The organism is Candidatus Omnitrophota bacterium, assembly GCA_028715415.1.
In the GTDB taxonomy this organism is placed as follows: Bacteria; Omnitrophota; Gorgyraeia; order Gygaellales; family Profunditerraquicolaceae; genus JAQURX01.
The window spans coordinates 1-48,083 of the sequence record JAQURX010000014.1; the positions used below are offsets into that span (position 1 = coordinate 1).

Consider the following 48,083-nt stretch of genomic DNA (forward strand, 5'->3'; position numbering starts at 1 on the left):
CTACGGTAAACGGGGCGATTCTTTTCCATGAGCGATTCGTGGGGAATCCTTTGGTATATTGCGGCACAGTTGGGATTATGCCTGAGGATAAATCTTTTAAAGAGACGAAAGAAGGCGATTTGATTGTTGTTGTAGGCGGCAGGACAGGCAGGGACGGAATACACGGCGCAACATTTTCTTCCGGTGAGCTTACCCATGAATCAGAGACGGTTTCAAGTGGGGCAGTGCAGATTGGAAACCCCATTCAGGAAAAAAAGATGGCTGATACCATTTTGCAGGCGCGCGATAAGAATTTATATAATGCAATCACAGATTGCGGGGCAGGAGGATTATCAAGCGCGGTTGGAGAGATGGGCGCTGAATTAGGAGCAAGGGTTGACTTGGAAAAAATCCCGAAAAAATATTCCGGCCTCTCTTATATGGAAATCTGGATCTCCGAATCCCAAGAGAGGATGGTTTTAGCAGCGCCGAAAGATAAAATTAATGAGTTAATTGAACTTTTTGATAAAGAGAATGTGGAAGCAACCGTAATCGGAGAGTTTGTAAAAACCGGAAAGCTTGAACTTTATTATGAAGGAAACCTTGTATGCAATCTGCATATGGATTTCCTGCATGAGGGCATCCCTAAAACAGAGAAGAAAGCAGTTTATATCCCCCAAAAACACAAAGAACCGAAAAATTCCTGCAAGAAAGATTTAACTGAATATCTTTTTAAATTACTTTCTCATTATGATACTTGTTCTAAAGAATGGGTTATAAGGCAGTATGATCATGAGGTGCAGGGTGGGTCTATTTTAAAACCACTTAGCGGCATTGCAAATGACGGCCCGTCTGATGCAGCGGTGGTAAAGCCGCTTTTGGACAGCCCAAAGGGCCTCATTATATCAAACGGAATTAATTTTCGTTTTGGGTTGATTGACCCTTATTGGATGGCAGCTTCTTGTATTGATGAGGCTTTGCGCCAGATAATTGCAAGCGGTGGCTCATTGGAGAAGATAGCGATTTTAGATAATTTCTGTTGGGGAAATCCTGATAAGCCGGATAGGCTGGGTAGTTTAGTAAGAGCAGCATATGGCTGTTATGATATGTCAAAAGGCTTTGGAGTTCCTTTTATTTCCGGAAAGGACAGCCTTTATAATGAATACACAGTAAATAAAAAGTCTCTTTCCATCCCCGGGACTCTTTTAATCTCTGCAATCGGAGTTATGGATGATGTAGGGAAAACCGTTTCAATGTATGCAAAAGAAGAGGAAGATTTATTATATATTGTTGGAGAGACCTTTGATGAACTCGGAGGCTCTCATTATTATGATATTTTAGGCGCAATTGGCAATAATGTTCCGAAAGTTAATTTGAAAAAAGCAAAAGCAATTTTTGATAGCCTTAGCAAAGCTTCTTCTTTAGGGTTTATCCGTGCTATGCATGATTGTTCTGACGGTGGGCTTGCGGTAGCTTGTGCAGAAATGGCTTTTTCCGGCGCCTTGGGGATGGATGTATTTTTGAAGGAAGTTCCGTTTCAGAAGTCACAAGGTCACAAGGTCACAAGGTCACAAGTTAATCGCAATGATACGGTATTGTTCTCAGAATCTAATTCAAGGTTTATTGTTGAGGTGAGTAAAGAGAAACAAAAAGAATTTGAACAAACCTTGAAAGGAATTCCTTTCGGATTAATCGGCTGCGTTAATAAAAATAATAATTTTAATGTTTATGGCATAGATGGCGAGATTTGTATAAAATCCGATATTAAGAAATTAAAAGAAGCGTGGCAGAAGCCGTTACGTTGGTAATAAAAGAGAAAAAACAGGAGAGAGGATGAGTAAAGCCAAAAAGATTAATCAGGTTGAGGATAATTTTACTAAAGATGATACTTGGAGAGTGTTTAAGATTATGTCGGAATTTGTCGAGGGTTTTGAGGTTCTTTCTTCTGTGGGCAAGGCTGTTTCAATCTTCGGCGGCAGCAGAATTAAGCACCACGATAAATATTACAAGTTAGCTCAGGATACAGCTTATCTTTTGGCTAAAGAAGGCTATGCGATTATTACAGGAAGCGGCCCAGGGATTATGGAGGCAGGTAACAAAGGAGCAAAGCTTGCCAAGGGTAAGTCTATCGGATTAAATATCCAGATACCTACCGAGCAAAAGCCAAACAAATACGTAGATACATTATTAGATTATCATTATTTCTTTGTGCGCAAGGTTATGTTTGTAAAATATGCCAAGGCGTTTGTGATTATGCCCGGAGGATATGGGACATTGGATGAATTATTTGAGTCGTTAAATTTAATCCAGACCGGCCGCATTGGGAAATTTCCGGTTATCCTGATGGGTAAGGAATATTGGAAAGGAATGCTTGAGTGGATGCATGGCACTCTTTTAAAGCACGGCGCAATAATAAAAGAAGATTTGGGGATTTTTAAAGTAACGGATAATCCGAAGGAAGTTGTGCAGATAATTAAAAAGTTCTATTCATAAAAATTATGTCAACACCAAAAGTTTGCGTATTAAGGACTGCAGGGACAAATTGCGATAAGGAAACTGCTTTTGCTTTTCAAAAGGCAGGAGCGGAAACGGAATTGGTGCATGTAAATTATCTTATATCAAAAGAAAAAAATCTTTCGGATTACCAGATTCTGGCTTTGCCCGGAGGGTTTAGTTATGGCGATGACATTGCTTCGGGAAAAGTCTTGGCAAATGAACTAAGGACAAAATTATCGGAACCTTTAAAGAAATTTATCCAAGACGGAAAACTGATTATTGGAATTTGTAATGGTTTTCAGGTTTTGGTTAAAAGCGGGTTTTTGCCCGGGAATGATGAATTAAAACAAGATACAAGTTTAATCATTAATGATTCGGGTAAATTTGAAGACCGTTGGGTATATTTAAGGGCACAAGACACAAGGCACAAGTGTGTATGGGCAAAAAATATACCGGAGGTAATTTATCTTCCGGTTGCTCATGGAGAAGGAAAGTTTGTTACAAAAGATAAGGCGGTTTTAGAAAAATTAAAGAATAACGGGCAGGTGGTTTTCCAATATTGTAATGAAAAAGGAAATTTTTCAGGATATCCTGAAAACCCCAATGGTTCGGTAGATAATATCTCCGGAATTTGTGATGAAACAGGAAGAATCTTAGGGCTTATGCCGCATCCAGAAAGGCACATTGATTCTAAACAGCATCCGAGATGGACGGCAGTAAAAGCGAATAAAGAGGCAGATGGGTTACAGATTTTTAGAAATGGTGTTGAATATTTTAAAACTTAAGGAGCCAAAATGAGCGGCATCTTTGGAGTTGTTTCTAAGGGAAATTGTATGGAAGATTTGTTTTACGGGACTGATTACCACTCGCATTTAGGTTCCCAATTCGCAGGGCTTGCTGTAATGGGAGATGAATTAGTGCGTAAGATTCATGATATAAGAGGGAGCCAGTTTAAGGCAAAGTTTTTTGAAGATTATCTAAAAATGTCTGGCAATAAAGGGATAGGCGTAATAAGCGCGAAAGATGAACAGCCGATTGTAATAAATTCTAAATTCGGCCCTTTCGCGATTATTACAAATGGATATATTGATAACGCGCGTGAGTTGACAGATGAGTTATTTAAGCAAGGTAAATCTTTTAGTGAGGTTACCGACGGCGGAGTAAATCAGACAGAATTAGTTGCTAAGCTTATTATCTGTGGAAAAGATATTGTTGGCGGCATAGAACTTATGTTTTCAAAAATTAAAGGAGCCTGTTCTTTGCTTTTGTTGAACAAAGACGGAATTTATATCGCCCGTGACAAGTGCGGGAATACTCCTTTGGTAATCGGCCAGTATAAAGATGCCTGGGCAGTTACTTCCGAGACATCGGCTTTTAGTAATTTAGGTTTTGAGATAAAAAAATACGTCGGCCCGGGTGAAATAATTTTTCTGGATGAGTCTGGGATGAAGACTGAGAAGAAAAGCAATAAGTGTAGTCAAATTTGTTCATTCTTGTGGATTTATACCGGATTTCCCGCTTCTTCTTATGAGGGGATAAATGTAGAAGTGGTTAGGGAAAGATGCGGAAAGTGCCTGGCAAAAGGGGATAATGTAAAAGTTGATATTGTCGCCGGCATTCCGGATTCAGGAACAACTCATGCGATTGGTTATTCTATGGAATCAAGAGTTCCTTATAGAAGGCCGTTAGTTAAATATACTCCGGGTTTTGACCGCAGCTATATCCCTGCGTCTCAAGAAAGGCGCGATTTGGTTGCCAGGATGAAATTGTTGCCGGTTGCTGATATTATTAAAGATAAGAAAATTGTTTTTTGTGATGATTCAATAGTAAGAGGGACGCAGCTAAAGAATTACACAATTCAAAAGCTAAAAGAATGCGGGATAAAAGAAATACATTTCAGGATTGCCTGCCCTCCTTTAATGTTCCCCTGCAAGTTTAATTTTTCAACCCGTACTTTAAATGAATTGGCAGCCCGTCGGGCGATAAAGGCAATTGAAGGGAAGGAATTAAATGATCCTAGCCCGTATTTAGATGAGAAATCAGCAAAACACAAGAAGATGGTGGATTGGATTGCCAATGATATGGGAGTTACCACTTTAAAATACCAGAAATTGGATGATATGGTTAATGCAATTGGCCTGCCTAAGAAAGATTTGTGCCTATATTGCTGGACCGGCAAAGAGCCAAGCGAAAGAGAGTAGGTTATGAAGAATAAAAAATATGTGAGGCAGGATTTAGATAATTCACCGCATGAGTATTGTGGTTTATTCGGAATTTATAATCATAAACAGGCAAGCTGGCTTACCTATCTTGGTTTGTATGCTCAGCAGCATAGAGGCCAGGAAGCATGCGGGATTGTCTCAAATAATAAGGGAGTTTTGTCAATCCATAAGAATATGGGTTTAGTCAGCGACGTATTTAATGAAGAAGTTTTGAATAGATTAAAAGGGGACATGGCTGTTGGGCATGTTCGGTATTCTACGACCGGCTCAAGTGTTTTAAAGAATGCCCAGCCTTTATTAATTGATTACGCAAAAGGCTCAATTTGTATTGCGCATAACGGGAATTTGATTAACTCGCTTTCTTTGCGCCAATATCTGGAAAAACACGGTTCAATCTTCCAGACAACTACAGATTCTGAATTGATTATCCATCTAATGGCAAAGGCGCGTTCGCGCGATTTAGAGGAAAGTTTAATCTATGCTTTAAGAAGGATAAGGGGCGCATATTCTTTGGTGATGATGAATAATGATAATTTAATCGGCGTGCGCGATCCTCTGGGTTTTCGTCCGTTGGTTTTAGGTAAGCTGGGTAATTCTCTTTGTCTTGCTTCAGAAACAAGCGCGCTTGATTTAATTGGTGCAAATTTAGTGCGCGAGATTGAGCCTGGAGAAATCGTCTTTATAAATAAGAAGGGTTTAAAATCAGTTAAGCCGAAAGAGTTCCACCGGGAAGGAAAACACGCATTTTGTTCATTTGAGCATATTTATTTTTCCCGTCCGGATTCAATTGTGTTTGGCGAGACAGTGCATACTGTAAGAAGAAAGCTGGGTGCACAGCTTGCTAAAGAATATCCAATAGAGGCTGATTTTGTTGTTCCAGTGCCAGATTCCGGATTTTCCGCTGCAATGGGATATTCGCAGGAGTCCGGCATTCCTTTGGAAATGGGGATTATCAGGAATCATTATGTGGGCAGGACATTTATCCAACCAGCGCAGGACACAAGAGACTTGGGTGTAAAGGTAAAATTTAATATTTTAAAGGATGTCTTAAAAGGCAAAAGAATAATTGTTGTTGATGATTCAATTGTAAGGGGGACAACTTCAAAGATCCGTGTGCGCAATTTACGTAAAGCTGGAGTTAAAGAAGTGCATCTTATGATTTCCTGCCCTGCGCATAAATTCCCATGTTTTTACGGGATTGACTTTCATCGCTCAAATGAATTAATCGCAAATAGGTATGAGTCAATTGAAAAAATCCGCCAGTATTTAGAGGTTGATACTTTGGGATATTTAAGCCTTGAGGGTATGCTTAGTTGTTTTAAATGCCCGAAAAATAGCTATTGCACTGCTTGCTGGACGGGAAAATATCCGTTAATTGCTGAAAAGAAGCATAGTAAATTTTCGCTTGAGCTGCGTTGCTGCGGGCAAGGCGAATTAAATGTATAAAAATATATGAGGATGAGCAATGAAAAAATTAACTTATAAAGATTCCGGGGTTGATATTAAGAAGGCAAGCGAGTTTAAAAAAAATATTAAGGCTTTAGTGCGGTCTTCTTTTAATAGCGGGGTTTTAAAAGATATCGGTGGGTTTGGAAGCTTCTTTGCGCTGGACTCAAAGAAATATAAAGAGCCGGTATTGGTTTCCTCAACCGACGGGGTGGGGACAAAACTTAAAATAGCTTTACTTGCCAATAAGCATGATTCTGTCGGGATTGATTTGGTGGGGATGAATGTAAATGATATTTTATGCACGGGTGCCGAACCGCTTTTTTTCCTTGATTATATTGCCTCTGCAAAATTAAAACCGAATGTTTTACTCCAGGTGGTCAAAGGGATTAATATTGGATGCATCCAGTCAGGCTGTGCTTTGGTCGGTGGTGAAACTGCAGAGATGCCGGGGATGTATAAACCCGGAGAATATGACTTAGCGGGATTTTGCGTTGGAGCTGTAGATAAAAGTAAGGCAATTGACGGCAAAGATATTGAAGTTGGGAATTTAGTTATCGGCCTTGAGTCAAACGGGATTCATTCCAACGGTTATTCTTTGGTAAGAAAAGTTTTTTCTGAAAAAGAGCAGGTCCGTATGAGTAAGGAATTGCTTAGGCCGACACGGATTTATGTAAAGCCGGTTTTAGATTTAATCAAAGCTTTAGGTTCCGGTGAAAAAGGCGCAATTAAAGGGATTGCGCATATTACAGGCGGGGCTTTTTACGACAAGATTGCAAGGATATTGCCGGATAATATGAATGTCAGGATTAAGAAAAACTCCTGGCCGGTCCAGAAAATCTTTCAATTAATGCAGAATAAAGGGAATATTGATGATAAGGAAATGTTCCATACTTTTAATATGGGCATTGGCATGGTTTTAATGGTTCCTGCCGGAAACGCTGCAAAGGTAATTGAGAATTTAGCAAATTCCGGATTAAGAAGCTGGGTTATTGGTGAAGTTATAAAGGGTCGTAAGGAAGTTGAGATTGTTTGAAAGGGTAGTTAAATAGGAGGTGCTTCATGAATTGGATGTATCTTGGAATAACTATAGCAATAGTTTTGTTTTTATCAGGAATTAGAATCGTTCGTCCTACACACAGAGGCCTTATTGAGAGGTTTGGAAAGTATAGCCGTTTTGCCAATCCGGGTTTTAATTGGATTTTTCCGGTAATTGAGAATATATATCAGGTAAATATTACCGAGCAGATGGTCGATGCTGAGCCGCAGGAAATTATCACTAACGATAATCTTAATGCAAAGGTAGATGCGCAGGTTTATTTTAAGGTTACTCCTGAAGAACTGAAAGTAAAGAATGCAATATATAATGTAAATAATTATCAATATCAGATTGTAAATCTCGCACGGACTACACTGAGAAATATTATCGGTACCTTGACTTTAAAGTCAGCAAATAGTGAGCGTGGCAAGATCAACGCGGAATTACATAGAACGCTGATGGAAGAAACTGCAAGCTGGGGGATTGAAATTGTAAGAACCGAATTAAAAGAAATTGACCCGCCCAAAGATGTTCAGGAAACCATGAATAAGGTTGTTAAGGCAGAGAATGAAAAGATTGCTGCTGTTGATTTTGCAACAGCTACAGAAACCGCTGCTGATGGGCAGAAGAGAGCAGAGATTAAGAAAGCAGAAGGTATTAAACAGGCAAGAATTTTGCAGGCAGAAGGTGAAGCTGAGGCAATTAAGCTTGTAAACGAAGCAGCAGAACATTATTTTGTAGGAAACGCGCAAGTATTAAGAAAGCTTGAAGCAGTTGAACATGCGCTTGCAAATAATGCGAAAATAGTTGTTCCTTCTAACACAGAATTAGTAAATGTAATTGGTGAAATGGCAGGCTTCCTGCCGCTTAAGAGAGATACAAAGGAAGATTCAAAGAAATAAATTTGTTCTTTTAATGAATCTGTCGTTTTTCTCGCTCAGGTAGATTTTGCCCCGCCTTTGGCGGGGCCGCCAAAGGTCTTTCGCATTTCGGTGGCTGCTGAACTCGCGCCTCGTGTTCTCACTCGGCGCTCGAACAGCATCGCCATCCCGATATTGCCGCGCCCGGTCGGTCGCGGCATCGGGATTCCCTCAATGCTCAAGCTGCTTTGGCTAAAATCTACATTCGCTCGAACAAACAACAGATTCATTAAATTAGAAGTAAGGAAAGTTAAAATGCCTTGGTGGTTAAATATATTTTGGGATGTTGTTAAATTTTTATTAGAGAAAATTAGTTATTTTAAGCCTCCGGAAGATAGACCCGAAGTTATTCTTGATAGAATAGAAGGCGATAGGGTTAAAGATGAAAATTATTTTGTTGCTAAGAATATAGGTTCTAGGGCAGCTCTTAATATTGAGATATCAACATTGAATCTGATTACAAAAATGCCTTTTAACTTGAGTGAAGATATCTTTAATTTAAGATTTGAATCTACCAAGATTGCTAATTTAGATTCAAAACAGGAAAAACGAATCGATTACAATGTTTATATTGTTGAAAAAAATGGTAACAAAGTTTTAAGCGATTCGGGGAAAAAGTTATATTTTATGCCTATGTTTAATCAAAAATATGCTCAGACAGATATTCATTTACTATTTGAATATAACGATTCATCTGGCAGAAGATATGTAACGCATTTTAGCATAGGAAAGAATGGCATAGACACAAAAGGAGTTTATTTAATTAGAAAGCCCGAATTAATTAACAAGATGTTTAAGCGATACGGCATAGTTTATAAGGAAAATAATAAGTAATTAAGGGAACGGTTCTATTTTTTAGTAATATAGCTTTATGGTTTTTGCTGTAGGCGCATTAGAAGATTTTTGGCACATCTATTAACATTAGTGCGCAAGGATTTACGAGGAGCGGAGGACTATCCTGTAAGATAGTGCTACCCGAAGCGACGAAGTAAACCGCAGCGCACGGCAAAAATCTTCAGCGCCGGAAGCAAAAACCATAAAGCAAGAGTGAATATTATGAAAATTTTAGTCATTGGTTCTGGGGGAAGGGAGCATGCGCTGGTGTGGAAGATAGCCCAGTCGCATCTTGCTAAAAAGATATTCTGTGCTCCGGGAAATGGCGGAATTGCTGAAATTGCCGAATGCATAGATATAAAAGCAGATGATATCCAGAGGCTTTTAGAGTTTGCGCGTAAAGAAAAAATTGACCTTACAGTTGTTGGCCCGGAAGCTGCCCTTGCCCAAGGCATAGTTGATGAATTCATTAAATATAAATTAAGAATATTTGGGCCATCAAAAGCTGCTTCTCAAATGGAAGGCAGCAAAGTTTTTTCCAAAGAATTAATGAAGAAGTATGATGTGCCGACAGCTGACTTTAAAATATTTGATAATCCGAATGAAGCTTATAAATATATTGAGGAAATCGGTGTTCCTTGTGTAATCAAGGCAGATGGCTTGGCGCAGGGAAAAGGTGTAGTGGTTGCTAAGTCGATTGAAGAGGCAAAAAAAGCAGTTGAGGCAATTTTAGTTGAGAAAATCTTTGGGGCAGCCGGGAATAAAATTATAATTGAAGATTGCCTAATTGGCGAGGAAGCCTCAATTTTAGTTATAACAGACGGCAAAAACGTAATTCCGCTTGCCTCAGCCCAGGACCACAAAAGAATTTTTGATTATGATGAAGGGCCAAATACAGGCGGCATGGGCGCATATTCACCTGCTCCGGTTGTAACAGGTGAATTATTGCATGAAATAATGGAAAAAGTAATACATCGCACGATAGATGGCCTTGCTAGAGAAGGCATAGTATACAAAGGAGTTTTGTACGCGGGAATTATGATTACCAAAGATGGGCCTAAGACATTAGAGTTTAATGTGCGTTTTGGAGACCCGGAAACACAGGCAATATTACCCAGATTAAAAACAGATCTTTTAGAAGTAATGCTCGCAGTCTCAGAAGATAAACTTAGCACTATATTAAAAAGAGGCGGTTTGTCATGGCATGAGCAAGCTGCGGTTTGCGTTGTTTTAGCTTCCGGAGGCTATCCGGGTAAATATGATGCAGGAAAAGAAATTTTCGGCTTAGGCGAAGCAGGAAAATTAAAAGATATCGTGGTTTTTCATGCTGGAACTAAAAAGTTGCAAGTTGCAAGTTTCAAGTCTCAAACAAAAATTATTACAAGTGGCGGACGAGTTTTAGGAGTAACCGGATTAGGAAATACTATAAAAGAAGCAATTGATAAAACTTATCAGGCGGTAGAAAAGATAAAATTTGAAGGAATGCATTATAGGAAAGATATCGGTAGAAAAGCATGTGGAGGAACAAATGAATAAAATTAGCATAATTATGGGTAGTCAGTCAGATTTAGAAACAGTGCAAGAGGGAATTAATATTTTGAAAGAATTTAAAGCTAGCTTTGAAGTAAAAGTGTTATCCGCGCACAGAACGCCTAAAGAATTAGCTTCTTATGTAGAATCTGCATCAAAAAGCGGAGTAAAAGTTTTTATCGCCGCTGCTGGCGGAGCTGCTGCATTAGCCGGAGTAGTTGCAGCTCACACTACACTTCCAGTTATCGGAATCCCTATTGAAACTTCAAGCCTTAAGGGTTTGGATTCTTTGTTATCAACGGTTCAGATGCCTGCAGGAATTCCTGTTGCCTCAATGGCTATTGGAAAAGCAGGTGCAAAGAACGCAGCGCTATTTGCTATAGAAATCTTAGGCATCAATGATAAAAAGCTTAATTCCAAGCTAATTGTTTACAAAAAAGCCATGCGGGCTAAGATAAACAGTATTCGTATAAAAGCATAATGAATAAAACAAAGATAGTTAAGGTTGATCCGGTTAATCCGGAAGAGTACATTATCAAAGAAGCTTCAACTGTGATAAACAGCGGTGGGCTTGTAATTATTCCGACTGAAACGGTTTACGGAATTGCCGCGAGCATGCTTAATAAAAAAGCGTTAGACAGGCTTTATGAGATTAAGAAACGGCCCAAGGATAAGCCGTTTTCAGTGATAATAGGTGATAAACTAAAGATTGAAGAGTTCTCAAGGTCAGTTCCCATAAGTGCGTATAAACTTGTTGATAAGTTCTGGCCCGGGCCTTTAACAATCATATTGAAGTCAAAAGACAAAGGGACAATCGGTATCAGGATGCCTGATAATGAAATAGCGCTTAAGATTATTTCTTCTTCAAGCGTGCCGATAGCTTGTCCTTCGGCAAATCTCTCCGGGTTAGAAGCGCCGATAGATTTTCAAGGCGCTATAAAAGATTTATCCGGAAAAGTTGACTTGGCGATTGATGGAGGTAAGGCGAAGATCGGTAAAGAGTCAAGTATTGTAGATTTTAGCGTTACTCCTCCTAAAGTTGTAAGGGTAGGGGCAATTGCGGAAGATATAATCAACCTTGAACTTAACAAAAAGACAGTTCTTTTTGTCTGCACGGGGAATTCCTGCCGTTCAGTAATGGCTGAAGCGCTTTTGCGCAAGATTATGAGAGAAAAAGGCAGGAGCGATGTTGAAGTCTTATCCGCCGGGATCATGATTTTGGGAGGGTTGTCAGCTACTGAACACACCTGCGATATACTATTAAGGGAAAAAATGGATGTTTCGGAGCATCATTCGCAGAGGGCAACCAAAGAAATGGTCAAGAAGTCAGACCTTATTTTAGTTATGGAGAGAAGGCATGAAGAAAAGATCCTGCAAATTGCGCCTGAAGTAAAAAACAGGGTGTTTTTGTTAAAGGAATTTGCTAAAATAGATGATAGTGATTTGAATATTATAGATCCGATTGGCAAGTCACGGGAATTTTACGAGGGAACATACGAAGTAATCAAAGAAGCTGTGCAAAGAGTAAGTAATTTAATTTGAGATTGAAAGGGCAAAGATTATGGAATCAATACTTATTGCGTCTGACCACGCAGGATTTGGTTTAAAGGAAAAAATAAGGCTTTATTTAGAGAAAAAAGGTTTTAAAGCAAAAGATTTAGGTACATATTCGGAAGATAGGTGTGATTACCCGGAATTTGCCTGTAATTTGGCCAAGGCAATTTCCGAAAAGAAATTTAAACGGGGAATATTGATTTGTAAAAGCGGCATCGGCAATTCAATTGTTGCGAATAGATTCCCCGGCGTGCGCGCGGCATTGTGCTACAATAAATTATCAGCCCAGCTTTCCCGCGAGCATAATGATAGCAATGTGTTAGTTTTGGGGGCAGGTTTTACCAGCGTTGAGATGGCGAAGAAAATTGTAGAGGTTTGGTTGGCCAGTAAATTTCAGGGCGGCAGGCATAAAAGGCGCCTTAACCAGATTAAAAAAATAGAAAAGGATATAAAGAAATGGAATCTCTAAAACATATAAAAAATACCGATCCGGAAATTTATAACGCGATAACAAAAGAAATCGTAAGGCAGGAAGATAACCTGGAATTGATTGCTTCAGAAAATTTTACTTCTTTGGCGATTCTTGAGGCACAAGGCTCGGTTTTTACCAATAAATATGCCGAGGGTTATCCGCACAGGCGCTGGTATGGAGGATGCGAGAATGTGGATGTGGCTGAAAGCCTTGCAATTGAACGCGCTAAGAAAATTTTTGGAGGCGACCACGTTAATGTGCAGGCGCATTCAGGCACACAGGCAAATATGGCGATTTATTTTACGGCGCTTGAACTTGGGGATACGGTCCTTGCAATGGATTTATCCGCCGGAGGCCATCTTTCGCATGGCCTGCCGCATAATTTCTCAGGGATGTTTTATAAAATCGTAGGTTACGGAGTAAGCCCTAAAACAGAATCTTTGGATTACGACGTTATCTTGGACTTGGCGAAAAAACATAAACCAAAGATGATTTTGGCAGGGGCTTCTGCATATCCAAGGACGATTGATTTTAAGAAATTCCGCGAAATAGCAGATAAAGTCGGTGCTCTTCTTTTTGTGGATATGGCGCATATTGCAGGGCTTGTTGCAGCAGGGATCCATCCAAATCCTGTGCCTTTCGCTGATTTCGTAACATCAACCACACATAAAACTCTTCGCGGACCGCGCGGAGGATTCATAATCTGCAAAGAGCAATTTGCAAAAAAACTTGATTCAAGAGTTTTCCCGGGAATTCAAGGCGGCCCATTAATGCATGTTATTGCTGCTAAGGCAATTTGTTTTAAAGAGGCGCTAACCCCGGAATTTAAAGCTTATCAGGAGCAGATTGTAAGAAACTCAAAAGAGCTTGCCAAGGCTATGGCTGATAATGGATACAGGATTGTTTCTGGTGGGACAGACACCCATTTGTCTTTGGTTGATTTAAGTAAGAAGAGCATAACTGGAGCAGAGGCCTCTACTGTTTTAGGCCACGCCGGTATTACGGTAAACAAGAATTTAATCCCGTTTGATAAAAATACGCCGGCAACAACCAGCGGGATTCGTTTAGGAACTGCCGCGGTAACGACCCGTAAGATGAAGGAACCTGAAATGCGGAAAATTGCGGAGTTAATCAATAGAACGGTAGAATACAGGGATAATCTGGAAGAAATAAATAAGATCAGGCAAGAAGTATTAAAACTAACAAAGAGTTTTCCGCTTTATCCGGAGTTAAAAGTCTAACTTATGAAAAAAAAGAATATTAGAAACCAAACGTTAAAACATGTGCGTCCTAGTTGGGATGAATATTTTTTGGAAGTAGCAGGTTTAGTTTCAAAAAGAGCGACCTGTTTACGTAGAAGAGTGGGGGCTGTTTTGGTTAAGGATAAAAGAATTTTGGCGACCGGTTATAATGGCGCTCCCAGTGGGCTTAAACATTGCCTTGAGATAGGTTGTATCAGGGAGAAGCTAAACGTCCCTTCGGGGCAGCGGCATGAGCTTTGCCGGGCGCTTCATGCTGAGCAAAATGCTTTAATCCAGGCTTCTTTATATGGCATTAGCGTCAGAGGAAGCACGCTTTATGCAACAAATCAGCCTTGTATTATCTGTGCCAAGATGCTGATAAACGCAGGTATCAAAGAAATTGTAATCGCTGAAGGCTATCCTGATGAAATGGCAATGGATTTTTTAAAACAAGCGAAAATAAATATTAGAAAAATAAGATGAAGTGTCCCTGCTGCGGTTATAAAGAAGACAAAGTTGTAGATTCCCGTGCAACCGCGGAAGATTCTGCTATCAGGCGTAGGAGGGAATGCCTTAAGTGCGGTAAGCGCTTTACGACTTACGAATACATAGAAGAAGTTTCTTTGATGGTCGTGAAAAAGGACGGCCGGCGCGAGCCGTTTGACAGGAAAAAAATTCTCTCTGGTATTATGCGCGCCTGCGAAAAGCGCCCGGTAAGCATGGAAAAGATGGAAGAGGTGGTTGCTCAAATTGAGCGTGCCATCCAAAGGAAATCCGACCGTGAAGTTTCCAGTGTCCGCGTAGGAGAGCTGGTAATAGAAAAATTAAAAGTTTTAGATGATGTTGCCTATGTCCGTTTTGCCTCTGTGTACAGGCAGTTTAAAGACGTAGGGCAGTTCATGACAGAATTAAAAGATATGCTTGGCTCTAAAAAGAAGAAGAATAGAAAATAAACCGGAGAATTCTTGCTATGGTAGAAATGGAATTAAATAAAATCGTAATTGATGAAAAAAGGCATGACCAGCTGATAGTTTTAAAAGAAAGAAACGGAGACCGCCTTTTACCGATAGTAATTGGTTTAGCTGAGGCCTCAGCGATAAAATTAAAGATTAGCGGTTTTAATCCGCCACGGCCCTTAACTCATGATTTATTGCACTCAACTATTGAAAACTTAGATGCAAAAATAGATAAGATTATTATTGATAAGCTGGAAGAAAATACTTTTCATGCAAAGATTGTCATAAAGACTTCTGCCGGGCATCAAAAAATAATAGATGCCCGTCCATCCGACAGCATTGCCTTGGCAGTAAGGGCTCACACGCCGATATTCGTTGAAGACGAAATCATAAAACAGGCAAAGAATTTTAACACGAATAAATAATCTTTGTAGAAAGCCATATGAATACCCCTCTTAAATTCTCTTCGGAAGAAATAAGCCTTCTTCGGAAAGTCTATTCTTTCTCAAAGGAAAATAAAATCAAACTTTTTCTTGTCGGAGGCTTCTTGCGTGATTCTCTCATAGGTTTAAAGAAGAAAAACCCTGATTTTGACTTTTGCTTAAAAGAAAATGCCATAAGCTTTGGAAAGAAGCTGAGCTTGAAGTTAAAATGCGGTTTTTTTGTTTTAGATAAAGAGCACGGAGCCTGCAGGCTGGTTAAAAATACAAAAGACAAGGTTTATACTTTTGATTTTACGGATTTTCGCGGACGGGATTTGGAAGATGACCTTATCCATCGTGATTTTACCTGTAATGCCTTAGCACTTGCATTAGAAAGCGTATTTGAAAGCGGAGATTTAAAACCTTTCTTAATTGATCCAACCGAAGGGATTAAAGATTTAAGGAAAAAGATAATTAGATTGGCGGGTAAAGAGGCTTTTGTTGAGGACCCTTTAAGAATATTACGAGCTTTTAGTTTTTCAGCGCAGCTTGGGTTTAAAATCCATCCGGAAGTATTGAAGTCCGCGCGGAATTCAAGAAAATTATTGGAAAAGGTTTCTGGAGAGCGTATCCGGGATGAATTATTTAAAGTTTTTGATAGTAATGATGCTTATAAACATTTTGCGCTTATTGATAAATTAAATATTTTAGAAGTAATCTTTCCTGAGATAAAGAAAATGCGTGGGATAGGCAAGGGTGCGTATCATCATCTGGATGTATGGGATCATACCATGGAAGCGCTCAAGCAATTAGAAATGCTTTATTCTCAATTTGAAAAGAATGAGTTAATACGGGGTTTTCTGGATGAGGTGATTGCCGGTCCGCGTAAGCGCCGAAGCCTGCTTAAATTTGGCGTGTTATTGCATGATATAGGTAAGCCGAAAGCCTTGCGGCATAAGCAAGGCAAAATAATATTCCATGGGCATGAAAGAATCGGATTGGATTTCACTAAAGAAATAGTTCAAAGGTTAAAGCTTTCTAATGACGAACTAAACTCTTTGAAGACGATGGTGTTATGGCATTTAAGGCCAGGTTACTTGGGAGATCAGGAAGAGCTTACGCCAAGAGCAAAGTTCAGGTATTTTCGCGATACTGGCAAGGAAGCGCTTAGTGTCCTGTTGCTCTCAATCGCAGATCAGAGGGCAACAAGAGGGCCTCTTACTACAAATGCTTCCAGGGTTCAGCATGAAAAAACCTGTCTTGGTTTAATTAAGGAATATTTCAGGAAGCAAAAGCAAAAGAAATTTGTGCGGCTAATAAACGGGGATGATTTGATAAGTAGATTTAAATTAGCTCCGTCCCCATTATTCGGGAAGGTTTTGAAAGAAGTTGAAGAGCTGCAGGCGATAGGGAAGATTAGAAGCAAACAAGAGGCATTTGCACAAGCCGGCAGGATTATCAAAAGCCAAAAGGCTTAAAGGTATGATTTTTCTTGACATTTTATACTCTTAGCGTTAAGATTTCTTTTAAATCTTGTCTAAATTACAGTATTCTCTGTAATTAAAATTCCATTAAAAAAAATAAGGAGGTGAAAAAAATGAAAAAGATAATTCTTTTAGCTCTTGGATTAGTTTTTGTTTCTTCGTTAGCTTTTGCTCAAGGCGATGCTATGACTTCGGCTTCTAAGCCAGTCGCAGCAGAAACAATGACTCTAAGTGGAGTTATTATTGATAATGCCTGTGCTCAAGCTCAGAAACCCGAAGCTTTAGCGGAGTTTGTCAAAACACATCCAAAGTCGTGCGCTCTTATGCCAGCTTGTGTTGCCAGCGGTTATTCAATTTACGCTGATGGCAGTTTGATGAAATTTGACAACGATAGCAACGCTAAAATTGCAGAGTTTTTGAAGAAAGAAGATAGTAAGTTAGCAGTTGTGGTAGAGGTAAAGAAGAACGAAGGCGGTTTAAGCCTTATTTCCATAAAGAATTAAGATCAGGTTTGATAATAATGTAGAGGGGAGTAGTTAAGGATTAAAATTTAACTGCTCCCTTTTCTATTTTTAGGTATATAATATATCATTATGAATAAGCGCATTTTGAAGAAAAGAATATTCATTTCCATTTTTGTTTTGATTCTGATTGTTTGTTTAAGTATTTTTTATTTAAATACGTTTTACCTGCCTACCAAGATAAAATTTCTCATCGTTAGGGCCCTTAAAGAGCAAACCCATAAAGAAGTAACCCTTGAATCTTTGCAATTTAATATATTTAAGGGGCTTGTGTTAGAGAAGCTTTCAATCTATGATAGCAAAAAGAATTTTCTTAGCTTAGAAGAGGCTTCCTGTAATTTCTTTTTACCCCCGATTTTCAAAAAAACCATAATCATTCCCAGCTTAAGGGTAAAATCGCCTGTTTTGTTGATAGAAAGAAGGAATGATAAAACATTCAATATCCAGGATTTATTTTCCGGGCTTGATAAGCCCTCTAAAGAATCAAAGTTTAACTTTTCAGTATACAAGGTTAGTGTTATAGACGGAACGATTCATTTCTACGATTATTCTTTATCCGAACCTTTCTCTAAAGATATTGAGCATATAAACTTAAATCTTTATTTTTCTCTTCCTGCCGCAGTTAAATTTAATTTAAAAACTCAAATTAGCGCAAATCCTGAGATAAAAATTATTTCTTCAGGAGAATACAATATCCCTAAGAATGAATTTATCGGTAAGGCATCCTTTCAGAATGTTTCAGTAAAAGATTTTATCCCATATTATAGTAATTCGGGTTTTGATGTAACAGGCGGATTGGTTGATGCAATGGTTAATTTAAAATTTAAAGATAATCTTATAACTGCTTCCTTGGGGGTTGATAATAAGAATCTGGAATTTTCCAAAAACGGTATTTTAGCAAAACTAAATTCTAAAATTGACGCGCAAGCCCAATATAACATTAATGATAAATTGTTTGGATATTCGGGTAAAGCATCTATTATGGATGCGGAAGTCTCCGGAGTTGAACAGATAGGGACTATAAGTTTGATTAAAGCAGAAGAAGTAATATTCAGCGATAAAGGGATAAAATCTGACAATTTAAGCGCAACTATTTTAGGATTTCCGGTTAAGGCGAAAGGCTTTTTAAATAATTATGATAATCCAGAGTTTGGTATTGATTTGCAGTCTTCGTTAAGCCTTGCGGCTATCAAGCAGATTCTTGCAGAAGAGTTTAAATTCAAGCTGCCCGGAGAATTAACCGGCGCTGGAAATCTGACGGTTCATCTTGAATCTAGCCAGAAGCAGCCTAAGAACTTGCAGTTAAGCGGTAATTTAATTTTACAAAATGGGGTTTTAAAACTGGATAATGTAAAATCTCCTTTTGAGCAAATAAGCGGCAGGCTTGATTTTTCCCAAAATCAACTTAAATGGACAGACATTAGGTTGAATTATTTAGGAAGCATGTATAAGTTAAATGGAGCTTTGACTAATTTTGCCTCTCCCGGGATTCAGTTGAAGCTTGCTTCGGATAGCCTTAATTTTGATTCAAGCATAGCTGTTAACAACAAGCTTATAACTATAACGGATTTAACAGGCAGGTATTTTAATTCTGAGTTTCGTGTCTCAGGCGAACTTGATACAAAAGAAAAAGGGAAAATTAATGCTGCTTTGAGTGGAGATTTAGAAGTTAACTTGCAGGATTTGAAAGAACCTTTGAAGCAATTTAAGAGCACTTTGGATATCTTAAAGCCATCGGGTATGGCGCAGGCCCAATTTGATTTAAAAGGGGATTTGAATGATTTTAAAAACTGTAATCTTCGGGGGAGGATCTCAAGTAAAACTTTATCGCTTTATGATCTAAAACCTAATAGCCTTACCCTTAATTATTCCCAGTCGGATGGCACTATTGATATCCACTCAATAGAGATCCTGCTTTATGGGGGGATTATTTCTGCAAATGCTAAACTTGATTTGACTTCGGAAGGTATGCCTTATTCTGTAACATTTGATGCACAGAAGATTAAACTAGAAGAATTAAGAAAGGATATCGCCGCGACAAAAAATCAGGATATCGCCGGGCTTCTTAAAGTCCAATGTAAATTAAATGGGCTTTCAGGTGATTTTTCCAAATTAGAAGGTTTAGGCCAAATTCTTGTTTCGGAAGGCAGGCTTTGGCAGTTGGATTTGTTTAAAGGGCTTGGAGCTATGCTTTTTTCTAAGGATTTCTCAAAAATTATTTTTAGTGAAGGCTCCTGCACTTTTACTATCAAAGATAAATATATTTCTACCGAAGATCTTAAGTTAAAGAGCAGCATTGCGAATCTAACAGGGAATGTGAAAATAGGTTTTGATAGTAGCATTGATTCGTCTTTAGATGTAGAGGTGTTTAGCGACATGGTCCCTTTAACCGGGACATTCAAGGATGTAACTACGGCAATCGTAGGAGAAGCAGGGAGGTTTGGTGTCATAAAGATTACCGGTACATTGAAAGAGCCGAAATATAAATTTAAGGCAGCGGTTGCGGATATAATCAAAGGAATAAAAAATGTATTCTTTGGAAAATAGGGACACATCCCATAATTATAATTTAAAACAAAAAATAGGATGTTTCCCTATTAATGTTGACAAAATTGATAAGCCGCGTTAATATTAATATAAATCATTGCTACTTTTTATGAAAGGAGAAATATATGTTTGGTAGAAAGCTGTTCGTAGGTTTCTTTGTTGCATTGTTTTTGTTTTCATTTTCTTATGTTTTAGCAGAACCTGCAGAGAGAGTAATAGCTAAGGATGATGCGATAACTTTAGCAATGTCTGAAGCTACCCAGTCAAAAGTGCAAGAAGAAGAATTGTCTGAGGATTCAGGACAAAGATCATATCGCCAGCAGTTAAAAACTATTATTAAAGAAGAAACCGAAAGTGAGGAAGCGGCGATGCCTCAAGAGGTGGATTCTTATGTCCGTTTTATTCCTAAGAAAACAGTAAAAGCCATGGATGGAAAAGTTGGTATTACAAATGCCGCAACAGAATATTCTTATGATTGGAAAGCTTTTGGAAAGATCCCGGTTGAATTCGCATTAGGAAGCGGTTATATAGGAATAAATGAATCTGTCCAGCAGGTATCTTTACCAAGCCAGCTTACCCGCCTTTCAATGGGGGCTGAGGTTACGCTGCCAGTCCTTGTTGTGGATAAAACGTATGTAAGGTTTGGGCTTTCTCCTACTTTTCTCGCAGATGGTTGGGATTATGCCGCAGCTGATTTTCGCCTGCTCGGAAGATGTTTTTTGATAAATCAGCCAAACGATAAGTGGGTTTTTATTGCAGGTGTTGCCGTTTTTCCTGAGACTAAAAACAGGATTGTGCCCATAGCAGGCTTTATCTATAAGCCCAATGATAAATTAACATTTAATATTATGCCTGACAGGCCATATGTTTCATATTTATTGAATAAGAAGTTGACGGTTTTTGTTGAGGGTGGATCTGCTGGGGGAGAGTATGTTGTAGATATGGATAATCAGCATACTAATGTTAAGCTTGATTATAATGAATTACATGCCGGCCTTGGATTAAAATATAAAGTAAATAAATTTGCAGAATGCTCGCTCTCAAGCGGTAGTGTTTTCAATCATAACCTGGAATACAGGGAATCTCTTGGTAAAGTTGCGATAAAGAATGGTATGTATACCGAGTTTAGGGTAGATCTTAGAATATAACTTTTTAAAATTAATTCATGGCCCAGCCTTTTTCAATTAAATAAAGTTTAATTGTAAAGAGGCTGGGTTTTTAAGTGGATAAAATTGTTAAAACTATAAAGCTGATAGAAAAATCAATCCATAAATTTACTATTCCTTCCGTAACCCTTGTTTCAAGAAAGAACGATCCTTACCGAGTATTGATTTCCTGTATATTAAGCCTGCGCACAAAAGATAAGGCTACAGTTGAAGCAACGCATAGATTATTTAAGGTTGCAGATAGCCCTAAAAGTATGGTAAAATTATCTCAATTGCAATTACAAAAGATAATCTATCCGGTTGGTTTTTACCGTAATAAGTCCAAGGCTATCTTGGATTTAAGTAATAAGATTATCAATGATTTTAATAGCAAGGTTCCTTCTAATATAGAGGATTTGCTTTCTTTAAGGGGCGTTGGTAGGAAAACCGCAAATTTAGTTTTAGGACTGGGGTTTAAAATCCCGGCAATTTGCGTAGATACACATGTGCATAGAATATCAAATCGGTTAGGGTGGGTGAAAACAAACAATCCCGAAGAAACCGAAGAAGCGCTTAAAAAGATTATCCCGGAAGCTCTTTGGATTAGTTTAAATACTACGCTTGTTACTTTTGGGCAAAATTTGTGCGTTCCAATTTCTCCATATTGCAGCAGATGCAATGTGTTTAGGCTTTGCAAAAGAGTAGGTGTTAAGAAATTTCGCTAAAAGTAAAGGAGTCAAAAATGCAGCCGAATAAGTTTTTACTTCGCGATGATGAAATCCCTAAACAATGGTATAATCTTGCCGCGGACCTTCCGACTTCACCTCTTCCTCCTTTAGGGCCTGATGGAAATCCTGTTAAACCCGAGTTACTCGCAAAAGTTTTTCCCATGAATTTGATTGAGCAGGAAGTTTCTACCCAGCGCTGGATTGATATTCCGGAAGAAGTATTGGAAATCTTAATGCGTTGGAGGCCGGCTCCACTGCGTAGAGCCGTGTATCTGGAGAAATATCTTAAAACACCCGCACATATTTATTATAAAGATGAAAGTGTAAGCCCTCCCGGAAGCCATAAGCCGAATACCGCGGTAGCGCAAGCATGGTATAATAAAAAATTTGGTATAAAAAAGTTAACTACTGAGACAGGTGCTGGCCAATGGGGCAGTGCGCTTGCCTTTGCCTGTAATTTAATCGGGCTTGAATGCAAAATTTACATGGTGCGTATTAGTTTTGACCAGAAGCCATTACGCAAGATTATGATGCAGGTTTGGGGAGGGCAATGTATTGCAAGCCCCAGCAATCAGACAAAAGCAGGAAGAGAAATCCTAAAGAAGACTCCTGATACCCCGGGAAGTTTAGGAATGGCAATAAGCGAGGCAGTAGAAGAAGCAGTAGGAGATGAATCGGGGCAGACAAGGTATTGTTTAGGGAGTGTTTTAAATCATGTATTATTGCATCAGACGATAATCGGCCTTGAAGCAAAAAAACAGTTGAAATTAGCCGGTGAAAAACAAGCTGATGTTGTGATTGGTTGTGTCGGAGGAGGAAGCAACTTTGCAGGCCTTGCCTTCCCATTTGTTCTAGATAAGATTAACGGCGCAAGGATCGAGATTATTCCTACAGAACCAACTGCATGCCCGACTATGACACGCGGGCCTTTTGCGTATGACTATGGTGATGTGGCAGGGTTTACCCCGCTTCTTGCCATGCATACTTTAGGGCATAATTTTGTCCCAGCTCCTATCCATGCGGGCGGGCTTCGTTATCATGGAGTTGCTCCCCTTGTCAGTCAGACGATTGTAGAAGGGTTATGTAAGCCGCGTGCGTATGACCAGATTAAATGCTATGAATCAGCGATACTCTGGGCAAGGACCGAAGGCATGATTTGCGCACCTGAAACAAGCCATGCTATTGCCGGGGCAATTGATGAAGCAATTAAAGCCAAAGAAGAAGGAAAAGAAAAAGTTATTTTATTTAATTATAGCGGGCATGGCCTTATGGATTTACTAGGTTATGATAAGTTTATTTCAGGCCAATTATCAGAATATGCGCTTCCCGATGATGACCTTGAGCGATGCATGGAGGCAATCGGGAAATTTCCTAAGGCAGCGAAAAGAAAAACAGGCAAATGGTAAAAGATGTATAAATTAAAATTAATCATTTTAGTTTTCGCTATGCAGGCATTCGCTATTGTGGATTTTGTTTATGCAGATATCTTGTACCTTAAAAATGGCAGGATTATTGAGGGTTTGGTAAAGAGTGAGGACAAAAATTCAATTGAATTGGATGTTTATGGCGGGTTAGTTAAGTTTTCCAAGAGTGAAATAAATAAAATAGAGAGGTCTTCTTCTAAAGAGGCAGTTGGAATACGCCAGAAATGGGAGAGGCAGGCTATTGATTATAAGAATAAGATGATTAAGCTGCAGTTTGAAGAGGAACATAAGCCGAAAACAGTAGCTTTTACCCAGGATACTAATAGTATCCTGGTGCGGGTGACCTTGAACAAAAAAGTAGAAGCGTCATTAATCCTTGATACAGGGGCTTCGGTTGTTCTTTTAAGGAGCAGCGTTGCCAAGAAATTAGGATTTGATTTAAATAAAATTATTCCTGATGCGAAAGTTTCGCTTGCTGACGGAAAACAAGTAAGCGCTAAGCGCATTATTTTAGATAAAGTAGAAGCTCAGGGAGTGGAAGCTAAGAATGTGGAGGCGATGGTTATGCTGGGAGAGGGAGTTTCTTTCCCGGAAGATGGATTGCTTGGGATGTCTTTTTTAAATAAATTTAATTTTAAAATAGACCAGAAGAGTAAGAGTTTGATTCTTGAGAAGTTATATTAATTTTCGCTGTAGTTAAAAATTACTGGAGGGCTCATGGCAGAAAATAAGCAGGATAAAGTAATTAAAGAGCAGTTAGTGCTGCAGGAATTAGGGCAAAACCCTTTTCAAAAATTTAATACAGCCTTTGCTTTGATGAGCATTATCCCTTTTTTGGTCTTTTTCTGGATTTTGGGGGCTAAGCTTTTTAACATCAATGTTTTTGTCGGGGATGTAGGGTTATTTTTATTCGTCTCGCTTGTAGTTTCAGTAACTGGTTTTGCGATGGGGTATAGGATTATAAAAAACATTTTAAATATGATTATTCTATACGCTGCCCAGAAAAAACAAAGCGATGCATTAAAATCCACATTTGTGGCTAATGTTTCTCACGAGTTAAAGAGCCCGCTTGCCATAATTAAAATTAATACTTCGGCGATGATTGACGGAGTGCTAGGCGCAGTAAGCGAGCCTCAGGGTAAACAGCTAAGGCTTTGTAGTAGCATGATTGACCGGATGAGTGGTCTAATTAATGATTTGTTGGATGTTTATAAAATAGAGGCAGGATTGGTTGAATTGAAATTGCAGCAGTTTGATTTGGAAGCGTTATTGGATAAGCAAATTAAGACATTTGAGCTTGCCGCAGCCAATAAGCGCATAAAGATAAATACGGAATTAAAAGATAAAGAATTAACCTTGTGGGTTGATGAAGCGAGAATTACCCAAGTGCTTACAAACCTTATGAGTAATGCGGTTAAATACACCCCTGATGACGGGACGATTACTTTAAGAGCATTTCCTACTTGGGAGTTTATAAGATTTGAGATTATGGATACTGCGAATAAGATTCCTCCGGATAAATTTAATACGATTTTTGATAAATTCCAGAGGCTTGATACAAAGAAAGAAGGCACTGGCCTTGGGCTTGCAATTACCAAAGATATTGTTGAATTGCATAAGGGTAAGATTTGGGTTGAAAATAACACTGGGCCGGGAAATAAATTTATCGTTATCTTACCGCGCGATCCGAGAGAAAAAGAAAAGAAGGGAAAGAAAAAGAATAAATGAAAATCAAGCTAAGAAATACCGAGATTGTAGTTACTAAAGCCGGGAGAGAAATAGTTTCGGGTAATCCTCAATTTACGAAACATAAAGCGGGATTTAATGAAAATTTAATCCGTAGCTCGGTAAGAGAAGTTCTAAAGAAGGCTGAAAACAAGAAATCAAAGTTAGTTTTGTTTACGGCTTTCGCGGATGACAATAATAAACTTCCAACTCTGGCCACTGCTAAAATTTTAGCACAGGAGTTTTACAGGCATCTTCGCCTGGGAAAATCAAATATTAAAAAGATTTCCATTTCTTGCGTTGGCAAGAATACTCTTAAGATTTTTGATAAAGGGGTAGTTGCTTATTTAAAACATGCTACAGAAGTGTTGCAATATGGGCCATTTGTTACGGTGGATGCGATAATTGAAATTAACGGTAAAATTGTTGTTATTGAAAGAAGTAATCCTCCTTTTGGCTATGCGCTTCCCGGAGGATTTGTTGATTATGGCGAGAGCCTTGAAGATGCTGTAACAAGGGAGGCAAAAGAAGAAACCGGGCTTAAGCTGCTAAATTTAAAACAATTCCATACTTATTCTAATCCGTATCGCGACCCGCGATTCCATACAATTGGCACAGTCTTTACCGCAAAAGGAAAAGGAAAGCCTAAAGCAGGGGATGATGCCTGTGGTTTAAGGTTAGTCAGCCCCAAAGAAATCGGGAAACTTACTTTTGCTTTTGATCATAAGAAAATTATTCAGGATTATTTAAAAACTAGAAAAATCGCCTAGTTTTTAACCTTCCCGTAACTGTTTTTCCGCGTCAACCACATCGCGTTTAATTACCCGGATAGTTTCTCTGATTTTTTCTTTTAAAATGCGGGAGGCAACCGGTGCGTCGCTAACTTCCCTTAATATTTGGATACTCATACGGAAATAGCGCACTACTTCGCCTTCGTCTGTATCGGTGAGCCTTAAGATTTTATCAAAAGTTGTCCCTCTTAGCCAGGCTTCCATTACCGGGCTTAAATGAAAATAGGGGATTTTGCTAAAAGGGTAAATTTTATACCGTTCTTCTTTATGCTTAATTTTATCAAATACATCTTCACAAACTCTTTTTATGTTGCGGCTTGCTTTTGAAATCCCCAGCGGCATGCGTTGGTTTTTTCTCGGCTCAAATACACAGGCAGCAGCAACAACGCCTAATCCAAATTCATCTAATTGCTCTAATATATTTTCATCATAAAGTTCAGAAAGGATTAATTCGTATCCGTGCACTGTCTTGGCAAATTGGCCTTTTTGGGTTAAAGTTGAGTTGGAAATGTAGTTCATTTCTTTTAAAAGTTTTAATTTTGCTTCCAAAAGGCGCAGAGCTTCCCGCTGGTCGTTTTTTCGCGATTGGTAATAATGGAGAGATAACGGGTAAACCTTAAAAAGATCTTCTTTATATTTTTCGTAGAGATTAAGGATTGTTGCATATGAGGTATTTAGCTGGCTTCTGATCTCCTCTGGTTTTCCAAAAATAATACGCTTTACGTCGTCACTGTTAATTTTATTTAGATTTACCCGCGTATAAACAAAGCCTTCTTTATCAATCCCGCGCCTTCCAGCGCGTCCAGCCATCTGATAGAAGTCGCGTGTTTTTAGGTTTCTAACAAAATGCCCGTAGAATTTTCTTAGATCGTCAAAACAAACCGAGCGGCTGGGCATATTTATGCCAAGCGCAAAAGTTTCTGTAGTAAAAATTACTTTTATAAGGCGGCTGGTAAAAAGCCTTTCAATGACTTCTTTAAGCGTTGGAAGCATGCCTGCATGGTGAAAAGCGATTCCTTTTTGAATAAGCGGGAGCATTTCATGTGCAGAGCGCTCATGTTTTAAATCAAATCTTTCGCAAAGCGAATCAAATAAATCCATTATTTGCGTTTTTTCTCTTCCATCAAGAAAGTTGTAGTTAAGTAATTCAGAGGCGAGATCTTCAGCCCTTCTTCTCCCAAAGACAAAATATATTGCCGGAAGGCCTTCTTTCTGGCGCAGGTAATTAATCAGGGTTGTTAGTTTGTTGAATCTCCCGCCAAATTTTAATCTTTTAAGCCGGTCGGCATTATCAATAATTTCATTCTGGCATTGAAAGAAGAAGTGTAAAGGCACAGGGCGCTTTTCTTCAGTTACAATCTGCACGGGTTTATTGTGGATTGATTCAATCCAACTGGCAAGCTGTTTTAAATTTGGGATGGTTGCGGAAAGCCCGAGCAGGTTCATGTGTTTAGGAAGGAAGATCAGGGATTCCTCCCAGACAGTGCCACGTTCAGGATTATCAATGTAATGGATCTCATCAAATATTATCCACGAATATTTATCTAAACTACCCAAATCATCAAGAATTTTGTTACGGAATATCTCCGTAGTCATTATTAAAACCGGCGCTTCAGGGTTAATTGATACGTCTCCGGTTAGGATGCCGATATTTTCTTTAAATTGATTCTGAAAATCACGGAATTTTTGATTGGAGAGCGCTTTGATTGGAGCAGTATAAATTACTCCGACTTTATTCTCCAGAGAAGAAAGGATTACATGTTCGGCAATCGCGGTTTTTCCTGCTCCGGTGGGGGCGCTTACAATTACAGAATGCCCATTATTTATATGGTCTATTGCTTCTTGTTGAAAACGGTCGTAGATCATGTTCAATGAGCAGACAACTTACGGAGCAGCTTCTTACGTCAAATAGCGACGTAAGTTGTAGCCCCTTAGGGCGTCTGCGAATTAATCCCTGATATTTTTTAAATGTGGGTTAATTTCAAAACATTCCCTGGTTCAAAAAATATCAGGGAGAGTTTACACGCACAAATTACCTTTTACTTTACTTCGTTCCGTAAGTTGTGGCCTCACTTATTATATTCTAAAAGAGTTGATTTATCTAATAAAAATAGTAAAATTAACCTATGGGTTATGAAGTGGCTTTAAATAAAGCTTGGGATGAGTTATCCCAATTGACGAAGGATAAGCAAACTGCGGTAAAATTCTTAGCTGATGAATATTCCGTTGATTTTTTAAATAAAAAAGTCTTGTCTTTATCCTGCAACGTCCCCGCAAAAGACTTTTCCGCAATTTTAATCCTGCATTATTTGGAGCAAAAAATTAAGGGCTTGCCGAGAGTAACAGGCGAATGGCTGACTTTTAGAGAGCTCTCAGGCATAGAAGGATATTATCCCGCTTTTAAAAAACGCTCCATTGACCCGATAGTGAGAAAATATGGCTCAAACCCCAAAGGTATTTTATCGGCGATTGAAAAACTTCCGGCTAAAAAAGCTGAAGAAGCGGAGATGGGTATCGTCGTAAATGCCTTTGAAGATGTCCCTGTTTTAGTTAAAGTTTGGGGAGGGGATGATGAATTTGGGCCTGATGCGAATATCTATTTTGATAGAAGTGTGATTAAAATATTCCCTACTGAAGATATTGTGGTATTAGCTGGCATTGTGGCAAGCTCAATTTAAAAGGAGAAGTATGAGAAATTATTTAAAGATCGTGATTTTCTTAGTGGTTTGTTTATTTAGTTTTGGTTTTAGTTCTTGCGATAAAGATAAAGAAGGCTTGGTTTATGATTCCGAAAAAGGTAAATTTACCATGCAGCTGGGGGAAGATTATAACTACTCTGATATTCTTGTGACAAGAGTTGTAGATGGAGATACTTTGGTGCTTGCAAACGGAGAGCGGGTGCGGTTAATCGGCATTGATACTCCTGAAATACATGAATCAAAGAAATTATATAAAGATGCCCAGCGTTCAGAACAAGATGCTTCAACAATAAAGAAATTAGGGATGCGCTCATTTGAATTTACAAAAAATCTAGTTGAAGGCAAGCGCGTAAGCCTTGAATTTGATGTTGAAAGGCATGACCGGTATAAGCGCTTGTTAGCATATGTATATTTAAAGGATAGTAATGTTTTTGTTAACGCGGAGATTGTCAAAGAAGGCTATGCTTCTTTAATGACTTATCCTCCGAATGTGAAATACGCGGATTTGTTTGTGAAATTATACCAGGAAGCGCGGGAAAACCGAAGAGGGCTTTGGGGAGGGCGTTAGAAGTGGGGTTTCGAAGAATATCAACAAAGATGATTGGAGAATTGTTGCTTGAACGGCACGCTATCACGCCTCAACAGCTTGATAAAGCACTTCAATTCCAGAAAGAGAATGGCGGGTATTTGAGCCAGAGCCTTATTTCATTGGGTTTTACTAAAGAGGAAGATATTGCGAATTGTTTGGCAGTCCAATATGATTTTGCGTATATAGAATTAGACAATTATAGCATACCAGATGAAGTCTTAAAAAGTATCCCTCTTCAATTTATAAATATTTATTCTCTCTTGCCGGTTTATAAGAAGATGAATTGCCTAACTGTGGTAATGGCAGACCCTTTGAACGATGGTGTAATTGATATGCTTAAACAGATTACAAAATGTGAAATTATTGCCGCTATTTCTACTTATAGCCAGATAAGGCGCTCAATCAATAAATATTTTGGTGAGGAGCTAAATAAGATTGTTTCTAAGGTGGATGGAATTGATCTATTAAAAGAGAATATCGCTGATTCTTATGTACAGGTAAAAGGTTATGAGGGAAGAGGACGCAGGAAGTTTAAGAGGTTAGATGTTGATTTGGATATGGCATATTTCCTAGGAAAAAATATGTTTTCCGCTAAAATAAAGAATATTGGTTTAGGGGGATTGGCTTTTGTAGGAGATTTGTATCTTCCGATTGACCAAACTCTTTATACTACAATAGCTTGCAAGCTTGCTTTAAAAAAGCTAATTATCAATACAGTAGTGCAGATAGTAAGGCTAGAGAAGATCCGCGAGGTTGAAATGGTTGATTCATGTGAGATTACCCGCTGGAAGTATAAATTCGCAGGGTTTTTTAGTTTTATAGCTGATGATGAAAAACAAAAACTCGCTACTTTCTTAAAAGAGAATATAAAAAACAATAATCAGAAATTGATTAGGCTTTTTTTGATTTTTTTCTTATTCCTTTTTTCTGTATCTCCGGCATTATTTGCACAAACTCCTCCTCCCGGCCAGGATGTTGGAGCACAAGGTGAACGTTTTAAATCAGATATCCAGCTGCAAAAAGAAAGAGTTGAGAGAAAAGAAACCAAGGCTCCAAAAATAGAAATTGAAGAACCAAAAGTAGAGAAGCCGACTGTAAGCGAAGCTGTTTCTTTTGAATTAAAAGATGTGGTAATTACCGGAGCTACAATATTTAAGCCGGAAGATTTCCGCCCCATTTATCAGCAATTCATAAATAAAAAAGTTAATTTTAAAGATATAGAATTTATCATTGAAAAAATAAAAGCAAAGTATAAGAAAGAAGGTTATCTTACTACTACAGTTTATCTTCCTGAGCAGGATATAAAAGAAGGCAGGATTGAAATAAGGGTTGCAGAAGGAAGAATGGGGCACTTAACCATTGAAGGGAACAAATGGTTTTCTTCTGAATTAATAGAAAAATATTTTCACGTAAAAAAAAATGAAATTCTAAATATTAATAAGCTTCAAAGGGACGCCTTAAGGTTAAACCGAAATTCGGATCTGGAAGTTAAGACAATAATTTCACCCGGGAAAGAGGCTCTCGCCTCAGATATAACTCTTAAAATAAAAGATAAATTCCCCTGGCATTTTGGAATTAGTTCTGATAACCAGGGAACGCGTTTAACGGGAAAATATAGAGGGTTATTTTCCTTGCGCAGTACAAATGTTTCAGGGGCAGGGGATTCCTTATATTGGAGCAATCTTTTTAATTCGCGGACATTTGGCGAGTCGTTTAGTTATAATCATCCAATTGGCACTTATGGCACAAAATTCGGTATTGATTTTACATACTTTGATATGAAGTTATGGAAAGAATATAAATCTTTTGACATAACAGGCAACTCTCAGATTTATACTCCCCATATTAACTGGGAACTTGCTTTAAAAGATAATTTCGAATCTTATCTTAACTTAGGTATGGATTTTAAGAGTATTAAAAAGCACACGCTGGGAGTAATTACTGCCAGCGACCAATTACGTACACCTTTTTTTGGTTTTAATTTCTCTAAGACAGATGCTTTTGGAGGAGGAGGGCAAACTAGTTTTAATCCGAAATTTAATTTTAGCACAAGTAGTTTCTTGGGAGCATCCCATAGAAATCATCCTACTTCAAGCCGTGCCGGGACAGGCGGGTTCTTTTTTAAATATGAGCAAAGCATAAGCCGTATTCAAAAGCTGCCATTCGGAAGTTATTGCTTGTTACGTTCACAGTTTCAGATCCCCAGCCATACATTGCCATCTGTAGAGCAATTTCAGTTAGGTGGCGCTAATTCTGTGCGCGGTTATCCGGAAGGTGATTATCTGGCGGATATCGGAGGCAATTTAAATTTTGATTGGGTTTTTCCAAATTATTTAATTCCTAAAGATTGGAAATTGAAGTATTCCGATCTGCCCTTACAGCGCCAGATTGAACCTGTGGTTTTTATTGACATGGGAGGCGGCCAGCTAAAAAAAGTTATCCCGGGAGAAAAATATAAGAGGTTCTTAGTTGGCGTGGGGGGAGGTTTAAGGATTCATCTTTTAAACACTTTATTTGCTAGGCTTGAATGGGCTAGGCGCATTGGTGACCGGCCAACTTCCAGCTCCGGGCCATCTACATTCCACTTAACCTTCCAGTCAGAGTTCTAGAAAAAGTTGATTTTGTTATTAAATTGTTGTATACTTTTATTATAGTAACATACGTTCTTTCAATATGTTAAGTTGATTTTGAAAAAGGCAAACTATCTGAAAAGATAGGGCGCAAAGCTATTAGGATCTAATTCTAGCGGGGTTCCGTAGAGATGATTGCCAGCTGCCGAAATACAAAAAAATAATTTGGTGGAAGCAAGTTATTCATTCAAACCCCCGTTAGTTCTCTTAGGTAGAATAAACGTGGGTTTTTTATTTTAGAAGGGCTAAAACTTATTGATTCCTAAGCATTTAAGAATATTTAGCGCAAAATGGGTCTATAGAGAAATGAAAAAAAATTTAACCATAATTATATTGATTTTTGTGATAATACATTTTGTTTCTCTCCCGCTTTTTGCACTCCCTGAAGGCCAAGTTGTGGAATCAGGGAGTGTTGTCTTTGATCAGCCCAATGCCACAACCCTAAACATTACCGCAAGCGATAAATCAATCATCAATTTTAATACTTTTAATATTGGCCAAAACGAAACAGTAAATTTTTACCAGCCGAATTCTTCTTCAACAGTTTTAGGTAGAGTTTTAGGGGCAGGCGCCAGCAATATTAACGGCTCACTTACCGCAAACGGGATTCTTTTTTTAACCAACCCAAACGGATTTAATTTTGGCCCTCAGGCAAATGTGCAGGTTAATTCATTAATTGCCTCAACGCTTGAAATATCAACAAATAATTTTATCAATGGAAATTATATTTTCAACCACAGAGAAAACGCTGCTTATGCCCGTATAATCAATGAAGGAATTATTGAAGGAAATAATATCGCACTTGTAGCAAGCGCTGTTAAGAATACCGGAGTAATCCTTGCTAAAGCTGGCACTGCTCATTTAGCATCAGGAGACAAAACAACCATTACAATTGATAATCGCGGTTTGATCCAGGTTGAGATTAATGAAAAGACAAGCGGCAAGGTTTATGATTCCAATGGTGTTGCTTTAAAGGATGCAGTAGCAAACTCAGGAACGGTTGAAGGTGCACAGGTATATATGAGCGCAAAAACCGCCAGTGATATTTTTGAGAACGCAGTTAACCAAACTGGTATTATAAAAGCAAATGGCCTTGTTAATGAGAATGGCATAATAAGAATAGTTTCCAATGAAAAGATTAAACTTTCTGGAAGCCTTACTGCAGATAAAGGAGAGATAAAAGTATCTTCCGAAAAATTTGTTAACGTTAGCGCTGAATTAAATATTTCCGCGGCTACTGCTGAAATAAATTCAGATAAAGATTTATTGGTTGATGCTAATATAACTAATGATTCGGGAGATTTGCATTTATTTGCGGATTATGATGGGGATGGTGTAGGAGAATTTACGCAGTCAACCGGGGAAATTTATGCTAAAGATTCTGGCGATGTTTATATTGATGGCTCTGGGGTAATGACCTTAAATAAAATTAAAACAGATTTAGGCGCAATTAAGATAGGAACTCTTAGAGCTCCGAGTAGTATTTCCGGTAAGCCGCATTATATCCATACAGTAGGAGATTTTGAATTTGACTCAAGCAGTGATGGAGCGATTACTACGACAAGAGGAGATGTTTTAAGGTTTAATCCTTTAGGCTCTCTAGTTATTGAGGCAATAAATGGGGCAATAAAGTTCCTTGAAGGTGTAGTAATCAATGTTGCCCAAGCGGAATTTATTGGAAACAGCCTTTTTGTTAACACTATTTCTTCTTCAGTTACCTTCTATAAGAATATCGGAGATTTTAATATTACAAGCTTTAGTACTACCGATGATTTAGCGACCTTAGAAGGAGAAGATGTTAAGGTAACCTATCTAAAGAGCAATGATGTTACATTAAAATCAGATAATTCAGTTAATTCAACCCCCGGAGTTATTATTCAAGCTCCAGAGGTAAGAGTTATTGCTCAAAAATTCGGCTCAATTGAAACACCTCTTAATATTAAATCTCCTTTAATTTACTTAGAGAGATTACATGGCGCAATTGAAATTTTGGAAAGTTCAGGCATTGGGACAAGTGTCATGTTAAGAGGCCCCCCGGATGGCTTTGGCGCAATTATATATAACCACGATACAAATCTCACCCTTAAAGCCGAAGTAGTCCGCCTAATTGGAACGGATTCTATCCAGTTATACGGGAATATTACTTTCTCTAGTCTTGAATGTACCATTCCAAATAAAGAAATCTATTTTGAAGCAGGGAAAACTTATACCATTACTGGAGTTTTTCATTTTAGTGGCAAGCTGGAAGATGACGGCACTATATCTTACATACACCTCAAGTCTTCAGAAGATGGCGTCAGGTGGTTTATAGACCCACAAGGTGCCCATGAGCTTTCATATGTAAGAGCTGAAGATTCCTATAACCTTGATCCAAGGCTTATTTTAGGTACATCCCTTGACCACGATGCTAATAGCTACAACTGGGATGCTCCTCGTTATTGGTTAGGAACAACTTCTACCTCATGGAATAATACTCTTAATTGGTCTGCTACTGATGGAGGAGCTGGTGGTGCAGGCGTGCCTACCAGTGCCGATGATGTGTATTTTTCTTCCACCAGAAATAACGCATGTTCAATTGACACTACTGCTGTTTGCTTGTCGTTTACCATTGGAGACTTATACACCCAGACGGTATCAATGGCAGCTGGATCATCGCTTGCTGTAACAAACGATCTTACCTTAACTGGTTCTGGAGCACTTTCTCCTGCAGGGCGTCCGATAAGCGTTGGCGGTAATTGGACTGTAGGGGCAAATGGCGTCTTTACACGCGGTACCAGCACAGTGACTTTTAACGGCACAAACGCTGTTAATCCGCAGCAGATTAATTCAGGTGGCACTACTGCAGCAACTAAAACCTTCTATAATATTATCATTAATAATACCGGTGCAGGAGTAAAGCTTGTTACGAATAGTCTTACTCAGTCTACCGGAGGCACCCTTACTATGACCGCAGGTACACTTGATTTAAACGCTCTTACTTGGACATTAGGAGCCGACCTTTCAGTTACAGCCGGGACCATCGCCATAGGGACAGGCTATTTAGACTGTGCTAGTTATGATTTAACCGTAGGAACAGGAGGCACTGTTACTATCGGCACAACAGGTACCTTGAGAGTTACGGATTTTAGTGTTACAAATACTGGGATTTTTACCTGTACAGGCAATGCTACTCTTAATATACTTGGCAATGTTGTTATTACAAGCTCCGGTTGGTCGGCGGGGAATTCTACTATATATATGAAATCAACAACACAAACTATCAATGCTTCCCAGGCAATATATAATTTACATGTTAATTGTAACGATAGAAGTTCTAATTCTTTAACCATTGTTACTAACGATTTAATTTGTAATGGCGATCTACTCTTTGAGGATGAGGATGCCAATACTTATATTGATACAAATTCCAAGAATTTGACTGTTTATGGCACGATTACCTTGAATTGGGATGGTATTATACGCCTTAACGCGGCAAGCGCGCCTTCTACTCTTACTATAGGTAATGATATGGTCTTTATTTCTGTGCATGGCACTCCTCATGTCCAACTATACAACAGCACAAATACTATTTCTATAGTTGGATACGGCGGCTTAAGAACAATACCCGAGACTATTACAGGCCTTGATAATAATAAGCAGGTAACTTTGAATAATATAAGTTTAACTACCGCCCAGACTCTAACTGGTTCTTCAGCTATAACATTAGCTGGTAGCGCTACGTTAGCAGGGATAACCTTAAACGGTGCTACTGCCACATTGAATGTCGGCGCACAAACCTTAACCATGACCGGAAATCTTCTTGTCACAACTGGCATAGTAACCATCACAAGCGGCGGATCTATTGCTTTAGGATCTAATAGCTTTACTAATTCAGGCGGCACAGGAGTTACTTCAGCAGGTACAATTACTTGCGGTGCTTTTACTTCTTCAGGCACATTTGCAAATAATGCGGGTAGTGCTATTAATGCTTCAGGTAATGTCGCTATATCAGGCACATTCTCTACTCCTGCCAATAACACCTTAACTATGACCGGAGCAGGAACAACGCTTAATGCTTCAGTAGGTATTGGAAATTTACAGATTAATAACGGAGCAAGCGTTTCGATATCTACCAATAACTTATCAATAGGCGGCACATTAGTAATAGGCCAGGGTACAGGCGGCACAAGCTGTTCGTTGGATACTAACTCAAAGAATCTTACAGTTGTAGGTACTACCACAGTAAATAGCGAAGGAGTATTAATACTTACTGCAGGGGCCGCTACTTCGACAATGACATTTACGGGCGATTTTACTAATTCGGGTATAGTTAGGGTAGTTGATGTTAGTAATGCTAGAACATCTTTAGTAGGAGCAACTGGCGCGTTAAGGAATTTCTCTGGTAATGGCCTTACTTTTAATAGCAGGATTATTAATTTGAATAATATTAAATATAATCCGGCATTTACTCCTGCTTCAAGCGAAGGGGCAATTTTAACTGGTAATTGCACATTTGCTTCTGTAATTACTCTTAATGGAGGTTCTGTAAATACAGGCAGTTATACCTTAACTGTTCAGAATACAATTACAATTAATTCTGGCACTATTCTTACTTCTGGAGGAATAATCGATGCCGGAACAAACACTTTTTCTTTGCTAGGGGGAACAGTCCAATCAGGTGGCACAATTATTTGCGGTGACTTTATATCTAGTGGCGGAAATTATGTTAATAACTCTGGGTCTATTATTAATTCAAGTGGTAGTGTTACGATTACCGGTACATTTACTACTCCGACTAATAACACTTTAACTATGACAGGTGCTGGTAAAACAATTAATGCTTCGGCCGGTATTGGTAATTTAATTATTAACTCAAGCGGTACAGTTAGTGTCTCTACTAACGCTTTAAGTGTGGGTGGTAATTTAACTATTCAAGCAGGTATTTTTGATTCTGGCGGTTTGGCAATTAATGTAACGGGTAATTGGAATAATAGCGGAGGCACCTTTACACATAGTAATAATACTGTTACTCTTAACGGTACCGCCCTGCAGACCGTTACCTCAAACGGCTCAAGTTTTAATATTCTAACCATCACTAACACCTCAACTGTCGGCGTTGCATTTGCTGATAGATTGCAGGTAGCAACATTAAATGCAACAGCCGGAGTTAAGAAATTAAGTTTTGCCGCAGCTTCTTCTGCAAGCCCGCATACAATAAGCACGACATTTAATATTGCAGGGTCCGCAGGAAATCTTTTAACCCTGGCTCCTTCAGCAAGCAATACTACTTGGTATATAGATGCGCCTACAAGTTCTGTCAGTTACGTAAGTGTTAGTTATTCTTCTGAAGCTTCAGGTAAACTTTTAACTGCAACAAATTCTACAGACGCAGGGAATAACGCTAATTGGATATTCCCGGGATATCTTAAAATTACCGGCACAGGCACAATGACAGCAGGGGGCTCTCAGATAATTACGATTACTGCTTATGATGGAAATGGCAATATCTCTACTTCATATTCCGGAGATAAGAATCTAATCTTCTCAGGTGCCAATAGTTCACCTAGCCCTGTTACAAGCCCGACTGCAACAAACAAGAGCAGCTCTGATACAAATTTTGGCTCAACAACAGTTGTAACATTTGCTAATGGAGTTGGTTCTTCAACTGTAAAATTATACAAGGCGGAAACTGCTTCTCTTGCTGTAACCGATGGAGTAATCAGCACAAGCCAGGATGCATATAAGCTAAGTGTTGTTGTTTCAGTAGGGGTAAAGAATCAATTAGTTTGGGCAACTCAGCCAACTCAGTCAGTTACCAGCGGTACAACCTTACCGGCATTTTCTATAGAAATTACTGATAGCTATGGCAATAGAACAACGGATAGTGATAATATTGCAATTACTGCGAGTTCTGGCTTATTAAATGGCTCAACTATGAAGTCCGCAGTAAATGGCTTAGCGACTTTTAATAATGTATCCGTGTTTACAGCGGGTAATATTACTTTAAAAGGCACAGCATCCGGGCTTACTTCTACTGCTTCTTCTAATCTGGTAACTGTTAATGGATCAGGCTCTGAATCACAAGGAGAGAGTGTTTTGTTTAGAGGTAGTTCCATAATGCCTCAGCCAATAATAGAATATATTGCGCCTCTTTCTTTTATTTATAACTATATATATGGCTACAAATAGAAAATAATTTATGGCTAAATAAATAATTTTTGTTAATATATATAGGTAAAGAGATAATTATCAACAAGATATAAGTTGGAGGAATGTATGTTAAAATATTCAACCGCAGGTGAATCACACGGGAAGGCTCTTCTTGCGATTTTAGAAAATATTCCGGCAGGGCTTAAGCTGGATATAGGTAAGGTAAATTATGAATTAAGGCGTAGGCAACAGGGCTATGGCCGTGGAAAACGTATGCAGATTGAAAAAGATGCAGCGCAGTTGATTTCTGGTGTCAGACATGGAAAAACTTTGGGAAGTCCAATTGGCCTATGTATCGAGAATAGAGATTTTAGTATAGAAAAATTACCTGATGTTGCTTGTCCTCGTCCGGGACATGCAGATTTAGCCGGAGTTTTAAAATACGGCTTTAAAGATGTGCGTAATGTTTTAGAGCGTGCTTCAGCGAGGGAGACTGCAGCAAGGGTTGCAGTAGGAGCAGTCTGCAAAATATTATTAGCTGAGTTTAAAATTGATATTTCTAGTAATGTTATGTTGATTGGCGGAGAATGTTCTCCGCAGTCAATGATGAAACAGATAATGAAAGCACAGGAAAATAAAGATACTGTAGGCGGAATATTTGAAGTTACGGCAGATGGAGTCCCTGCGGGGTTAGGTAGCTATACTTCAGCGGATAAACGTTTGGACGGAAGATTGGCTCAAAACATAATCTCAATTCCCGGGATTAAAGCAATTGGTTTTGGGTTAGGGTTTGGTTTTGCGCATCGTTTTGGTTCGCAATGCCATGATGCGATCTATTACTCTAAAAATAGCGGATATTCGCGCAAAACAAATAATGCCGGCGGTATTGAAGGCGGGATTTCTAACGGAGAAGAGATTGTTTTACACGCTTGCATGAAACCGATTGCAACTTTACTTAAGCCTTTAGATTCGGTTAATATAAATTCAAAAAAGAAAGCTAAAGCAACGGTTGAGCGTTCTGATATTTGTGCAGTTGAATCAGCTGCAGTTATCGCGGAATCCGGCATGGCGTTTGTCTTAGCGGATGCTTTGTTGGAGAAGTTTGGCGCGGATAATATAGACGATATAAAGAAAGCTTATAAAGATTACTTAAAAAGAATACGATAAATTTGTGTTAGATTTTACCACTTCTTTCGTCTATTGCAATAGGAGGGGGTGAAGATGGATAGTGAGATTCAGGTTAGCCGTATCCATAAGCTTGATGGAGAGTCAAAGACTAAAGCATTTGTGGATATCTCTTTGGGCGGTATAGTGGTTAAAGGCTTACGGATCGTTGATGGAGTAAACGGTTTGTTTGTCAGTATGCCGCGCCGCCAAGGCAAAGACGGAAAATGGTATAATACCGTTTATCCGGTTTCAAAAGAGATGCATCAAGAGTTAAGCGAACTGGTTTTAGCGGCGTACAAAGAATAGGGATTAGGGACACATCCTAAATAAGGATGTGTCCCTAAAAAGCATGAAAAATATTTATTTAGTTGGTTTTATGGCAACAGGCAAGTCTTCCGTAGGCAAGGAGCTTGCGGAAAGGAAAGGTTGGCAATTTGTTGACCTCGATGATTTAATTGAACTAAAAGAAAAACGCAGGATCTCGGATATTTTTACTAAGGAAGGCGAGGCATATTTTCGTAAAATAGAAAAAGAAACATTAAAAGAAGTTAGCAAGGAGAAGAAATTTGTTGTTGCCTGCGGAGGAGGAATTGTAATAAACGAAGAAAATATCAAAATAATGAAGGAAACCGGATTTATGGTTTGCCTGTCTGCTTCTCCGGAAGCAATATTAAAAAGAACCTCTGGGTGTGCGCATCGGCCGTTACTTAACGTTAAAGACCCCAAAAAACAAATTGATTTACTATTAAAATTACGCGCTCCTTATTATTGTAAGGCAGATAAGACAATTGATACTTCAAGATTATCAATTAAAGAGGTTGTTAATAAAATTATTAAATTGATTGGGAGAAAATAATGGTTAAGGATTTTTCTAAATTCATAATTCTTATAGTAGGTATAATATTGGCATTAGGTTTATTTTCTCTTGATGGTTTTTGCCAGTCTGCAGAGGACTACGTGAAAAAAGGGATGGATGCTGCCAAGAACGGGAATACCAGTGAGGCAGCTTCATATTTTAGTAAGGCAGCTGCTTTGGATCCTAAGTTAGCCGCGGCATATGCCGAAAGAGGGAAAGCCTTAAAAGAAAAAGGAGACTTAAACCAGGCGATTGAAGAATATAACAGGGCAGTAGCATTAAATCCAGGCCTTTCCTCTGGTTTTCAAGACAGGAAACGTTACTCCAATCCGACTATTGACGGTTTAACAAAAAAAATTGATTTAAGTATAGATTTAGGAGAAACGTATTATGAACGCGCAATCGCCTATTTCTACAGCGCAAAATATGAATTAGCATGGCAAGATGTGCTTAAAGCGCAAAATTTAGGATATACGGTTAATCCGGCTTTTGTCTCAGAGTTAAAAAAGGTCCTTGAAAGGAAAGATGACACTCAGAAGAAATAAAATTTCCTCTTTTGTTATTTTAGGGTTATTTATTTTATTTTTTTCAAGATCATTTGTTTGTTTTGCTCAGGAAGAAGTTTACCAGCTTTTTAAGAAAGGCCTTGATTATCTTGATGAGGCAAAATACGATGAGGCCTCTGATGAATTTATTAAGGCTATAGCTTTAAGTCCTCGCGACGCCTCGCTTTATTATAACCTTGGCCTGGCATATCATAGAAAAGGAAGACTCGACGATGCCATCATCAAATATTCAAAAGCGTTGGAGATTAATCCGGAATATACTGATGCTTTATATAACCGCAGGCTTGCTTATGAAGAAAGGGCTAGCCCTGAGCAGGCAATAGTTGACTACAATAGAATAATTGAAATTGATCCTGCTTATGCCGAGGCTTATTCTAACCGCGGAGTAGCTTTCAAGGATAAAGGAGATTTGAACCAGGCTATTGCTGATTACAATAAGGCGATACAAATTAACCCGAAGGTGGCAAACGCCCATTATAATCTGGGGCTTTCATTAAAGGCTAAGGGAGATTTTAAGGAGGCAATTTCGGAATTCAGCAAAGCCATAAAGCTTGAGCATGGATTTATTAAAGCCTATTACAATAGAGGCTTGGCTTATCAGGAAAGCGGTGATTTAAATAGGGCTCTTAGCGATTATGATAAGGCAATTTTGTTTGACCGAAATTATGCTGAAGCCTATAACAACAGAGGGGTAGTCTATTTTGATTTAGGAAAAATCGCATTGGCAATTTCTTCTTACAATAAGGCAGTGGAATTAAACCCGGATTTTTATTTAGCTTTAAATAATCGTGGAAACGCATATTATTCCCGGGGAAATATTGATTTAGCTATCTCCGATTATAGCAAGGCAATTGAAATCAATCCGCTTTATTCAAAAGCATACCTTAACCGCGCCCATGCCTATTTTGTAAAACAAAGATATACCTCGGCCTGGAAAGATGTACATATGGCTGAAAAATTAGGCAGTGCCGCTGATTCGGAGTTTCTCTTAACGCTTATACAATTATCCGGACAAAAGAAATAAAATGAATAGCCTTGAGGCACTTATTTCTCTAAATATGGTTTCCGATATCGGGAGCCAGCGCTTAGAAAGGCTTCTTGATTTATTCGGTAAGCCGGAGAATATTTTTGGGGCTAGCAAAGAAAAGCTGATGTTAGTGCCCGGAATAGGCGAAAAAATATCCGGAGAAATCACTTCTTTTAATACGGAAAATCTGGATAGAGAACTTACTTTAGCCAGTAAGCTTGGTTTAAAGATCGTAACTTTAGGCTGCCTTGATTATCCTGAGAGCTTAAGGAATATCCCTGGTTCGCCGCTTGTGCTTTATTATAAAGGAAGCTTAATTGCTGAAGACAGGTTAAGTATCAGCATTGTTGGTTCGCGATTGGCTTCGTTCTATGGCCTTGAGAGTGCTAAAGAATTTTCCAGCGCTTTAGCGGAAAGAGGATTTACAATTGTTTCCGGTTTGGCGAAAGGCATTGATACTTATGCTCATAAAGGAGCCTTGAGGGCAGGCGGCCGCACCCTGGCGATAATGGGAAGCGGTTTTAATAATATATATCCTCAACAAAATATAGATTTAGCTGAGGAGATTGCTAAGAATGGAGCGGTAATTTCGGAATTCCCAATTAATACGAAGCCTTTTAAGCAGAATTTCCCCCGGAGGAACCGGATTATCAGTGGTTTATCTTTAGGTGTATTGGTTGTTGAAGCAGCCAGGAATAGTGGAGCGCTTATTACTGCGGATTTTGCTTTGGAACAAGGAAGAGAAGTTTTTGCTTTGCCCGGGAGGGTTGATTCAGTTAAATCTTCCGGAACAAATGAATTGATAAAACAAGGAGCAAAGCTTGTAACTTGCGTGGATGATATTGTGGAAGAATTCGGTATGCCGGTTATCTCCTGCAAGAAACAAGAAAAACCTTTATTAAGGAAAGAGGTAGTATCTTTAAATAGTAAAGAGGAGTCGGATGTTTATAGTTTAATTTCCGATGAATCTACGCATTTAGATACTCTCGTAGAAAAGACGAGCTTGGATATTTCAAAGATATCTGGTATAATTTTGAAGTTACAATTGATGAAATTAATTAAGCAACTACCTGGAAAGCAATTTGTAAGGAGCGGTAATGAAAGATAAAAGTTTAGTCATTGTAGAGTCGCCAACAAAAGCAAAGACTATAAGCAAGATCCTCGGTAAGAATTTTTCCGTGGTTTCTTCTATGGGGCATATTATTGATTTACCTAAAAAGAAGCTTGGGGTAGATATTGAGAATAACTTTGAGGCGGAATACGTAGTTATTCCCGGGAGAAAGAAGCTCCTGGATACTTTAAAAAAAGAGGCAAAGGATAAAGACAATATCTTTATGGCAACCGACCCTGATAGGGAAGGAGAGGCAATCGGCTGGCAGCTTAAAGAGAATCTTTTTAAGAAAAAAAAGGTTTTAAGGGTTGTTTTCCATGAAATTACATCAGAAGCTGTTAACGCCGCATTCAAACACCCCAGAGAATTTGACCTAAATATGATTGAGGCGCAAAATGGCCGTAGGATATTGGACAGGATTGTAGGCTATTTCTTAAGCCCTTTATTATGGAAGAAGCTTGCGCGCGGCTTAAGCGCAGGAAGGGTGCAGTCTGTTGCTTTGAAATTGATAGTGGACAGAGAAAGAGAGATTGAAAAATTTATTCCCGCTGAATATTGGGAGATTGAAGCGCTTTTAAAGAAATCCGGTGATGCTTTTAGCGCAAAGCTGGATAAGATTGAAGGTAAAAAAGCCGAAATTAAGGCTAAGGAATCGGCAGAAGCAATTGTTAACGAGTTAAAAGAAAAGAAATTCATCGTCTCTGATGTAAAGAATACCAAAAAAAGAAGATTTGCATCCCCTCCTTTTATTACCAGCACTCTTCAACAGGAAGCATTTAACAAATTAAAGTATAATGCCACCAAGACGATGATTATTGCCCAGCAATTATATGAAGGTATAAATATAGGCAAGGAAAATCCTGTTGGCTTGATTACTTATATGCGTACGGATTCGCCGCGGGTTGCTCCCGAAGCAATAACCGAGGTCAGGAATTTTATAAGTAAGCAATTTGGAAAGGAATACCTTCCTGAAAGCCCCAATGTCTATAAAGTTAAAAAATTAGCGCAGGAAGCCCATGAAGCTATCAGGCCAACGATGGTGAAAAGCTCAGCTGAAAGCTTAAAAGAATTTCTAACTCCTGAACAATTTAAATTGTATGAGTTAATTTATAATCGTTTTGTCTCCAGCCAGATGACTCCGGCGGAATATGCTGTTATCAGTGTTGATATTGAGGCGGATAAATATTTATTTACTGCTTCCGGAAGCGATTTGGTTTTTGATGGTTTTATGGCTATGTATAAAAAGGAAGACGAGGAAGATTCTGAAGAAAAAGGCGATGAGGAGAAGAAGAAAAACAAGATTCCTGTTTTAGTAAAAGGCGATTATCTGGAATTGGCAGGGATTAACCCTTCTCAGCATTTTACCAAGCCGCCGCCGAGGTATTCCGATAGTTCTTTGGTAAAAGCGCTGGAAGAAGAAGGGATTGGAAGGCCTTCAACTTATGCTCCGATTATCCAAACGCTTATTTTGCGTGATTATGTTCGTAGGCTTAAAGGTTATTTTTCTCCTACGGAATTAGGGTTTAAAGTTTGCGACCTATTGGTTGAGTATTTTCCAAAAATAATAGATGTGAAATTTACCGCGCTTATGGAAGAGGAATTGGATGAGATTGAAGAAGGCAAATTTGACAAAGTAAAGGTTCTGCAGGAATTTTACGCACCATTTAAGGAAAAGCTTGATTATGCACAGGAGCATATTAAAAAGGAAGTTATTACAACAGATGAAGTTTGTGAAAAATGCGGTAAGCCGATGGTTGTGAAATGGGGCAGGCGTGGGAAATTCTTAAGTTGTTCAGGATTCCCGGATTGCAAATTCTCCAAGTCAATTACCACTAAAGTTAAATGTCCTGCGCCAGATTGCGGGGGAGAATTAATTGAGCGGCATTCAACGCGCGGATTTTTCTATGGCTGTTCAAATTTCCCTAAATGCACATTTACTTCGCGGACACTGCCGGAAACTAAAGAAGAGTAATGCAAAAGCACATTGAAAAGTTCATCCGTTACCTGGAAATTGAGAAGAATTATTCAAAACATACTATTTTAAATTATAATTTGGATTTGGAAAATTTTAAATTATTTGTCGGCGACCTTGAATTAGAAAAAATAGATTATCTTGCCTTAAGAAGATATCTGGCTGTTTTAAAAGAAAAGAAATTAAGCAGCCGGACGGTTGGAAGAAGGTTGTCCAGCCTGCGCAGTTTCTTTAAATTCTTAGTAAGAGAAGCTTATCTAAAGACAAACCCGATTTTAGCTCTCTCAAGCCCCAAATTAGACAAGCATCTGCCTTCTTTTATGACCGAAGAAGAGGTGAAGGGGTTAATTGAGTCAGCGTTTCCTAAGGATGAAAAAGACGAATTGAGCCTGCGTGACAGGGCTATTTTAGAGACGTTTTATTCTACGGGGATTAGGATCTCGGAGCTTGCCGGGCTTAACCAGCAGGATGTAGATTTTATCAGCGGGATTGTAAAAGTCCTTGGAAAAGGGAGAAAAGAACGTATTGTCCCGATAGGAGAAACGGCAATTATAACAATCAGGAAATATCTGGAAAAAAGAAAAAAGCAAACCGATACACTTTTTCTTAATAAAAACGGAAGCCGTCTTACAACACGCGGCTTAAGGGATATCGTACATAAATATATTTTACGCGCCGGTATAAAACAAGGAGTTTCGCCGCATACATTCAGGCATTCTTTCGCAACGCATCTATTAAACCGCGGTGCAGACTTGCGTACAGTGCAGGAGCTTTTGGGGCACGCCAATCTTTCCACGACCCAGATTTATACGCATCTTACTACGGAAAGATTGAAAAATGTTTATGATAAAGCTCATCCTCATGCTTAAATGGTTGAATTAACATAAGAATATTAAAATGTTTATTATCTACGATTTAATTTCATTAATTTTTGTTATTTTTTTTCTTCCGTTTTATCTGCTCAAAGGTAAATTCCATAAAGGATTTTCCCGCAGATTCGGGATATTGCCTAAGAGCCTTAATTTAGATAGGCCTATTTGGGTTCATGCTGTAAGTGTTGGCGAAGCAATCGCCGTAAGAGGTTTGGTTGAAGGCTTAAGGAAGAATTATCCGGGCAAGAAAATTGTTTTCTCAACTGTAACCGCAACCGGAAATAAAATCGCCCAGGAAATAATTAGGCAAGGCGATTTGTTGACATACCTGCCTTTGGATTTCAGTTTTATTATTAAAAGCGTTGTAGAAAGAATTAATCCTTCTGTTTTTATCGTCGCAGAAACCGAGATTTGGCCTAATCTGTTTACCTGCCTTCATAAGAAAAATATCCCGATAATTACTATTAACGGGAGGATTTCCGATAAATCTTTTAAAAAGTACCGCGCTATTAAATATTTATTAAAACCAATTTTAAATAAGATTACCCTTATCTGTGCGCAGACAAAAAACGATGCTAAGCGTTTTGCAGAGCTGGGAGCTAGGAAAGAAAAGATAATGGTTTCCGGGAATCTTAAGTTTGACGCAATTAATTCTTTGAGCCATGGGAAAAAAGATGTGGAGATAAAATTAAAATTAGGGCTTAAAGAAGATGATAAGCTATTTGTATGCGGTTCAACGCACCCGCAGGAGGAAGAGCAGATTATAGGGGTATACAAAAACTTGTTACACGATTTTCCCAACCTTAAGTTGCTTATTGCTCCCCGCCACCCTAATCGCGCAGAAGAGGTTGGTAAGCTTGTTTCAAAATCCGGCTTAAGAAGCGTTTTATTCTCTAAGGAGGTTTTTCCTGAGTGCTCCTGTGTTGCAAAACCGGTATTTATCCTTGATATCATCGGGAGATTGCTTGAATTTTATGCTCTTGCGGATATCGTTTTTGTCGGGGGGAGTTTAGTGAAAAAAGGCGGGCACAATATTTTGGAGCCGGCAATTTTTGGAAAACCAATAATCTTCGGGGCTCATATGTTTAACTTCCGCGATATCAAAGATTTATTTTTAGATAATAAAGCCGCTGTTTTAGTTAACGACCCGCAGGAATTAAATGTAATTGTTAAAAAGCTCCTTAAAGACAATGCGTTTGCTAATGAACTTGGAATTAAGGCTAAGAGTTTGGTTTTAGAAAATCAGGGTGCAACAGCGAGGACATTGGAATTAATAAAGAACGAATTATAAAAAACGGGTATAAATACTAATGGATAAATTTATGCTTGAGGCAATTAAGGAAGCGAAGATTGGGTTAAGCCAGGGCGGTATCCCTATCGGTTCAGTGCTTGTGAAAAACGGAAAAGTTATCGGAAGGGGGCATAATAAACGCGTGCAGGAGAAAGACCAGATTTTACACGCGGAAATTGATTGCCTGCGTAACGCAGGAAGAGTTGGAAATTACAAAGAGGTTGTTTTGTATTCAACTCTTATGCCTTGTTATTTATGCGCCGGAGCAGTTGTGCAATTTGGGATTAAAGAAGTAATCGTCGGTGAGTCAGAGACTTTTCCCGGGGCAAGAGAATTTATGGAATCAAAGGGAGTAGAGGTTATTGATTTAAACATTGAAGAGTGTAAGCAGTTGATGCGCGATTTTATCAAAGATAATCCTAAGCTTTGGGATGAAGATATCGGGAAGTTATAGGTGTAAATCTTGTTTTAAGCCCGCAGGGACGAATAATACACTTCTAAAAAAATAACATTGGAGATAAAAAATGAAAAGATTTATTTTATATTTAATCCGTTGGCAATTAAGTACCCCAATCCTTTGGTTAGTTGTAAAACAGATGGGGACGAGCCTTTATTCAACTGTTATCGCTAATTTAATTGGTGGAGCAATATTCTTCTGGGTGGATAAGTTTATTTTTACTTCTCAGGCAATAGAAGTATGGCATATTAAGGAGGGGAAGTGCGATAAGTGCGGAGTAAACTCGCATCTTTGGAGGCTGGTAAAGACAGCTGGGTACGATAAGAGCCAGTCAAAGCCGGTATTTTTATGCATGAAATGTTCAAAAGAAAAAACAGATGAATTAAGGGCGCAGGGGATACCTGTCCGGGGGAAAAGTAAATAGAAAGTAAAGCTTTGGAGAAAGGAAGTGTATTATGAATGCTATAAAAACTAAATCACTTGAGAATTTGGAACAGAAAATGGAAAATTTAGATCAGAACTCTTTAAGATACCATGTTTTAGAGAGCGCCAAGAGCTTTAAGACTTCATGGCTTGATTTGGGGCGCTCCCTTTATTCTGTTTGGAAAGATAAATTGTATAAAGATTGGGGTTATACAGAATTTGATATTTATACTGTAAAGGAAATTGGTATCAGGAAACAAACCGCGATGAAGCTTTTAAAATCATATTATTTTCTAGAGAAGGAAGAGCCCGGGTATCTGCAGAAAGAATTCTCTGAAACTGCCAATGCTGCACAGCTCCCGAGCTATGAATCCGTTGACCTTTTGCGTACGGCGAAAAACAAAAAAACTATTGATGAGGAAGATTACAATAATCTAAAGAAAGATATTTTTGAAAAAGGTAAAGACGTTAGAGAAGTAAAAAAGGATTTAACCGCAATGATTAGGCAGAGGCAGGAACTTGAGCCGGAAGAAGCCTATGAAAAGAGAAGATTTGCGACGATAAGAAGATTCCTAGGGACTTTGAAAGCGTTAAAACAGGAAGTTGAAATGTCTAAGCTTTTGCCCAGCCCGATAATCAAAGAAGCAGAGGCTCTCATTAAGAAATTAGAGTCAGAATTAGGTTAGCTCTCTAATGAATCTGCCGTCTTTTCTCGTTCAAATTAGACTTTGCTTTATGGTTTTCGCTTCCGTGCACTCAAAAATTTTTGCCGTCGGCTGCGGTTTATCCCCTTCGGGGATTTCGCCAGTAGGATTGTA

The 48,083-nt window shown here is 38.7% G+C and carries 42 protein-coding genes and 1 riboswitch; of the genes, 41 read left to right on the top strand and 1 reads right to left on the bottom strand.

Annotated features, from left to right (window positions below):
* The 25 genes from PHO70_06835 to PHO70_06955 all read left to right on the top strand — a co-directional run.
* On the top strand, positions 1 to 1,787 hold a 1,787-nt coding region (locus PHO70_06835; GenBank protein MDD5432678.1), incomplete at its 5' end, for an AIR synthase-related protein.
* Positions 1,788 to 1,812: 25 nt separating this feature from the next.
* Complete coding sequence (locus PHO70_06840; protein ID MDD5432679.1) at positions 1,813 to 2,472, top strand: TIGR00730 family Rossman fold protein; 660 nt, start codon at positions 1,813 to 1,815, stop codon at positions 2,470 to 2,472.
* A gap of 5 nt (positions 2,473 to 2,477) precedes the next feature.
* On the top strand, positions 2,478 to 3,260 hold the full coding sequence (gene purQ, locus PHO70_06845; protein MDD5432680.1) for a phosphoribosylformylglycinamidine synthase I: 783 nt from the start codon (positions 2,478 to 2,480) through the stop codon (positions 3,258 to 3,260).
* Between the two features lie 9 nt (positions 3,261 to 3,269).
* Positions 3,270 to 4,676: an amidophosphoribosyltransferase gene (locus PHO70_06850; protein ID MDD5432681.1), complete on the top strand. Its 1,407-nt coding sequence runs from the start codon at positions 3,270 to 3,272 to the stop codon at positions 4,674 to 4,676.
* Between the two features lie 3 nt (positions 4,677 to 4,679).
* Positions 4,680 to 6,143, top strand: coding sequence for an amidophosphoribosyltransferase (gene purF / locus PHO70_06855; GenBank protein MDD5432682.1), 1,464 nt, complete (start codon positions 4,680 to 4,682; stop codon positions 6,141 to 6,143).
* Positions 6,144 to 6,162: 19 nt separating this feature from the next.
* Positions 6,163 to 7,179 (top strand): phosphoribosylformylglycinamidine cyclo-ligase, encoded by a 1,017-nt coding sequence (purM, locus tag PHO70_06860; protein MDD5432683.1) that lies wholly within the window; start codon positions 6,163 to 6,165, stop codon positions 7,177 to 7,179.
* 26 nt (positions 7,180 to 7,205) lie between these two features.
* The gene (locus tag PHO70_06865) at positions 7,206 to 8,084 is read left to right on the top strand and encodes an SPFH/Band 7/PHB domain protein (GenBank protein MDD5432684.1); all 879 of its coding nucleotides are present in this window, start codon (positions 7,206 to 7,208) and stop codon (positions 8,082 to 8,084) included.
* Positions 8,085 to 8,357: 273 nt separating this feature from the next.
* Positions 8,358 to 8,936, top strand: a complete 579-nt coding sequence (locus PHO70_06870) for a hypothetical protein (protein MDD5432685.1) — start codon at positions 8,358 to 8,360, stop codon at positions 8,934 to 8,936.
* A gap of 222 nt (positions 8,937 to 9,158) precedes the next feature.
* On the top strand, positions 9,159 to 10,472 hold the full coding sequence (gene purD / locus PHO70_06875; protein MDD5432686.1) for a phosphoribosylamine--glycine ligase: 1,314 nt from the start codon (positions 9,159 to 9,161) through the stop codon (positions 10,470 to 10,472).
* Positions 10,465 to 10,947, top strand: a complete 483-nt coding sequence (gene purE / locus PHO70_06880; GenBank protein MDD5432687.1) for a 5-(carboxyamino)imidazole ribonucleotide mutase — start codon at positions 10,465 to 10,467, stop codon at positions 10,945 to 10,947. The genes purD and purE overlap by 8 nt, the downstream gene beginning before the upstream one ends.
* Positions 10,947 to 12,008 (top strand): L-threonylcarbamoyladenylate synthase, encoded by a 1,062-nt coding sequence (locus tag PHO70_06885; protein MDD5432688.1) that lies wholly within the window; start codon positions 10,947 to 10,949, stop codon positions 12,006 to 12,008. The genes purE and PHO70_06885 overlap by 1 nt, the downstream gene beginning before the upstream one ends.
* A 19-nt stretch (positions 12,009 to 12,027) precedes the next feature.
* The gene (rpiB, locus tag PHO70_06890; GenBank protein MDD5432689.1) at positions 12,028 to 12,489 is read left to right on the top strand and encodes a ribose 5-phosphate isomerase B; all 462 of its coding nucleotides are present in this window, start codon (positions 12,028 to 12,030) and stop codon (positions 12,487 to 12,489) included.
* Positions 12,477 to 13,733: a serine hydroxymethyltransferase gene (locus PHO70_06895; GenBank protein ID MDD5432690.1), complete on the top strand. Its 1,257-nt coding sequence runs from the start codon at positions 12,477 to 12,479 to the stop codon at positions 13,731 to 13,733. The genes rpiB and PHO70_06895 overlap by 13 nt, the downstream gene beginning before the upstream one ends.
* Before the next feature lie 3 nt (positions 13,734 to 13,736).
* Complete coding sequence (locus PHO70_06900) at positions 13,737 to 14,216, top strand: cytidine/deoxycytidylate deaminase family protein (protein ID MDD5432691.1); 480 nt, start codon at positions 13,737 to 13,739, stop codon at positions 14,214 to 14,216.
* Complete coding sequence (nrdR, locus tag PHO70_06905) at positions 14,213 to 14,686, top strand: transcriptional regulator NrdR (protein MDD5432692.1); 474 nt, start codon at positions 14,213 to 14,215, stop codon at positions 14,684 to 14,686. Before PHO70_06900 ends, nrdR begins: the two co-directional genes overlap by 4 nt.
* A 26-nt stretch (positions 14,687 to 14,712) precedes the next feature.
* Positions 14,713 to 15,114, top strand: a complete 402-nt coding sequence (locus tag PHO70_06910) for a bifunctional nuclease family protein (GenBank protein ID MDD5432693.1) — start codon at positions 14,713 to 14,715, stop codon at positions 15,112 to 15,114.
* 17 nt (positions 15,115 to 15,131) lie between these two features.
* On the top strand, positions 15,132 to 16,589 hold the full coding sequence (locus PHO70_06915; protein ID MDD5432694.1) for an HD domain-containing protein: 1,458 nt from the start codon (positions 15,132 to 15,134) through the stop codon (positions 16,587 to 16,589).
* A gap of 119 nt (positions 16,590 to 16,708) precedes the next feature.
* The gene (locus PHO70_06920) at positions 16,709 to 17,098 is read left to right on the top strand and encodes a hypothetical protein (GenBank protein ID MDD5432695.1); all 390 of its coding nucleotides are present in this window, start codon (positions 16,709 to 16,711) and stop codon (positions 17,096 to 17,098) included.
* A 90-nt stretch (positions 17,099 to 17,188) separates the two neighbouring features.
* Positions 17,189 to 19,663, top strand: a complete 2,475-nt coding sequence (locus PHO70_06925) for a DUF748 domain-containing protein (protein MDD5432696.1) — start codon at positions 17,189 to 17,191, stop codon at positions 19,661 to 19,663.
* A 125-nt stretch (positions 19,664 to 19,788) separates the two neighbouring features.
* Positions 19,789 to 20,811 (top strand): hypothetical protein, encoded by a 1,023-nt coding sequence (locus PHO70_06930; GenBank protein MDD5432697.1) that lies wholly within the window; start codon positions 19,789 to 19,791, stop codon positions 20,809 to 20,811.
* Between the two features lie 74 nt (positions 20,812 to 20,885).
* Positions 20,886 to 21,533, top strand: coding sequence for an endonuclease III (locus PHO70_06935; GenBank protein MDD5432698.1), 648 nt, complete (start codon positions 20,886 to 20,888; stop codon positions 21,531 to 21,533).
* A gap of 17 nt (positions 21,534 to 21,550) precedes the next feature.
* A complete protein-coding gene (locus tag PHO70_06940) occupies positions 21,551 to 22,942 on the top strand; it encodes a TrpB-like pyridoxal phosphate-dependent enzyme (protein MDD5432699.1) in 1,392 nt (463 codons plus the stop codon).
* Positions 22,943 to 22,945: 3 nt separating this feature from the next.
* Positions 22,946 to 23,644 (top strand): TIGR02281 family clan AA aspartic protease, encoded by a 699-nt coding sequence (locus PHO70_06945; protein ID MDD5432700.1) that lies wholly within the window; start codon positions 22,946 to 22,948, stop codon positions 23,642 to 23,644.
* Between the two features lie 33 nt (positions 23,645 to 23,677).
* Positions 23,678 to 24,688 carry a HAMP domain-containing sensor histidine kinase gene (locus PHO70_06950; GenBank protein MDD5432701.1) on the top strand — a complete coding sequence of 337 codons (1,011 nt, stop codon included), beginning with the start codon at positions 23,678 to 23,680 and terminating at the stop codon, positions 24,686 to 24,688.
* Between the two features lie 362 nt (positions 24,689 to 25,050).
* Positions 25,051 to 25,455 (top strand): NUDIX hydrolase, encoded by a 405-nt coding sequence (locus tag PHO70_06955; protein ID MDD5432702.1) that lies wholly within the window; start codon positions 25,051 to 25,053, stop codon positions 25,453 to 25,455.
* 3 nt (positions 25,456 to 25,458) lie between these two features.
* Here the strand turns inward: PHO70_06955 and PHO70_06960 are convergent, their stop codons facing one another.
* Positions 25,459 to 27,342, bottom strand: a complete 1,884-nt coding sequence (locus tag PHO70_06960) for a DEAD/DEAH box helicase (GenBank protein ID MDD5432703.1) — start codon at positions 27,340 to 27,342, stop codon at positions 25,459 to 25,461.
* A gap of 260 nt (positions 27,343 to 27,602) precedes the next feature.
* Between PHO70_06960 and PHO70_06965 the strand changes: the two genes are divergently transcribed.
* The 16 genes from PHO70_06965 (at position 27,603) to PHO70_07040 (ending at position 47,951) form a co-directional block, all read left to right on the top strand.
* Complete coding sequence (locus tag PHO70_06965) at positions 27,603 to 28,154, top strand: DUF3786 domain-containing protein (GenBank protein MDD5432704.1); 552 nt, start codon at positions 27,603 to 27,605, stop codon at positions 28,152 to 28,154.
* Positions 28,155 to 28,164: 10 nt separating this feature from the next.
* Positions 28,165 to 28,743, top strand: a complete 579-nt coding sequence (locus PHO70_06970; protein ID MDD5432705.1) for a thermonuclease family protein — start codon at positions 28,165 to 28,167, stop codon at positions 28,741 to 28,743.
* 2 nt (positions 28,744 to 28,745) lie between these two features.
* Positions 28,746 to 31,373, top strand: coding sequence for a ShlB/FhaC/HecB family hemolysin secretion/activation protein (locus PHO70_06975; protein ID MDD5432706.1), 2,628 nt, complete (start codon positions 28,746 to 28,748; stop codon positions 31,371 to 31,373).
* Between the two features lie 76 nt (positions 31,374 to 31,449).
* Positions 31,450 to 31,544, top strand: a riboswitch (cyclic di-GMP riboswitch).
* A gap of 156 nt (positions 31,545 to 31,700) precedes the next feature.
* Positions 31,701 to 37,562, top strand: coding sequence for a filamentous hemagglutinin N-terminal domain-containing protein (locus tag PHO70_06980; GenBank protein MDD5432707.1), 5,862 nt, complete (start codon positions 31,701 to 31,703; stop codon positions 37,560 to 37,562).
* An 87-nt stretch (positions 37,563 to 37,649) separates the two neighbouring features.
* The gene (locus tag PHO70_06985) at positions 37,650 to 38,690 is read left to right on the top strand and encodes a chorismate synthase (GenBank protein ID MDD5432708.1); all 1,041 of its coding nucleotides are present in this window, start codon (positions 37,650 to 37,652) and stop codon (positions 38,688 to 38,690) included.
* A gap of 54 nt (positions 38,691 to 38,744) precedes the next feature.
* Complete coding sequence (locus PHO70_06990) at positions 38,745 to 38,996, top strand: SpoVG family protein (protein MDD5432709.1); 252 nt, start codon at positions 38,745 to 38,747, stop codon at positions 38,994 to 38,996.
* A gap of 43 nt (positions 38,997 to 39,039) precedes the next feature.
* On the top strand, positions 39,040 to 39,546 hold the full coding sequence (locus PHO70_06995) for a shikimate kinase (protein ID MDD5432710.1): 507 nt from the start codon (positions 39,040 to 39,042) through the stop codon (positions 39,544 to 39,546).
* A complete protein-coding gene (locus tag PHO70_07000; GenBank protein MDD5432711.1) occupies positions 39,546 to 40,091 on the top strand; it encodes a tetratricopeptide repeat protein in 546 nt (181 codons plus the stop codon). Before PHO70_06995 ends, PHO70_07000 begins: the two co-directional genes overlap by 1 nt.
* Positions 40,072 to 41,136 carry a tetratricopeptide repeat protein gene (locus PHO70_07005; GenBank protein MDD5432712.1) on the top strand — a complete coding sequence of 355 codons (1,065 nt, stop codon included), beginning with the start codon at positions 40,072 to 40,074 and terminating at the stop codon, positions 41,134 to 41,136. The genes PHO70_07000 and PHO70_07005 overlap by 20 nt, the downstream gene beginning before the upstream one ends.
* A gap of 1 nt (position 41,137) precedes the next feature.
* Positions 41,138 to 42,247, top strand: a complete 1,110-nt coding sequence (gene dprA, locus PHO70_07010) for a DNA-processing protein DprA (protein ID MDD5432713.1) — start codon at positions 41,138 to 41,140, stop codon at positions 42,245 to 42,247.
* A complete protein-coding gene (topA, locus tag PHO70_07015; GenBank protein MDD5432714.1) occupies positions 42,237 to 44,222 on the top strand; it encodes a type I DNA topoisomerase in 1,986 nt (661 codons plus the stop codon). The genes dprA and topA overlap by 11 nt, the downstream gene beginning before the upstream one ends.
* Positions 44,222 to 45,091 (top strand): tyrosine recombinase XerC, encoded by an 870-nt coding sequence (gene xerC / locus PHO70_07020; GenBank protein ID MDD5432715.1) that lies wholly within the window; start codon positions 44,222 to 44,224, stop codon positions 45,089 to 45,091. The genes topA and xerC overlap by 1 nt, the downstream gene beginning before the upstream one ends.
* A gap of 28 nt (positions 45,092 to 45,119) precedes the next feature.
* Positions 45,120 to 46,385, top strand: a complete 1,266-nt coding sequence (locus PHO70_07025; protein MDD5432716.1) for a 3-deoxy-D-manno-octulosonic acid transferase — start codon at positions 45,120 to 45,122, stop codon at positions 46,383 to 46,385.
* Between the two features lie 19 nt (positions 46,386 to 46,404).
* Complete coding sequence (locus PHO70_07030; protein MDD5432717.1) at positions 46,405 to 46,839, top strand: nucleoside deaminase; 435 nt, start codon at positions 46,405 to 46,407, stop codon at positions 46,837 to 46,839.
* Positions 46,840 to 46,909: 70 nt separating this feature from the next.
* Positions 46,910 to 47,266, top strand: a complete 357-nt coding sequence (locus PHO70_07035) for a hypothetical protein (protein ID MDD5432718.1) — start codon at positions 46,910 to 46,912, stop codon at positions 47,264 to 47,266.
* A gap of 31 nt (positions 47,267 to 47,297) precedes the next feature.
* Entirely contained in the window at positions 47,298 to 47,951 is a 654-nt protein-coding gene (locus PHO70_07040; protein ID MDD5432719.1) for a hypothetical protein, read from the top strand.
* The last annotated feature ends 132 nt before the right edge of the window (positions 47,952 to 48,083 follow it).

Coding starts and splice junctions, on each gene's coding strand:
- PHO70_07040 (MDD5432719.1), top strand. CDS start 47,298: ATGAATGCTATAAAAACTAAATCACTTGAGAATTTGGAACAGAAAATG.
- PHO70_06950 (MDD5432701.1), top strand. CDS start 23,678: ATGGCAGAAAATAAGCAGGATAAAGTAATTAAAGAGCAGTTAGTGCTG.
- purF (MDD5432682.1), top strand. CDS start 4,680: ATGAAGAATAAAAAATATGTGAGGCAGGATTTAGATAATTCACCGCAT.
- PHO70_06920 (MDD5432695.1), top strand. CDS start 16,709: ATGAAAAAGATAATTCTTTTAGCTCTTGGATTAGTTTTTGTTTCTTCG.
- purD (MDD5432686.1), top strand. CDS start 9,159: ATGAAAATTTTAGTCATTGGTTCTGGGGGAAGGGAGCATGCGCTGGTG.
- PHO70_06995 (MDD5432710.1), top strand. CDS start 39,040: ATGAAAAATATTTATTTAGTTGGTTTTATGGCAACAGGCAAGTCTTCC.
- PHO70_06960 (MDD5432703.1), bottom strand. CDS start 27,342: ATGATCTACGACCGTTTTCAACAAGAAGCAATAGACCATATAAATAAT.
- PHO70_06895 (MDD5432690.1), top strand. CDS start 12,477: ATGGAATCTCTAAAACATATAAAAAATACCGATCCGGAAATTTATAAC.
- PHO70_06885 (MDD5432688.1), top strand. CDS start 10,947: ATGAATAAAACAAAGATAGTTAAGGTTGATCCGGTTAATCCGGAAGAG.
- nrdR (MDD5432692.1), top strand. CDS start 14,213: ATGAAGTGTCCCTGCTGCGGTTATAAAGAAGACAAAGTTGTAGATTCC.
- PHO70_07035 (MDD5432718.1), top strand. CDS start 46,910: ATGAAAAGATTTATTTTATATTTAATCCGTTGGCAATTAAGTACCCCA.
- PHO70_06985 (MDD5432708.1), top strand. CDS start 37,650: ATGTTAAAATATTCAACCGCAGGTGAATCACACGGGAAGGCTCTTCTT.
- PHO70_06970 (MDD5432705.1), top strand. CDS start 28,165: ATGAGAAATTATTTAAAGATCGTGATTTTCTTAGTGGTTTGTTTATTT.
- PHO70_06965 (MDD5432704.1), top strand. CDS start 27,603: ATGGGTTATGAAGTGGCTTTAAATAAAGCTTGGGATGAGTTATCCCAA.
- xerC (MDD5432715.1), top strand. CDS start 44,222: ATGCAAAAGCACATTGAAAAGTTCATCCGTTACCTGGAAATTGAGAAG.
- PHO70_07025 (MDD5432716.1), top strand. CDS start 45,120: ATGTTTATTATCTACGATTTAATTTCATTAATTTTTGTTATTTTTTTT.
- purE (MDD5432687.1), top strand. CDS start 10,465: ATGAATAAAATTAGCATAATTATGGGTAGTCAGTCAGATTTAGAAACA.
- PHO70_06840 (MDD5432679.1), top strand. CDS start 1,813: ATGAGTAAAGCCAAAAAGATTAATCAGGTTGAGGATAATTTTACTAAA.
- purQ (MDD5432680.1), top strand. CDS start 2,478: ATGTCAACACCAAAAGTTTGCGTATTAAGGACTGCAGGGACAAATTGC.
- PHO70_06940 (MDD5432699.1), top strand. CDS start 21,551: ATGCAGCCGAATAAGTTTTTACTTCGCGATGATGAAATCCCTAAACAA.
- PHO70_06930 (MDD5432697.1), top strand. CDS start 19,789: ATGTTTGGTAGAAAGCTGTTCGTAGGTTTCTTTGTTGCATTGTTTTTG.
- PHO70_06915 (MDD5432694.1), top strand. CDS start 15,132: ATGAATACCCCTCTTAAATTCTCTTCGGAAGAAATAAGCCTTCTTCGG.
- rpiB (MDD5432689.1), top strand. CDS start 12,028: ATGGAATCAATACTTATTGCGTCTGACCACGCAGGATTTGGTTTAAAG.
- purM (MDD5432683.1), top strand. CDS start 6,163: ATGAAAAAATTAACTTATAAAGATTCCGGGGTTGATATTAAGAAGGCA.
- PHO70_06945 (MDD5432700.1), top strand. CDS start 22,946: ATGTATAAATTAAAATTAATCATTTTAGTTTTCGCTATGCAGGCATTC.
- PHO70_06900 (MDD5432691.1), top strand. CDS start 13,737: ATGAAAAAAAAGAATATTAGAAACCAAACGTTAAAACATGTGCGTCCT.
- PHO70_06910 (MDD5432693.1), top strand. CDS start 14,713: ATGGAATTAAATAAAATCGTAATTGATGAAAAAAGGCATGACCAGCTG.
- dprA (MDD5432713.1), top strand. CDS start 41,138: ATGAATAGCCTTGAGGCACTTATTTCTCTAAATATGGTTTCCGATATC.
- PHO70_07000 (MDD5432711.1), top strand. CDS start 39,546: ATGGTTAAGGATTTTTCTAAATTCATAATTCTTATAGTAGGTATAATA.
- PHO70_07005 (MDD5432712.1), top strand. CDS start 40,072: ATGACACTCAGAAGAAATAAAATTTCCTCTTTTGTTATTTTAGGGTTA.
- PHO70_06850 (MDD5432681.1), top strand. CDS start 3,270: ATGAGCGGCATCTTTGGAGTTGTTTCTAAGGGAAATTGTATGGAAGAT.
- PHO70_06865 (MDD5432684.1), top strand. CDS start 7,206: ATGAATTGGATGTATCTTGGAATAACTATAGCAATAGTTTTGTTTTTA.
- PHO70_06990 (MDD5432709.1), top strand. CDS start 38,745: ATGGATAGTGAGATTCAGGTTAGCCGTATCCATAAGCTTGATGGAGAG.
- PHO70_06980 (MDD5432707.1), top strand. CDS start 31,701: ATGAAAAAAAATTTAACCATAATTATATTGATTTTTGTGATAATACAT.
- PHO70_07030 (MDD5432717.1), top strand. CDS start 46,405: ATGGATAAATTTATGCTTGAGGCAATTAAGGAAGCGAAGATTGGGTTA.
- topA (MDD5432714.1), top strand. CDS start 42,237: ATGAAAGATAAAAGTTTAGTCATTGTAGAGTCGCCAACAAAAGCAAAG.
- PHO70_06925 (MDD5432696.1), top strand. CDS start 17,189: ATGAATAAGCGCATTTTGAAGAAAAGAATATTCATTTCCATTTTTGTT.
- PHO70_06870 (MDD5432685.1), top strand. CDS start 8,358: ATGCCTTGGTGGTTAAATATATTTTGGGATGTTGTTAAATTTTTATTA.